We start from the raw sequence: 54,795 nt of genomic DNA on the forward strand, positions 1-54,795 counted from the left end.
TCGCCTTGAGCCCGACCGTCTCGGTCTCCTCCCACAGATAGCCGAAGCCCTTGTCCCGCACCTTGAGCGCGACCCAGCTCCCGCCATCGCTCATCCGCACCTCTGGCAGGCTGTCCAGCAACTCCAGGAACTCTTCGACGCTCACTCCCATGTCCCTTGTGTAGCAAACTCGCCCGACACTTCTGAGCCGTACGGTCTGTTTCGGGGATCGCCGTCCGTCGGTGTGTGACGAGGCGGCCCGATCCACCGGGCGCCCGCCAGAAAGGAGAACGGACAGTGAAGTTCCTGTTGCTGATCCGCGTGGACCCATCCGTCGAGGTGACGCCCGAGGAGAGCTCGCCCGAGGCGTGGGTCGAGGAGATGGACGGGCGCGGAGTGCGCCTGCAGGGCGACCCGCTCCGGCCGGCCGCCGAGAGCCGGTCCGTACGGGTGCGCGACGGCCAGGTGCTGGTCGGCGACGGGCCGTTCGCGGAGACCAAGGAGCAGATCGGCGGCTTCGACCTGCTCGAGTGCGCCGATCTGGAGGAGGCGCTGGAAGTCGCCGCCAAGCACCCGGTCGCCCGATTCGGCGTCGTCGAGGTCAGGCAGCTCGACGAGGACCACGTCACCGGCGCGTCGACCCACGTCGAGGTGCTGACCGACGCCACGCCGGAGAAGGTGTGGGATCTGATCACCGACGTCGCCCGCCTCGGCGAGTGGAGTCCCGAGTGCACCGGCGGCACCTGGCTCGGCGGGGCGCGAGGTCCCGCCGCCGGAGCCCGCTTCGAGGGCCGCAACAGCTTCCCGAACGGTGACACCTCGACCGTCACGTGCGCGGTCACCGCCGCGGAGCGTCCCGCGCGGTTCGCCTGGGACGTGCTCGACGGCGAGCGGATCGGTTCGAGCTGGAGCTACGAGGTGTCGGCGGCCGGCGGGCGCACCCGGGTCCGGCACTCGTTCGCGCACGGGCCGGGCGATTCCGGCCTGCGTAAGGCGGCCCAGCGGGACCCGGCCAGAGCCGTGGCCATCGTCGAGGACCGGCTGGCGCAGATCCGCGAGAACATGTCGAAGACGCTCGGCGCGATGCTGGGATCCTGACATCTGTGGGAGGGGCGGATGGCCAGCACGCGCATCCGCCCTGACCAGTGCCCGCACCGGCCGGGCCCGCATCCCGCCCGTCCCCGACTCCGCAGCCTATGATCCACACATGAGCGGCTCAGAGGTCGAGCCCATGCCGGCCACGGTCCGCGCGGCCCGACTCGGCTTGACGCTCCAGTTCGCCTTCGGGTGCATAGGACTGGCTTTCGCCCTCGTCGCGGTGATCACCGTGGGCAGCCTCGCCGGCCTGGGACTCCTCGCCGTCATGGCCGTGATCGTGGCGTTCACCGGCCGGCTGATCCAACGCCTCTCGACGCGGAGCAGCCGGCCGCGCTGGACGGCACTGGGCTTCCAACTGCTCGTCCTCCTCATAGACCTGGGCTTCGAGACGGTGGATCACGGCCTCACCCTCGGGTCGCTGCCCCGCCTCGGCCTGCTCGTTCCGGTCTTCGTCATCGCCATGCTGCTCACCCCGGCCGCCGGCCGGTGGTTCACGGCACCAGCAACCCCCAGTAGAGGCCCCAGGGGATGAACACCGCGCCGCCGGCCAGCAGGAGGCCGAGCCGTACCCTCTCTCCACCCGCCACCCCCGCGTGAGCGCGGCGCCAGGCCAGGGCGGTGAGGACGGTGGCAACCACCGCGGCCACCGCCAGCCCCTGCAGCGCCAGCCACAGCAGCGGCCGCCCTGCCAGCACGGGACCCGGCGAGGCCAGCTTGCCTCCTGTCATGACCACGTAGAACAGGTACGAGAATCCGCCCAGCACCGCGGCCAGTCCCGCGGCGCTGATCAGCCGCGCGGCCCTGGAGACGGGGACCCTGGACGTGCCGCGCAGGCGTCTCACCAGTGCGACCAACGGGTAGCCGCCGAACGCCACCAGGAACAGCAGCAGCGCGGCGACCTGCACCGGAGCCGACTCCCACCAGGCCGGGGGGACGACCGGCAGGGAGAGTGACGCCTGGACGGGGGCCGGGCCGGAGATCTCGGCCGTGGGCAGGTCGCCTGACGTGACGTCGTGGACCCAGTCGCCGACCAGGTCGGCGTAGCCGGGGGCGAGCTCGGGCAACCGGGTGATTCCGCCGTCGGGGCTCTGGTGGGCGGCGTGGTCCGCGCCGGGGAAGAACCGGAAGGTGTAGTGCCGGTTGCCGCCCTGCTCAAGGGCCCTGCTGAAGAGCGGCGGGCTCTCCTGGGCCGGGGTCAGCAGGTCGTGCGTCCCCCAGATGCCGAGCACCGGCTGGCGTACCGCGGCGATGGTCGGCTCGGGATCGTAGTAGGGCTGGGGGAACATGCCGCCGTCGGCGATCGCCCGGTAGAGGTTGTGCTCGGCGCGGTCGACGAGCGAGCCCGACACCCCCGCCTTGCGCAGGCCGGCGGCCACGGCCCAGGTCTGCTGCCGCAGCGGAGGCAGGCCGTTGGCGCCGACGAGCACGACGAACGCGATGTCCGCGGAGCGGGCCGCCGCGATGGGGGCCACCCAGCCGCCCTCGCTCAGACCCCAGATGCCGACCTTGGCCGGGTCGACGCCCTGCTGCGTGCGGAGCGCGGCCACGGCGCCGAGGGCGTCGCCGGCGAGATCCGTATAGGAGCGTTCGAAGAGCGAGTAGCCCTCGGAGCGCTTGTCGTAGATCAGCACCGACATGCCCCTGCGGGCGAACTCGACGGCCTCACTCATCAGCTTGGTCCTGGGCGTGCCGGTCCCCGCGCCGTGCACGAGGACGACGCCCGGACGCGCGGGGCGCCCGCCGGCCGGAGACAGGACGGTGCCGTGCATGACGAGCCCTCCGCTGCCCGGGAAGGTCACCTCCGTCGCGGCGAGGTCGGGCGGTGTGCCGGGCGGTGTGCCGGGCGGTGGCGTGGCCGCGGCCGGAGCGGCGAGGAGCGCCAGGACGAGGGGCACTGCGGCGATTAAGCGTCTCATATCGCCGAATGTACTCTGCAGAGAGTTCTCGGCAAAGGAATGTCTGCAGATATCGCTCTGTAGGACTAGGCTTATCCCCATGAAGGATGAGCAGCCGTCCATGCTCGACCCGGCGAGGCTCAAGGCGCTCGCCCATCCCATGCGGCGGCTCATGCTCCGCCACCTCAACGTGCACGGCCCCGCGACCTCCACGACGCTCGGCGAGCTGCTCGGCGCCAAGACCGGCACCACCAGCTATCACCTGCGCCAGCTCGAGAAGCACGGCTTCATCGAGGAGATCCCCGAGCGCTCCACCGGCAGGGAGCGCTGGTGGCGCAGGGCCGAAGGACCGAGGGACCTGCGCCCGCCGACGCCCGACCAGCTCTCCCCCGAGGACCGGCCGGTGCTGGCCGAGTTTCACCGCATGGGCATGGAGGAGGACCGGGAGCTGTTCGACCGCTTCCCCGAGGCCTACCACCGCGACCCCGACTGGGTGAAGGCCTCACGCGGCATGGGCCGGATGACCAAGGAGGAGTTCGCGGAGTTCTTCGAGGCCTACATCGCGCTGCTGATGAAGCACAGCCACGGGGCCGAGGACGCCCCTCCGGGCGCGCGCCCCCTCTACATCCGCCTGTTCGCCCTGCCCGCCGACGACGACTGACCCGCCGGGCATCACACCCGGGAGGGTTCGCGGCGACGGTACGGACCTGGGTAGCGTCGAGGCCATGCGGCTTCATGTGGGATGCGCGATGTGGACTCACGCGCGATGGCAGGGGCGCTTCCTGCCCCATCCGCTCCCTCCCGGCGAGCGCCTGCGGGCCTACGCGAGCTGGTGCAACGCGGTGGAGGGCAACACGACGTTCTACGCGACCCCGGCGCGCGGCACCGTGGAGTCGTGGGCGCGGCAGGTCTCCCCCGACTTCCGGTTCGTGGTCAAGCTGCCCAAGTCCATCACCCACGAGCGCCGCCTGACGGGCATCGACGACGAGCTCCGCTCGTTCCTCGACGCGATCGAACCACTCGGCCCCCGGGTGCACGCCCTCTGGATCCAGTTGCCGGGATCCTTCGGTCCGACCGACCTCGGCGCCTTGGCCGGCTTCCTCCGCCGGCTGCCGAGCTCGTACAGATATGCGGTCGAAGTACGCCACCGCGCGTTCTTCGACGATCCGCCGCCGCTCGAAAGGGTGCTCACCGGCGCCGGCGCCGAATGGGTCCCGTTCGACACCACCACCCTCTTCCGGAGCCCGCCGACCAGTGACGCCGAGCGGGACGCGTGGACGAAGAAGCCCCGCCTGCCACGCCGCTCGCCGGCTCTCACAGACCGGCCGATCGTGCGCTACCTCGGCCGCGACGACACCGCCCGGACGGTCGAGGGCTGGCAGCACTGGGTGGAGACGGTCGCCGGCTGGCTGCGCGAGGGCCGCTCGCCGACCGTGTTCGTGCACACCCCCGACAACGCCGACGCGCCGATGCTCGCCCGCCGCTTCCACGACGACGTACGGGCCCGGCTGCCCGGCATCGAGCCCCTGCCGGAGCCCGAGCCCGTCGAGCCGCTGACCCTCTTCTGATTCGTGCCGGGCTCGGTCACCGACGACGCGGTCAGCGACTGGGAAGACCACCACGCTCACAGGTGGCGCGAAGGACCGATTCGACCCGCACCACCTGCTGAGCCCGGGCCAGGGAATGTCCGCCCGGCAGCCGTTCGCCGCGGATCATGGCGAGGTCTAAGCTTGAGCGCTCGCGCACCGAGGGGGACACGATGAGCACCGCCACCTACGCCGAGCCTGACGAGTCCGAGCCCGAGGTCCCGCTGATGGGCGGCGACGTCACCGAGGGCGTGGTGCGCATCGGCACCACGGTACGCCGCCCGGTCGGCCCCAACGCCCCACTCGTGCACGGCCTGCTCCGCCACCTGGAGGAGGTCGGCTTCCGGGGCGCTCCGCGGCTCCTCGGCATCGACACGGCCGGACGTGAAGTGCTGACCTTCGTCACCGGCGAGGTCGCCGGACGGCCGCGGCCCGCCTGGCTCGCCGACGAGGCACGGCTGGCCTCGGTCGGCCGTCTCGTGCGGGCCTACGATGACGCGGCCGCAGGCTTCACCCTCCCGGAAGGAGTTCACCCCTCCTTCGGCGTGTCCGAACCGCCGGACATGCCGCCCCCGCCGTCCCACCCGGCCGAGCTCGTCGGGCACATGGACATCACGCCGGACAACATCGTCTTCCGGGACGGCGAGGCCGCCGCGCTCATCGACTTCGACATGGCCAGACCGGCTTCCAGGGTCGACGAAGTGCACAACGCGCTGCTCTACTGGGCTCCCCTGGGCGATCCGGCCGACGCCGATCCGCCCCTGCGGGACGTCGACGTGCCGCGCCGATGCCGGATCCTCGCCGACGCCTACGGGATGTCGGACATCGACCGCTCCCGGCTCGTCGAGGTGGCCGTGCTGCGGTCACGGCGATCGTGGTTCTCGATGCGGCACATCGCCGAGGTACAGGGTGGGGGCTGGGCCCGGATGTGGCAGGAGGGCGTCGGCGACAAGATCAAGAGACGAGAGGCCTGGCTGGAGCGGAACGCCTCGGAGATCGAGGCGGCGTTGACCGCCCCATAGGGCCACGCCTGTTGAGCGCCGTCGTCTGATCGGCCCGGCCGACCCCGAGACGCGGCCGGGCCGGATCGCGCTGGTACATTGCGCGGATGTTCTCGATTGTTCTGGGCGACGGGGCCGAGTTGCGCCCGCTGGAGCCGTGGCAGGCGGAGGAGTTCCTCGCACACGTGGACCGGGCGCGCGACGCGGTGGACCCGTGGGTCCCGTGGGCGACCCGGAGCACCGACCTGGACTCGGCCCGCGCCACGCTGCAGCGCTACGCGGATCTCGCCGCCCGCGACGCCGGCCGCCTGTACGGCATCTGGCTCGACGGCACGCTCGTCGGCGGGACCATGTTCGTCTCCTTCGACCGCGCCGCGGGCACGTGCGAGATGGGCTGCTGGCTGGAGCCGGCCGGGCAGGGCAGAGGGCTGATCACCCGCGCGGCGGAACACCTCGTCGACTGGGCGGTCCGCGAGCGCGGCATCCACCGGGTCGAATGGCTCACCCGCCCGGACAACACCTCCAGCAGCAACGTCGCACGCCGGCTGGGCATGCGGCTGGACGGGGTGCTCCGCGAGGACTACCTGCACCAGGGGGTCCGGCACGACACCGAGGTCTGGTCACTCCTGGCCTCGGAGTGGACCGCCCGCACCCCCGCCGATCGTTGACCCGGGCGGCACCCGCACCTCACGCTTTCCGCTCGCGTCGAGACCTCGCCCCCTCATGGTCCTCGACCTCAGGGACGTTTCACGCTTGCTACACAATGCCCTTTAGATGCGTACATTTGTGTTTAAGCGTGGTAATGCCCGAAGATGGGGTTCATGCCTGACGTGCGACGCGGTGTCTTGTTCGGAGTGGCCGCCTACTCCATGTGGGGACTGTTCCCCCTCTACTGGCCGCTGCTCAAGCCGTCCGGGGCCGTGGAGATCCTCGCGCACCGGATGGTGTGGTCGCTGGTGGCGGTGCTCGCCGTGCTGGCGGTGCGGCGGCACTGGTCGTGGATCAGGACACTGGCGCGCCAGCCCAGGAAGCTCGGGCTGCTGACCGTGGGAGCGGTGTTCATCACCCTCAACTGGGGGACCTACATCTACGCGGTGAACACCAACCACGTGGTGGAGAGCGCGCTCGGCTACTTCATCAACCCGCTGGTGAGCGTGCTGTTCGGAGTGGTGCTGCTGCGGGAGCGGCTGCGGCCCCTGCAGTGGGTGGCCGTGGGGTTCGGGGCGCTGGCCGTGCTGGTGCTGACCATCGACTACGGGCGGCCGCCGTACATGGCGCTCGTCCTGGCCGTCAGCTTCGGGATCTACGGGCTGGTCAAGAAGCAGGCGAACGTGGGAGCCGCCGAGAGCCTGACGGTGGAGACGCTGGTGCTGCTGGCGCCGGCGCTGGTCTACCTGACGTTCCTGCAGCAGGCGGGGCAGACCACCTTCGGACAGCAGGGCGTGGGGCACGCCCTGCTGCTGGTGGGGGCGGGGGTGATCACCGCGGTGCCACTGCTGGCCTTCACGGCCTCGGCCATCCGGGTGCCGCTGAGCACGATCGGGCTCCTGCAGTACATCGCGCCTGTCCTGCAGTTCCTGTGCGGGGTGCTGATCGCCAAGGAGACGATGCCGCCGAGCCGGTGGATCGGGTTCTCGATCGTGTGGATCGCGCTGGCCATCTTCACGTACGACAGTTTCCGTACGGCGCGTGCCGCACGGATCGCGCGGTCAGCCCGAGCGCTCGACCACGTAGTCGCATAGCGCCAAAAACGCGTTCTTGGCCGGGATGTCGGGGAGGCCGGAGATGTCGTCGCGGGCCCGGTCCACCCAGGCATCCAGGTCGGCCCGGGCCCTGACCATCGCCGGGTGCGCGCGCAGCAGCGTCAGCGCCTCCTCGACGTTCTCCTCGGCCACCGGGCCCGACAGGAGCGCCGCCAGCCTGGAGGAAGGGTCCGCGGCCAGCGCGTAGAGGACCGGCAGGGTCTTGATGCCCTCGCGCAGGTCGGTCCCCGGCGTCTTGCCCGACTCCGTCGAGGTGGACGCCACGTCCAGCAGGTCGTCGCCGAGCTGCCAGGCCACCCCGATCGCCTCACACGCCCTGCTGAGCCGCTCCTCGACGTCGGCGGGCGAACCGGACAGCAGCGCGCCGAACCGGCCCGAGGCGGCGATCAGGGAGCCGGTCTTGTCGGCCAGCACGCTGATGTAGTGGGCCACCGGGTCCTCGTCGGCGCGCGGCCCGACCGTCTCGCGGATCTGCCCCTGCACGAGGCGGGAGAACGTCTGCGCCTGGATGCGGATCAGCTCGGGGCCGAGGTCGGCCAGCAGGTCGGACGCCTGGGCGAACAGGTAGTCGCCGGTGAGGATGGCCACGGTGTTGTCCCACCGGGCGTTGGCCGAAGGAGAGCCCCGGCGGACCGGGGCCTCGTCCATCACGTCGTCGTGGTAGAGCGAGCCGAGATGGGTCAGCTCGATCACCACGGCGCCCTGCACCACGCCCGGCGCCGAAGGATCTCCGAACTGGGCGGCCAGCAGCAGCATCAGCGTGCGGAAGCGCTTGCCCCCGGCCTGGATGAGGTGCTTGGACGCCTCCGTGACGAAGGCGTCCTCGCTCTCCACCGAGGTGCGCAGCAGCTTCTCGACCGCGGCCAGTCCGTTGGCCACGTCCTGCGCCAACCGCTCGTCCTCGATAGGAAGGTCAACCACGGGAGGCGCGGACATATGAGATCCCCTTATCTGACGAAAAGGCCGGAAGCGGCGTTGTGGGCGAGCTGAAGCACGGGCTCCGGGAACACCCCGACTCCTACCGTAACCAGCAGCGCGATCGAGATGACCGCCACGGTGCCCGCACTGGGTATCGCGATCGACGGACCGTCGGCCGCCGGCTCACTGAAGAACATCAGCACGATGACGCGGACGTAGAAGAACGCCGCGATCGCCGAGGCGATGACGCCCACCACGACCAGTCCGGTCATCCAGCCACCCAGCGAGTCACCGGCCTGCTGACCGCTGGCGATCGCCGCCGTGAACACGGCGTACTTGCCGAAGAAGCCGCTGGTCAGCGGGATTCCGGCGAAGGCCAGCAGGAAGAAGGCGAAGACCCCGGCCAGGATCGGCGAGCGCTTGCCCAGCCCGGCCCAGCGCGACAGGTGACCCGCCTCGCCGCCCGGGTCGCGCACGAGCGTGACCACCGCGAACGCGCCGACGGTGGTGAGACCGTAGACGAGCAGGTAGAACAGGATCGCCTGCAGCGACACGGAGTTGCCCTCCGCCGTGTCGAACGTGGCCATGACGCCCACCAGCAGGAAGCCGGCGTGCGCGATGGAGGAGTAGGCGAGCATCCGCTTGATGTCCGTCTGGGTGATCGCCAGGACCGCACCGACGATCATCGTGACGGCGGCGATGACCCAGATGACCGGACGCCAGTTCCAGTCGAGGTTGCCCAGACCCACCCAGAACACCCGCAGCAGCGCGCCCACGGCCGCGACCAGCGTGCCGGAGGCCATGAGCGCGGTGATGGGCGTCGGCGCACCCTGGTAGACGTCGGGCTTCCATGCCTGGAACGGCGCGGCGCCGATCTTGAACAGCAGGCCGACGCCGAGCAGCGAGAAACCGAGGAGCAGCAGCGGGTCGAGCAGCGCGCCCGTCGCCATGGCCTGGCTGATCCCGGCGAAGGTCACCGTGCCGGCGTAGCCGTAGATCATGGCGGTGCCGTACAGGAAGAACGCCGAGGAGAACGCGCCCAGCAGGAAGTACTTCATCGACGCCTCCTGCGACAGCAGGCGGCGACGGCGGGCCAGGCCGCACAGCAGGTACAGCGGCAGCGACATGACCTCGAGGCCGACGAACATTGTCAGCAGGTCGTTCGAGGCGGGGAAGAGCAGCATGCCGCCGACCGCGAACAGCGCGAGGGGGTAGACCTCGGTGTGCGCCCCGCCGGAGCGCTCGGCCTCCTCCTCGTCGGAGCTGCCGGGCACCGAGGCCGCCGAGGCGACGAAGTGGCCCTCGTCGTTGATCAGCAGCACGCAGACGAACGACAGGACGAGGATGACGCCCCAGATGAACAGCCCGGGCCCGTCGACCGCGACGGCGCCCATGGCGGCCGGCTGGGTCGGCACGTCACCCGCGACCACCTGCACGATGACCAGGGCGAACGCGCCGGCCAGGCTCAGCAGCGTGACGGGCACCTGGATCGACTTGCGGAGATAGCGGGGCGCGAACGCCTCCACGAGCACGCCGACGATGGCCGCGCCGAAGACGAGCAGGAGCGGCGCGAGTATGCCGTACTCGATCGTCGGCGCCTGGATGACCTCGTTCACTGACCGGCCCCCTTCTCAGCGATAGCCGGATTGTCCACTTGCACGTTGACCAGCGTGCTGGTCACCGCGGGATTGATCACGTCGAGCAGCGGCTTGGGGAAGAACCCGAAACCGATGATCAGGGCGACCAGCGGCGCCAGCACCCAGATCTCGCGGGCGTTGAGGTCCTTGAACGCCTTGACCGGCTCGCTCGTGGGCCCGTTCATGACCCGCTGCACCATCCACAGGATGTAGACGGCGGCCAGGATCACCGCCACCGCGGAGATGATCACCGCCACGGTGAACGTCCCCGAGCCGAACGCCGGGCTGGAGTAGGCGCCGATCATCACCATGAACTCGCTGACGAACGACGACAGCCCCGGCAGCGAGAGCCCGGCCAGACCGGCGATCAGGAAGTAGCCGGCGAGCACCGGGGCGACCTTCTGCACGCCCCCGTAGTCGGCGATGTGCGGAGAGCCGCGCCTGGCGATGAGGAACCCGGCCGCCAGGAACAGCGCGCCGGTGGCGAAGCCGTGGTTGACCATGTAGAGGGCGGCGCCGGCCTGCGAGACCTGCGACATGGCGAACACGCCCAGCACGATGAAGCCGAAGTGCGAGATCGACGTGTAGGCGATCAGGCGCTTCATGTCGGTCTGCCCGATGGCCACGATCGCGCCGTAGATGATGCTGATGACCGCCAGCACCACGATCGGCATCGTGAACGTCTTGGCCGCGTCGGGGAACAGCTCCAGGCAGAAGCGGAGCATCCCGAACGTGCCGACCTTGTCGAGCACGCCCACGAGCAGCACGGCGGCGCCGGCGGGCGCCTGCGCGGCCGCGTCGGGCAGCCAGGTGTGCACCGGCCAGAGCGGCGCCTTGATGGCGAAGGCGATGAAGAAGCCGGCGAACAGCCACTTCTGCGTGGCGGGGTCCTGGATGGCCCCGACGAGCTCGGGGAACATGAACGTCTGCTTGCCCGCGACCACGTACAGCCCGATGACCGCGACCAGCATGAGCAGGCCGCCGAAGAGGGAGTACAGCAGGAACTTCACGGCCGCGTAGGACCGCTGGGCGCCGCCGTACGACCCGATCATGAAGTACATCGGGATCAGCATGGCTTCGAAGAAGACGTAGAACAGGAAGACGTCGGTCGCCGCGAAGACGCCGATCATCATCGCCTCGAGCACGAGCAGCAGCGAGAAGTACGTCTTCACCGAGCGCTTGGGCGCGACCACGGTGCCGTCGGCGGTCTTGACGCCGTCGGCGTCGTGCCAGGAAGCGAGCACCACGATCGGCACCAGCACCGCCGACAGGGCGATCAGCACCAGCGCGATGCCGTCGACGCCGACTCCGAAGTGCACCCCGAAGCTCGGGATCCAGTCGTAGACGGCCTCGAACTTGAACCTGTCACCAGGTGCGCCGGGGAACTGGAACGCCATCACCAGCGTCAGCGCCAGTACCGCGAGCGAGACCGCCAGCGTGACCTGCTTGGCCAGCTTGTCGCTGCCCTTCGGAAGCAGGGCCACCACGATGGCGCCCAGCGCGGGCACCGCCATGATGATCGGGAGCCAGAGTGCCGACATCAGATGTTCCCAACGAGGAGCAGGGCGCCGGTCACCAGGGCGGCACCGATCAGGATGGACAGCGCGTACGTTCTGGCGAAGCCCGTCTGGAGCCGCCGGAGGCGCCCTGAGCTCCCGCCGATGCCCGCGGCCAGGCCGTTGACCAGCCCGTCGACGCCGCGGTTGTCGAAGTAGACCGCGAAGCGGGTCAGCCACTGGCCGGGGCGCATGAGCAGCGACTCGTTGAGCGCGTCGCCGTACAGGTCACGCCGGGCGAACGTGGTGAGGAACGAGCCGCGCGGCGCCACGGCGGGCACCGGAGCCCGGCCGTACCTCATCCAGGCGAAGCCCGCGCCGACGGCGACCAGCGCGAGCGTGGCCAGGCCGGGAGTGCTCACGAAGTGGAACTCCGGCAGGGCCTCGGGGCGGCCGACCGCGGGGGCGAGCCACAGCAGGAGCCTGTTGCTCAGGATCAGGTAGCCGCCGAGGAAGACGGAGCCGATCGACAGGATGATCAGCGGCCAGGTCATGACGGCCGGAGACTCGTGCGGATGCACGTCCTTGTCCCAGCGCTTCTCGCCGAAGAAGGTCATGAAGACCATCCGCGACATGTAGAAGCCGGTGATTCCGGCGCCGAGCACGGCCAGCCAGCCGAGCACCGGCTGGTGGTGGATCGCGGTCTCGATGATGCCGTCCTTGGTGAAGTAGCCGGACAGCAGCGGGAAACCGATGATCGCCAGGTAGCCGATGAAGAACGTGGTGAAGGTGACGGGCATGTACTTGCGCAGCCCGCCGTACTTGCGCATGTTCACCTCGTCGTTCATGCCGTGCATGACCGAACCTGCGCCGAGGAACATGTCGGCCTTGAAGAAGCCGTGCGTGATCAGGTGACCGATCGCGAAGGCGTAACCCACGGGGCCGAGGCCCGCGCCCAGCATCATGTAGCCGATCTGCGACATCGTGGAGCCCGCCAGGCCCTTCTTGATGTCGTCCTTGGCACAACCGATGATCGCACCGGCGAGCAGCGTGGCCGCGCCGACGATCGCGACGGCCAGCGCCTGCGGCGATCCCTCAGGGAAGAAGAACGCGCCGGAGCGGACCACCAGGTAGACGCCGGCGGTGACCATGGTCGCGGCGTGGATGAGGGCGGAGACCGGGGTCGGGCCCTCCATCGCGTCCAGCAACCAGGACTGCAGCGGGAGCTGGGCCGACTTGCCGCACGCGCCGAGCAGGAGCAGCAGGCCGATCGCGGTGAGCGTGCCGTTGGAGGCGCCCACCTCGGTGTTGAGGTCCTTGAAGGCGAGCGTGCCGAACGTGGTCCAGATGATGAACATGCCGATCAGCAGCCCGAAGTCACCCACACGGTTGACGACGAACGCCTTCTTGGCGGCGACGGCCGCCGACGGCTTGTACTGCCAGAAGCCGATGAGCAGGTAGGAGGCCAGACCCACGCCCTCCCAGCCGATGAACAGCCCGACGTAGTTGTCGGCCAGCACCAGCAGGAGCATCGCGGCGACGAACAGGTTCAGGTAGGCGAAGAACCTGCGCCGGTCCGGGTCGTGCGCCATGTAGCCGATCGAGTAGATGTGGATCAGCGATCCCACACCCGTGATCAGCAGCGCGAAACTGATCGACAACGGGTCGACCAGCAGGCCCATGTCCACCATGCCCGGGATGAACTCGTACAGGCGGACGGCCTGGCGACGCTGATCCTCCCCGAGTCCGAGCAGCTCGACGAACGCCAGCACCGCCACGACGAACGAGGCGAGGGACATGGCCACGCCCAGCAGATGGCCCCACCGGTTGGTGTAGCGGTTGAACACCAGCAGGATGAACGCCCCCAGCAAAGGGAAGGCGATCATCAGCCAGGACACCCCGATAACGCCACCAGCGGTGTGCTGGATGATCTCAGCAGGAGATTCCACCAGTCACCTCTTAGTACTTCAGCAGGTTGGCGTCGTCTACCGACGCGGACCTGCGGGTTCGGAAGATCGTCACGATGATTGCCAGGCCGACCACGACCTCGGCCGCGGCCACCACCATCACGAAGAACGCGATGATCTGACCTTCGAGGTTGCCCACCTGCCTGGCGAAGGTGACGAACGCGAGGTTGCAGGCGTTGAGCATGAGCTCGACGCACATGAACACCACGATCGCGTTGCGCCTGATCAGCACGCCGATCGCGCCGATCGCGAACAGCAGGCCAGACAGGATGAGGTATTGCGTGGTCACTTGGACTCCTCCTCGGCCCTGTGCTTGATGGCCTCGGCGAGCTTGGAATCCTCGGGGAGGTGCCCCCGCTCGACGTCGTACCGCGCGATGTAGCGGTTGACCGAGGTCTCGGCGACCGAGCCGTCCGGCAGCAGCGCCGGCATGTCGATGGCGTTGTTGCGGGCATAGGTGCCGGGGCCGGGCAGTGGCGACGGGTGGTCGCCCAGGAACCTGGCGCGGGCCAAATCCTTCTGCGTGGCCTTCTTCGCGAAGCGCTCCCGGTGCGCCAGCACCATCGCGCCGAGCGCGGCGGTGATGAGCAGCGCCGAGGTGATCTCGAACGCGAAGACGTACTTGGTGAACAGCAGCAGGGCGATCGAGCGGATGTAGCCGCCCTGCGCCGTGGCCGCGGCCAGGCCCGCCTGGCTGGAGAAGACCGCGTTGCCGACGGCCAGCACGATCAGCGCCGCGAAGCCGAGGCCGGCGATCACGGCCCAGAACCGCTGTCCCCTGAGCGTCTCGACGAGCGAGTCGGAGGAGTCAACGCCGACCAGCATGAGCACGAACAGGAAGAGCATCATGACGGCGCCGGTGTAGACGATGATCTGCACGGCGGCCAGGAAGGGAGCTTCCTGCACGGCGTACAGGACCGCGAGGCAGAGCATCACGGTGCCGAGCATCAGCGCCGAGTAGACGGCCTTCCGGCTGAAGACCATGCCGAGTGCCGCACCGACGGAGACCACGGCGAGCACCCAGAAAGTGATGGTCTCACCCATTGGTCCGTCCCAGCCGGTAGTAGTCCTCTTCGGTCTCGCCGAGCCGCATCGGGTGCGGAGGCTGCTCCATGCCCTGGGTCAGCGGCGCGAGGAGCATCTCCTTGGTGAAGATGAGGCTCTCGCGGCTGCTGTCGGCGAGCTCGTACTCGTTGGTCATGGTGAGCGCCCGGGTCGGGCAGGCCTCGATGCACAGGCCGCACAGGATGCACCGCAGATAGTTGATCTGGTAGGTGCGTCCGTAGCGCTCGCCCGGCGAGAAGCGCTCCTCGTCGGTGTTGTCCGCGCCTTCGACGAAGATCGCGTCGGCCGGACACGCCCAGGCGCAGAGCTCGCACCCGATGCACTTCTCCAGCCCGTCAGGCCAGCGGTTGAGCTGGTGCCGCCCGTGGAAGCGAGGCGCGGTCGGCCTCTTCTCCTCCGGGTAGTTGATCGTGACGGGCTTCTTGAACATCGTATGGAAGGTGACCCCGAAGCCCTTGACGGGGTTCAGCCAATCAGTTAGTCCCACTGGGAATCTCCTTGTGCTGCACCCCGTGGTAATGAGGCAGATCGAGCGGCGGCACAGGGAAGCCGCCGGCCGCGGGCTCGTTGGACAGCTCCTCGAACTCGGCTTCGACCTCCGCCTTCATGGCTTCCTTACGCCGCTGGCTCACGGTGTCGAACCGCATCCAGATGGCCAGCGCCCCGACGACGATGATTACTCCGAGTCCCGCGGAGACGTACAGGTCACCCTCGAACGTCCCGGCGTTGACGAACAGGACGTTGCGCACCGCTGCGACGAGCAGGATCCACGCCAGGTTGACCGGGATCAGGACCTTCCAGCCCAGCGACATCAGCTGGTCGTAGCGCACGCGCGGCAGAGACGCGCGCACCCACACGATGAAGCTGAACGTCAGCACGAACTTGATGAGGAACCAGAGCACCGGCCACCAGCCCTGGTTGGCGCCCTCCCACAGCGAGATGGGGTAGGGAGCCCGCCAGCCGCCGAGGAACAGCGTGACGGCGATGCCGGAGGCGGTGAACGTGTGCAGATACTCGCCCATCATGATCAGGGCGAACTTCAGCGACGAGGAGTATTCGGTCTGGAAGCCGCCGACCAGCTCGCCCTCGCCCTCGGGCAGGTCGAACGGGATGCGCGCGGCCTCGCCGAACATGCAGACCACGTAGACCAGGAACGACGGGAGCAGCAGCACCACGAACCAGGTCTGCTCCTGCGCCGCGACGATCTCCGAGGTGGACAGCGTCCCGGCGAACAGGAAGATGGCCACGAACGACAGGCCCATCGCGATCTCGTACGAGACCACCTGCGCCGCCGACCGCAGACCGCCGAGCAGCGCGTACGGCGAGCGCGACGACCAGCCGGCGAGCACCACGCCGTAGACCGAGATGGCGCCCATGGCCAGCATGAACAGCACCGCCACCGGCAGGTCCACCAACTGCAGCGGCGTCTGCACGCCGAACAGGTTGACCATCGGCCCGAACGGCACGATGGAGAAGGCCAGGAAGGCCGGCACCACCATGATGATCGGCGCCAGCAGGTAGAGGATCTTGTCCACGGTCCGCGGGAAGAGGTCCTCCTTCAGGCCCATCTTGATGCCGTCCGCGACGGACTGCAGCAGGCCGAACTTGCCGGCCCGGTTGGGGCCGTAGCGGTTCTGCATCCTGGAGATGAGCTTGCGCTCGAACCAGACGCCGAACAGCACGCCCAGCATCAGGATGACGAACAGCATCACGGCCTTGATGATGGTGATCCAGAGCGGGTCCTTGCCGAAGTCGGCGAGGGTCGGATCGGCCGCGAGAACGAGGGTCATGAGGCGCTCCCGATCGTGACGATGTCGCCGGCCACCGCGCCGAGATCGCGCGTGACCGAGCAGCCGCCCGAGTTCGACGGCACCCAGACCACCCGGTCCGGCAGGTCGGCGATGCGGACGGGCAGCGTGACGGCGAGCGGCCCGGGGCCGCCGACGACGATCTTGTCGCCGTCCACGACGCCGATCTCCGCTGCGGTGCCCTCCGAGACCAGCGCCTCGGCAAGGCGGGCGGTGCCCGCGAGGTACGGCTCGCCGTCCTGCAGGCGGCCGTCGTCGAGGAGCAGGTGCCAGCTCGCCAGCAGGGCCTCGCCGACGGCCGGAGCGGCCTGCGAGCGGGTGGCCGTGCTCGGAGCGGCGACGCGGCTGCCGCGCCAGGCTCCGATGGCCGACAGCTCGCGCCGCGCGGCCTTGGCGTCGGGCAGGCCCAGGTGGACGTCCATCCGGTCGGCCAGGCTGCCGATCACGGCGAGGTCGCTCTGCAGCCCGGGCACCCTGAGCGGCGCCTCGAACGAGCGGCCCCTGCCCTCCCAGTTGACGAACGTGCCGCCCTTCTCCTGCACCGTGGCCACCGGCAGGACCACGTCGGCCCGGTCGGTGACGGCGCTGGCGCGGGTCTCCAGGCTGACGATGAACGGGGTGTGCTCCATCGCGTCCAGCGCCGCCACGGGGTCGGCCAGGTCGTAGGGGTCGACCCCGGCCACGACCAGCGCGTCGAGCTCGCCGTCGCGGGCGGCGGCGAGGATGCCCGCGGTGTCGCGGCCCGGGGTGGCGGGCAGCGAGGCCACGTTCCACACCCTGGCGACCTCCGCCCTGGCGCTCTCGTCGTCGACCGGGCGGCCGATCGGCAGCAGGTTGGGCAGCGCGCCCGCCTCCAGGGCGCCGCGCTCACCGGCCCTGCGCGGGATCCAGGCGATCCTGGCGCCCGACGCGGCGCTCAGCCGCACCAGGGCGGACAGGGCGCCGGGGACGGTGGCCAGCCGCTCGCCGGCGAGCACGATCGTGCCCTCGGCCAGCGAGCCCACCAGGTCGCCGATCGCGTCGGCCTCCCCGCCCGGCGCGGTGCGGATGAGCGTGGCGCCCATCTTCGCCAGGCCCGGCGCGGCGAACGGCGCGATCGCGGACACCTTGAGTCCCCGCTTCATCCACGCCTTACGCAGGCGCAGGAAGACGATGGGCGACTCCTCCTCGGGCTCGAACCCGACGAGCAGGACCGCGGGCGCGCTCTCCAGGTCGGCGTAGGAGATCTCGATGCCCTTGCCGGCGACCGCGTGGGCCAGGAAGCGTGCTTCCTCGGCTGAGTGCGGCCTGGCGCGGAAGTCGATGTCGTTGCCGCCGAGTGCGACCCTGGCGAACTTGGCGTAGGCGTAGGCGTCCTCGACCGTGACCCGGCCGCCGACCAGCACGCCGGCCCTGCCGCGGGCGGCGGCCAGGCCCTGGGCGGCAGCGCTGAGCGCCTCAGGCCAGGAGGCCGGCTCCAGCACGCCGTCCTCGTTGCGGACCAGCGGCGTCTTGAGCCGGTCGGGCTGCGTGGCGTAGGTGAACGCCCAGCGGCCCTTGTCGCAGTTCCACTCCTCGTTGACCTGAGGGTCGTTGCCCGCCAGGCGGCGGGTGACCCGGCCACGCCGGTGATCGGTGCGCAGGCTGCAGCCGGAGGCGCAGTGCTCGCACGCGCTGGGCGTGGACACCAGGTCGAACGGGCGGGCCCGGAACCGGTAGGCGGCGCCGGTCAGCGCGCCGACCGGGCAGATCTGCACCGTGTTGCCGGAGAAGTAGGACTGGAACGGGACCCCGTCGGCCACGCCCACCTGCTCCTTGGCGCCGCGCTCGAAGAACTCGATGAACGGGTCACCGGCGATCTGGTCGGAGAAGCGGATGCAGCGCGCGCACTGCACGCAGCGCTCGCGGTCGAGCAGCACCTGCGTCGACAGGGGCAGCGGCTTGGGGAAGGTGCGCTTCTGCTCCTGGAACCTCGACTCGCCCTGTCCGTTGGACATGGCCTGGTTCTGCAGGGGGCACTCGCCGCCCTTGTCGCAGACCGGGCAGTCCAGCGGGTGGTTGAGCAGCAGGAACTCCATCGCCGCGCGCTGCGCCTTCTCGGCGACCGGCGAGGTGAGCTGGGTCTGCACCACCATGCCCTCGGCGACCTCGATCGCGCAGGACGGCTGCGGCTTGGGGAAGCCGCGGCCGTTGCCGGCGTCGGGGATGTCGACGAGGCACTGGCGGCAGTTGGCCGCCGGGTCGAGCAGCGGGTGGTCGCAGAACCTGGGGATCTGGATGCCGAGCAGCTCGGCCGCCCTGATGATCAGAGTGCCCTTGGGGACGCTGACCTGGAACCCGTCGATCGTCAGGGTCACCAGGCTGGTCTCTACAGCGGTCGTCGTCACTGGTCACCCCACAGAGTGGACTTCTTCGCGTCGAACGGGCAGCCGCCGATCTCGAAGTGCTTGAGGTATTCGGCGCGGAAGTACTTCACCGAGGAGTGGATCGGGCTGGTCGCGCCGTCACCGAGGGCGCAGAACGAGCGGCCCAGGATGTTGTCCGCGATGTCGGTGATCGTGGACAGGTCGTCCTCGGTGCCCTGGCCGGCCTCCAGGCGCTTGAGCACCTGCTTGAGCCAGTAGGTGCCCTCACGGCAGGGCGTGCACTTGCCGCACGACTCGTGGGCGTAGAACTCCGTCCAGCGCAGCACCGTGCGGACCACGCAGGTGGTCTCGTCGAAGATCTGCAGCGCGCGGGTGCCGAGCATGGAGCCCTTGGCGCCCACCGCCTCGAAGTCGAGCGGCACGTCCAGGTGCTCGTCGGTGAAGATCGGGGTGGACGAGCCGCCGGGGGTCCAGAACTTGATCTGGTGTCCCGCGCGGACCCCGCCCGCCATGTCGAGCAGCTCCCGGAGCGTGATCCCGAGCGGCGCCTCGTACTGGCCGGGCCTGGTGACGTGGCCGCTCAGCGAGAAGATGCCGAAGCCCTTGGACTTCTCGGTGCCCATCCCGGCGAACCAGTCGGCGCCGTTGGCGATGATGCTGGGAACACTGGCCACAGATTCCACGTTGTTCACAACAGTAGGCGAGGCGTACAGGCCCGCCACGGCCGGGAACGGGGGCTTGAGCCGCGGTTGACCTCTGAAGCCCTCCAGCGAGTCGAGCAGCGCCGTCTCCTCGCCGCAGATGTACGCGCCGGCGCCGCTGTGCACGACGAGCTCCAGGTCGTAGCCGGAGCCGAAGACGTCGGTGCCCAGATAGCCCTTCTCGTACGCCTCCCGCACGGCCGCGTGCAGCCGCCGGATGACGTGCAGCACCTCGCCGCGTACGTAGATGAAGGCGTGGTTGGCCCGGATGGCGAAGGCCGTGATGATGACGCCCTCGATCAGCGAGTGCGGGTTGGCCATCATGAGCGGGATGTCCTTGCAGGTGCCCGGCTCCGACTCGTCGGCGTTGACCACGAGGTAGTGCGGCTTGCCGTCGCCCTGGGGGATGAATCCCCACTTCATGCCGGTGGGGAAGCCCGCGCCGCCGCGGCCGCGCAGACCCGAGTCCTTGACGGCCTGGATGACGGCGTCCGGGTCCATGCCCAGCGCCTTCCTGGCCGCCTCGTAGGGCCCGTAGCCGTCGAGGGTGAAGGAGTTGGGCTGGTCCCAGTTAGCGGTCAGGACCGGGGTGAGAGTGGTGGTCATGCCTCCGGGGCCTTCCATCCGTTGGCCTTGGCGACCTTGAGGCCCTCCAGCGAGGGCCCGGCCGCCGAGGGGCCGTCGCCCGCCAGTTCGTCGGGCAGGCCGGCGAGCACGCGCGAGGCATCCTTGAACGAGCAGAGCTTCTTCGGGCCGCGCGTGGGCAGCACGTCCTTGCCGTCACGCAGGTCGTCGACGAGCTGCTTGGCCGAGTCGGGCGTCTGGTTGTCGAAGAACTCCCAGTTGACCATCATGACCGGGGCGAAGTCGCAGGCCGCGTTGCACTCCAGGCGCTCCAGCGAGATCTTGCCGTCGGAGGTGGTCTCCTCGTGGCCGACCCCGACGTGCTCGGAGAGCTGCTCCCAGATCTCGTCGCCGCCCATGACGGCGCAGAGCGCGTTGATGCAGACGCCGACGTGATAGTCGCCGGCCGGCCTGCGCTTGTACATGGTGTAGAAGGTCGACACGCCGACGACCTCCGCCTTGCTCAGGCCGAGCATCTGCGCGCAGAATTCCTGCCCGTCGTCGGAGACGTAGCCGTCCTCCGACTGCACCAGGTGCAGCAGCGGCAGCAGCGCCGACCGCGTCTTCGGGTAGCGGCCGATGATCTCCTTGGCGTCCCGTTCGAGACGCTCACGGACTTCCGGTGCGTAGGTCACCGGTCCACACCTCCCATGACGGGGTCGATAGATGCCACCGCGGCGATCACGTCGGCGACCTGGCCGCCCTCCGCCATGGCGGGGAAGCCCTGCAGGTTCGTGAATGACGGCTCGCGGAAGTGGACGCGGTAGGGCCGGGTGCCGCCGTCGCTGACGATGTGCGCGCCGAGCTCGCCCTTGGGCGACTCGATCGGCACGTAGACCTGGCCGGCCGGCACCCTGAAGCCCTCGGTCACCAGCTTGAAGTGGTGGATGAGGGCCTCCATCGAGCTGCCCATGATGTGCGCGATGTGGTCGGGAGAGTTGCCGAAGCCGTCAGGGCCGAGCGCGAGCTGCGCGGGCCAGCCGATCTTCTTGTCCTCGATCATCACCGGGTCGCCCTTGAGCGGACCGGCGATGCGGTCCAGCGCCTGCTCGATGATCTTCAGGGACTCTTCCATCTCCCTCATGCGCACCAGGTAGCGGGAGAAGACGTCGCTGCCGCGCTCGGTCGCCACCTCGAACTCGTAGTTCTCGTAGCCGCAGTAGGGCTGCGACTTGCGCAGGTCCCACGGCAGGCCCGCGGCCCGCAGGATCGGCCCGGTGATGCCGAGCGCCATGCAGCCGGTCAGGTCGAGGTAGGCGACGTCCTTGGTGCGGCGCAGGTACACGGGGTTCTCGTCGAGGAGCTTGCGGATGTCCTTGATCCGCTTGGGCATCTCCTTGAGGAACTCGCCGACCTTGTCGACCGTGCCCGCGGGCAGGTCGACGCTCACGCCGCCCGGCCGCACGTAGGCGTGGTTCATGCGCAGGCCGGTGATGTACTCGAACAGGTCCATGATCAGCTCGCGGTCGCGGTAGCCGAACAGGAACGGCGTGGTCGCGCCCAGCTCCATGCCGAACGTGCCCATCGCCACCAGGTGCGAGGCGATCCGGTTGAGCTCCATCATCATCACGCGGATGGCCTGCGCCCGGTCGGGCACCCGGTCCTCGATGCCGAGCAGCTTCTCGACGCCGAGGCAGTAGGCCGTCTCGTTGAAGATCGGCGACAGGTAGTCCATGCGAGTGACGAACGTGGTCCCCTGGGTCCACGTCCGGTACTCCATGTTCTTCTCGATGCCGGTGTGCAGGTAGCCGATGACGCTGCGCGCCTCGGTGACCGTCTCACCGTCGAGGGTCAGGACCAGCCGCAGCACGCCGTGCGTGGACGGGTGCTGCGGGCCCATGTTCACGACCAGGCGCTCGTCGTCGGAGTCGCGGACCCCGTTGACGACCTCGTCCCAGTCGGCGCCGGTGACCGAGTAGACCTTGCCCTCGGTCGCCTCGTCGTAGGCGGTGCTCATGTGTGATCCTCGCTTCGCTCGTCAACGCTCAGCTCGACATGCTCACTCACGCGTAGGACCTCCTCTGGTCCGGTGAGGGAACCGTCGCGCCGCGGTACTCCACCGGGATGCCGCCCAGCGGGTAGTCCTTGCGCTGCGGGTGGCCGTCCCAGTCGTCCGGCATCATGATCCGGGTCAGCCCCGGATGGCCGTCGTAGACGATCCCGAAGAAGTCGAACGCCTCCCGCTCGTGCCAGTCGTGGCCCGGGTAGACGCCGACGGTCGACGGGATGTGCGGGTCGGCGTCGGGGCAGCTCGCCTCGACGCGCACGCGCCGGTTGTGGGTGATGGAGCACAGGTGGATGACCGAGTGCAGCTCCTCACCCGTCAGGTGCGGGTAGTGGACGCCGGTGACGCCGAGCGAGAGCTCGAAGCGCAGCGCGGGGTCGTCACGCAGCTTCTGGCAGACCTCCACCAGCCGCTCGCGCCTGACGTGCAGGGTGAGCTCGCCCCGGTCCACGACCACGCGCTCGATGGCGTCGTCGAGGCCGAGAAGGTCCACGATCTCGTCGAAGTAGCCGCCGTACGGGCGCGGGGTGGACAGCTGCGGCGCCCGGCGGACCACGAGGCCGCCGTAGCCGGAGGTGTCGCCGGAGTCCTGGACCCCGAACATGCCCTGCCGGGCGACGGGCGGCTCGGCGGGGGTCAGCGCGACGTCGGGGACCTCGGCGCCGTCGGGGACCTCGGGGAGGTTGTCTGGGGAGGTCACTTTGCGGCCCCTTGGTCGATCAGCGGCAGCGTGCGCAGCGCCTGCAGCTCGAGCTCCTCGATCTGCTTGGCCCGGTGCGCGCCGAACTTCATGTTCTGGATCTTGTCGTGTAGCTTGACGATCGAGTCGATCAGCATCTCCGGCCGCGGCGGGCAGCCGGGCAGATAGATGTCCACCGGCACGATGTGGTCGACGCCCTGCACGATCGCGTAGTTGTTGAACATGCCGCCACTGGAGGCGCACACGCCCATGGAGATGACCCACTTGGGCTCGGCCATCTGGTCGTAGATCTGCCGCAGGACGGGAGCCATCTTCTGCGACACGCGGCCGGCGACGATCATCAGGTCGGCCTGGCGGGGAGACGCCGAAGCGCGCTCCATGCCGAAGCGCGCCAGGTCGTAGTGGGGGCCACCGGTGGCCATGAGCTCGATGGCGCAACAGGCGAGCCCGAACGTGGCCGGCCATACGGAGTTCTTGCGCGCCCAGCCCGCGGCCTGCTCGACCGTGCTGAGGATGAACCCGCTGGGGAGTTTCTCTTCAAGTCCCATTTTCAGTCCCAGTCCAGACCCTTGCGGCGCCACACGTAGGCGTAGGCGACGAGCACGGTGACGATGAACAGCAGCATCTCGACGAGCGCGAACACCCCGAGACCCGAGGAGAGCACGCTGCCCGCGTCGTTTCTGAGCGGCGCGAAGGAGACCGCCCACGGGTAAAGGAAGATGATCTCGATGTCGAAGACGATGAAGAGCATCGCCGTGATCATGTATTTGAGCGGGAACCGTCCGCCACCGACAGGCTGGGGCGTCGGCTCGATGCCGCATTCGTAGGCGTCAAGCTTGGCGCGGTTCCAGCGCTTGGGACCGGTGAAGGGGGCGATGGCGACCGAGAAGATCGCGAAGCCCCCCGCGAGAACGGCGAGCACCAGGATGGGCACGTAAAGGTCCATCGCTACGCCTCCTCTGGAGTCGCCACGCGCGCGGGCGCGCAGCCTGATCTATGTGTTTGCCGGGTGGGTCTGGGATTCATGCTCGTGGCGCGACCTTCGAGAGTGCGTTGATGATCTTGTCCGACGCATCGCCTCGCCGGTCGGTGAGATTACCAAGGAGTTTGAGCGCAAAGCGCATCAGCCTCGGATGGGGCAGGCCATGCCTGGTGCCGAAGCTCATCACACCCGGCTTCCCGATTGCCTCTACGAACAACCTGCCCAAAGTGAAATATCCGCCGTAGGCGTCCTTCAGGGTCTGAGGATAGGTCCGCAGGATCCGTTCCCGCTGCGCGGGCGTGGTGCCCTTGAGGGCCTTGGCGACGACCTCGGCCGCGATCTCACCGGTTTCCAGGGCGTAGGCGATGCCTTCGCCGTTGAAGGGGTTGATCGAGCCGCCCGAGTCGCCGGCGAGCAGGAGGCCGCGCGTGTAGTGCGGCTGCCGGTTGAAGGCCATCGGGAGCGCGGCGCCGCGGATGGGCGCGGTCATGTTCTCCTCGGTGAAGCCCCACTCGGCGGGCATCGACTTGCACCATCGCTTCAGCAGGTCGCGGTAGTCGATGTTCTTGAAGTGGGCGCTGGTGTTGAGCAGGCCGAGCCCCACGTTGGCGGTGCCGTCGCCGAGGCCGAACACCCAGCCGTAGCCGGGCAGCAGCGTCTCCTCGTCCCACAGCTCCAGCCAGGTCTCGAGGTAGTCGTCGTCGTGGCGCGGGCTCTCGAAGTAGGTGCGCACGGCCACGCCCATCGGCCGGTCCTCACGCTTGTGCAGGCCCATGCCGAGGGCGAGCCGGGTGCTGTTGCCGTCGGCGGCGACCACCAGTCGGCTGCGGTAGGTGGTGCCGTCCTTGGTGGTCACGCCCACGATGTGGCCGCTGCGGCCGTCGAGGACCGGGCCGACGACGGTGACGCCCTCCATCAAGCGGGCGCCGGCCTTCACCGCGTTGGCGGCGACGATCTGGTCGAAGTCCATGCGGGTGCGTACGAGACCGAAGTCGGGGAAGCGCTCCAGCTTGGGCCAGTCGAGCTCGAAGCGCAGGCCGCCGCCGACCACTCGCAGACCCTTGTTGCGGACCCAGCCCGGCGCGTCGATGTCCACGCCCATGTTGATCAGCTGCTTGACCGCTCGCGGAGTCAGGCCGTCGCCGCAGACCTTCTCCCGGGGGAACCGGGTCTTCTCGAGCACCAGCACGTCCAGCCCGGCCCGTGCGAGGTAGAAAGCCGTCGCGGACCCGGCGGGGCCGGCGCCGACGACGATGACGTCGGCGTCAACGGTGCTCATGGTCGCGTCCGCTTCACCGCTCGTCGGCTCCTACGTCGCTCTGTCGCGGCGAGCTCCTGCGCTTGGAGGAGGGCTGCTGGCACGGTCACTGGACTGTCCTGTCCTACACGCTCGAAGGCCTCGGGGTGTTTCGCCTTCGTTCCTTTGTGAACCCCTTCACAAACTTGTCGGCCCGCAGTCTAACCCTTTTCCTGGACAAAGTGGCAGCCGGGGGGCCGTCAGCCCCTAGTAGATCATGTCCGCCCTCACTCCTTCGAGATCGGCGGCTTGAAGGCCCGGTGCATCGCCACGATGCCCATGCTCAGGTTGCGCCACGCGACCCGGTGCCAGCCGGCGTCGTGGATCCTGCCCGCCAGCGTCGCCTGGTCCGGCCAGTCCCTGATCGACTCCGCCAGATACTCGTAGGAGTCGTCGTTGCTGCCGAAGACCCCTGCCACCTTCGGCAGCAGCCTCATCAGGTATTCGCGGTAGATCAGATCGAAAGCGTCGACCGTCACGTGGGAGAACTCCAGGATCACCAGCCGCCCGCCCGGCCTGGTCACCCTGAGCATCTCGCGCAGCGCCTGGCCGGTGTCGTGCACGTTGCGCAGCGCCACCGAGATGGTGACCGCGTCGAAGACGTCGTCGGCGAACGGCAGCCGCAGCGCGTCGCCCGCGATGAACGGCACTCCCTCACCCGTCAACGCGTTGCGGCCGTGACGCCGCACCCCCGTGCGCAGCATGCCGAGCGAGAAGTCCGAGGCGATCGCCCTGGCGCCCAGCGCAGTGAACGAGTCGGTGGAGGTGCCGGTGCCCGCGCCCAGGTCGAGGACGACCTCGCCGGGCCCCGCGTCGACGGCCGCGGCCACCGCCTTGCGCCACAGCCGGACCTGCCCGAGGGAGATCACATCGTTGACCAGATCGTAACGCCGGGCGGTGCGATCGAACATCGCGGCGACCTCGTCCGGCTGCTTGTCCAACTGAGCGCGCGTCATGCCCCAAGCCTACGGCTATCCTGAACAATCGACGGAAAGTAGCCGCGCCACTACTTAGCGTCTGCTAAGAATTGGCAAATGCTTGCCCGAGTCGCCCTTGCGGCGATCATCGCAGCGGCCCCCACCGCACACACCCGCGTGGTCTCGGCCGACCCGGTCGACAGCACCCCTCACGTGCTCGACGGCATCGTCAACGCCATCGCCCTGGTCGGCGGCACCGTCGTGGTGGGCGGCTCGTTCACCGCCGTCGCCGACTCGTCGAGGACGACCACCTATTCGCGCGCCAACCTGTTCGCGTACGACCTGGCGACCGGGCGGGTGCTGCCCCGCTTCTCCCCCGACGTGGACGGCACCGTGCACAGCCTCGCCTCCGGCGAGGGCGGCACTGTTTACGTCGGCGGCGACTTCCACACCGTCGACGGCGCCCCGACCCGGTCGCTGGCGCGCCTCAGCCTGTCCAGCGGGCGACCGGTGCGCTCGTTCGCGCCACGCATCTCTGGCGGCGCGGTCACCACGCTGGCCAGACGCGGCTCCGACCTCTACGCCGGCGGCGACTTCACCAGGCCGCGCACCGCGCTGGCGGCGCTGGACGCCACCACCGGCCGCCCGGACCCGGGCTTCACGATCACTCCGGGTAAAGCGCTGACCAGGAAGGTAAAGGTGCACGCGATCGCCGCCACGGCGGACCGGCTCGCGGTCGACGGCAGTTTCACCACGCTCGACGGGCAGTCCAGGCCACAGCTCGGGCTGGTCGACATCGGCGGCCCCACGGCGAAGCTCGCCGCCTGGCGGACCGAGGCCTACCTGCCCGCGTGCATGGACACCTTCCCCTCGTACGTGCGCGGCCTGGACTTCGCGCCCGACGGCCGCTACTTCGTGGTCGTCACCACCGGCGGCCCGCGGCGCGGGATGTGCGACAGCGCGGCCCGGTTCGAGACCTACGCCAACAGCCAGAGCATCAGGCCGACCTGGATCAACAGGACAGGCGGCGACTCCCTGTACGCGGTGTCGGTGACGGGGAGCGCGGTCTACGTCGGCGGCCACCAGCGCTGGCTGGACAACCCGCTGGGCCACGACTCCGCCGGTGCCGGGGCGGTGCCGCGCGAGGGCATCGGAGCCATTCATCCACGCACGGGAAAAGCCCTGAGTTGGAATCCCGGCCGGGAGCGCGGGATCGGCGTGAAGGCTTTTCTGGCGCACAGCGGAGGACTACTTGTCGGTAGCGACACAACCCGACTCGGACGGGAGTACCATGCCCGGATTGGCATGTTCCCTCTGCCCTAGTCGTCCTGCGGCTTCGGACGGTCGACCCTGTCGCTGATGCGCGCGCTCATGGCGTCGCGCTGCTTGGACAGCAAGACATAGCTGGCAATGCCGCTGATCACGAATGAAAACAGGATCAGCAGCAGAGGGTGTGACAGGCCAAGCAGCCACAGCACACCCAGAGTCACGAGAAACAGGCCGATCCGCGACGCGGTGTAAACGAGAACGGGACGCACAGGTCGAGATTACTCGGCCGGGACAGCGGTCGCTCTTCGCATCGGACACGAGCGCTGCTACTGTGCCCAGTAAGGGTGTTTCGTAAAGAAACACCCACGAGAGCCCCAAAGAGGCTCTATCATATAACAATCGGGCAGTCAGCTGATAACAACCCGTGATCTTTGTAGAAAACCACGGATAAATCAGGCTTCGCTCGACACACTGGTTACCTGTCCGCCCGCTGGCAGGAAGCGGGATGCGAGGGGGAGAGATTGGTGGAGAGTAGCAGCGAGCGTCTGCTGACCCCTGGAGAGGTTGCCGCCCTCTTCCGGGTAGACCCAAAGACGGTTACGCGCTGGGCTGCGGCAGGCCGCATCAGCAGTATCCGCACCCCCGGAGGGCACCGGCGCTTCCGCGAATCGGAAGTGCACGCCCTTCTTCGAGGCGAGGACGTTCTTACGGCCGACAGGCCGGCAGGTGAGTCCCCGCGCGTTTGACGTACCGTCCAGTCGGTGATCCTGCGAGTCAGGATCACCGAGACGGAACCTCTGTCCGCGTGCTCGCCGACCCATTCCGTACGGCGAGCGCGGGAAGGCGTCAACCACCGACCGTGGCTGGCGCCTGGTCAGTTGGCCGCTGCCCCTCGCCGGTCCCGCCTGCCCCCCCCGCTGCCCCTCGCCAGCCCCCTCGGCCCGCGTGAGACCTCAGCCGCCGTCCTGGTCGGACTTGTACGCCAGGAACTCCCGCTCCAGGTCGTCGTTCTCCTCCGCCCAGCGGCGCCGGCGATCTGCCGCCTCCTCCTCGGTCAGCGACTCCGGCAGCCACCGCTCGTAGTCCGGATCCCCCGGCTCGACCTCGACGTACGCGTTCCCGATCAGGCGCCCGTCTTCGCTGGCCAGGCTCTGCGGCACGCGCAGGGTCCCGTCAGCGAGGCGGATGACGTACATTGCCGATCACCTAGATTCCGTAGCGCCGATTGAAGAACAGCATGACGTCGAGCGCCATCCGCGTGTTGCCGCCGAGCATGTCGACCAGGGCCGGCCGCTGGCGCGAGGCGATCGCGGCGAAGGCGTCGGCGAAGAACTCCTTGCGCCCCAGACCGCCGCCCTGACGGTGGAAGGACGACGCCAGCAGCGGCGTGAGCTCCTCGAAGAGCGCCACGAACTCCGGCGTGTCCGACACCCAGACGCCGAAGGCCGCGTCGATGTCGTCGATGGCGTGCCCCACCTCGTGCATCATCACGTCAGGCGTCGGCGAGGGACGGTCGCCCACCACGATCTTGCGATCCCCGTAGGCTCCCGCGCAGATGTCCCATGAGGCCCGGCCCGACGGCAGTGGCGCGCCACGCAGGTAACCCATGTCGTCCAGGTCCGGCACCCCGCCGGGCCCCACGTAGATGCCTTCGAGCCCGGCGGCGAGCTGCTCCTTGATCCGGTCGGGCAGCCTGGCCAGGCTCTCCACCGCCCGGACGACGTCCACCGGCGGCCGGCCTCTCCTGGCGTCCCATTGCCGGTGCAGGATCGTCTCCAGCTTTCCGCAGTGTCGCAGCCCGTCGCCCTGAGGAGGGACGTCGGGACGGTTCGGCTGCGCCCTGGGTAAGGAGTCGTCGAGCTCGAAGTCCTGCCAGGTATAGCGGGGCCGCTCCACCACGGCGGCGGACAGGCGCTCGCCCTGCTCCCACCGGCGCTCGCCGCCCTCCCACCGGTGGCGGTTCTGCCCGCGCGCGGCACTCCGGCTCTCGGCCTGCGATTCCCGCCGCCCCGGCTCCGGCCGGTCCTGGTCGCGGGCTCCGTACTCGCTGCGGGATCCGTACCCGCTCAGCAGGCCGCGGCGGGCTCTGCCGCCCGGCTCCTCGCGCCCGCTCAGGCGACGATCGCGGTCCATCGGCTCCTCTCCACCGGGCAGGTCTCTCGCACCGGCGCCCTTCCTGCCGGACCGGCGGTCGCGAGGGCTGGTCCAGAAGGAACGGTCCGCGTCGGGCGCCTCCGTGCGGCGCGAGAAGAGGTACGACCCGCGCCGCCACCAGCGTCCCCGCCGATGGCGTCCCTTGTCGTTGGAGAAAGCCATCGCACCTCTCACCACCCCATGGCGCTCACCACACCAGCCAAGCCGGGGCAGACTGCGCCGAATCGTGTTCCACGGTACGACGCGGATCTTCCCTAGTCACCCAGAATGGGACATCAAGGTGGCACGATCACGCTGATGATGGCTTACAGTTCGGGCATGGCAGGTGTCATTGTCGGCCTGGCTCTGCTGGCCTTCTGGCTGTTCTCGTTGTTCGACGTCATCACCACCCCCGAGGAAGAGGTCAGACACTCACCAAAAGCTGTCTGGTTGATCATCGTCGCGGCTCTGCCCCTGATAGGCGGGCTGTTCTGGATGCTGCGCGGCCGCCCCCAGGTGGCGCGCGAAAACTGGCCCACCCCGCCGCGAACCGGCGGCGCCGCCGCCCCCAAAGGACCGGACGACGACCCCGACTTCCTCCGCGACCTTGAGCGCCGCATGCGCGGGGACGAGTGAGGCCCCTCTCGGTAAACCCCTCATGAGGGCTTTACCGGCACCTTTTGCCTAATTTTTTAACCGGCCACGAACAGCACGGGCGCCACCCATCAGGGTGACGCCCGATCGTTTTCCCGGCTGAGGACCTACAGGTCACGCGTAGCTGTGCAGGCCCGAGATGAAGATGTTCACGCCGAAGAGGTTGAACAGCAGGCAGGCGAAGGCCACGAGCTGCACGATCGTGGAGGCTCGGCCTCGCCAGCCCGCCGTGACGCGAGCGTGCAGGTAGGCGGCGTAGCCGACCCAGGTGATGAAGGACCAGACCTCCTTGGGGTCCCAGCCCCAGTAGCGGCCCCAGGCCCGGTCCGCCCAAAGCGCGCCCGCGATGACGGCGAACGTCCACAGCGGGAAGGCCAGGACGATCGCGCGGTGGGCCACCTTCTCCAGCTCGGCCCTGCTCGGCAGGCGTGACGGGCCGTCGCTACGGACGAGATAGAGGACGCCCGCCACTCCGGCCAGGATGAACAGGCCGCTGGCCAGGATCGCCGCGGTGACGTGGATGGCGATCCAGTAGGAGTTGAGCGCGGGGACGACGGGACCCGCCGCGGTGTAGAACACCTTGGCCGCGAGACCGAGCCCGAGGGCGGCCGCGATCATGACGAAGGCGCCGAGGAAGCGCACCTGGTGCCGGAGCAGCGTGAGCAGGAAGGCGGTCACCGCGGCGAAGCAGATGCCCACCACGAACTCGTACATGTTGCCCCACGGCCACCGGTCCACGGCCAGGCCGCGGGTGGCGATGGCGCCGAGGTTGGCCGCCCAGCCGAGCCAGGCCAGCGCCAGGCCAACCTGACCGCTCCGGAGCGCCCACCTCGGCGCCGGGACGGCCTGATCCACCGGGGCGACCTCGTCCACCCCCGTGCCGTCCTGCGCGCCGGCCCCGGCCCCCACGGCCGCCGGGGTCCTGGCACGCCTGCGGACGACCTGATCGGAGCCGGCCCGGCCGAACGCGAGCTCCAGGGCGAACCCCACCATGGCGAACAGGTAGAGCAGCACCGCGGCGACCACGAACAGGTCACTCAGCTCGGCGAGTTGTTCAGCGGACATCCTTTTCTCCTGCTGCTGCTAGAACCTTGACGATGTCGTCGAACTCCTCCGCGAAACCCGCCGCGGAGCCTTCGGTGCGGGTCAGACCGCCCACTTCGACCGTGCCGTCCGTGATCCGCACCCACACCCGGCGGCGGCGGATCATCAGCGAGAGCGCGATGGAGACGGTGGCCAGGGCGGCCGCGAGCAGGGCGGGAAGCCGGCCGGGATCGTAGGCGATCTGGAGCGTGATCCACTCCCTGACCTCGACGAACTCCAGCCTGCCCGCGCCTTCGGGCAGGTCGAGCCGCTCGCCCGCTGCGAGCGGCTCGGGCACGGCCTTGCCCATGACCAGCGGCTTGAGCTTGCTCATCACCTCGGGCGGCGCGAGCTCGTAGACGGACTGCGGCCGCCCGGAGCGCACCCCGAGGTCGCCGGTGAACGCCCCCAGCACCTGCACCTCGGGCTGGATCGCCCCCGGGAAGGCCGAGGCGAAGGTGCCGTCGGTCAGCGGCACGCTGGTGGGCAGGAACCTCAGCAGGAATCCGAGCTGCGACGGCTGCGCGTCGGGGACCTTGACCACGCACCCCGAGGTGAGCGAGGGCTTGTCCTCGATCAGGCACGGCACCGGCCCCTCGAAGGCGACCTGCCCCTTGCCGTCGGTGACCCGGAAGACGGGGGCGTAGCCGTGGCCGATGAGATAGGTCTGCGTACCGTCGATCTCCAGCGGCTCGTTGACCTTGAGCTCGTAGTCGCGCTCGGGCGCCCCCGGGGAGTCGTTGACCTTCAGGTGGGCGGAGTAGTCGAGCTCCTGCCCCTTCTTGTCGCCCTCGACCTGGTAGGTGGCCTTGAAGTCGGTCAGCTGGAAGGTGAACGGCTCCAGCGATTCGGCCGCCACCTGCCGGCCGGGGATGAACCGGTCGTAGGCGGCCACGGTGTTGGCGAACCCGTCGCCCTCGGCCACCAGCACGTTGCCGCGGTAGCCGTACAGGGATCCGAAGCCGACGGCGACCAGCAGGCCCAGCAGGGAGACGTGGAAGAGCAGGTTGCCGGTCTCGCGCAGGTAGCCCTTCTCGGCGGCCACCCAGCCGTCGCCCTTCTGGACGCGGAAGCGCAGCCTGCGCAGCCGCCGGGTGGCTTCCTCGACCGTCAGGTCGCCGTCGAATCGGGCCGAGTGCGGCAGCCGCGAGAGGTTGCGCGGCGCGGCGGGCGGCTTGCGGCGCAGCTCGCGCAGGTAGGTGGCGGTGCGCGGGATGATGCAGCCGATCAGCGAGGCGAACAGCAGCAGGTAGATGGCCGCGAACCAGACGGAGGTGAAGACGTCGAACAGCTGGAACCGGTCGTACCACTCGGCCAGCGCCGGGCTGTTCTGGTAGACGGCCGCGACCTTGTCCGGCTCGACGCTCCGCTGCGGCAGCAGAGAGCCGGGGATGCTCGCCAGCGCGAACAGGAACAGCAGGATCAGCGCCGTCTTCATCGAGGTGAGCGTGCGCCACGCCCACCGCAGCCAGCCCGTGAGGCCGATGCCGGGGTGCTTGGGCGTCTGCTCCCTCTCCAGCTCGTCGACGCTCATCAGATCACCGGCCTGAAGGCGCCGATCAGGCTCTGCATGGTCGCGATCATCTCTCCCCAGAGGCCGGTCACCAGTGCCACCCCGACGGCCACCATCATGCCGCCGCCGATCCTGGTGATCAGCCGGGAATGCCTGCGGATGGCGCGGAAGGTACGCAGCGCCTTGCTGTAGGCCAGCGCGGCGGCCACGAAAGGCAGCCCGAGGCCGAGCGCGTAGGCGACGGCGAGCAGCGCGCCCCGCGAGGCGCTCCCTTCGTTGAGCCCGAGGGTGAGCACCACGGCCAGGGTGGGGCCGATGCACGGCGTCCAGCCGAGCCCGAACACCACGCCGAGCAGCGGCGCGCCGGCCAGCCCCGCGGAGGGCATCTTGTGGATCCGCACGTCGCGCATCAGCCCCGGGATCACCCCGAGGAAGGCCAGCCCGAGCAGGATCGTCAGCACGCCGAGCACCCGCGTGATGATGTCGGCGTTGACCAGCACGAGCTGGCCCAGTCCGCCGAACAGGGCGCCGCTGACCACGAACACCGCCGCGAACCCGGCCACGAACAGCGTCGTGCCGAGCACCAGCCGCCCCCGCTTGGGGTCGGCGCTCATGCCCGTCACATACGACAGGTAGCCCGGCACCAGCGGCAGCACGCAGGGCGACAGGAACGACACGAGCCCGGCCAGCACCGCGATCGGGACGGCGAGCAGCAGCGAGCCGGAGGCCACGATCTCATTCATCGCGCACCTTGGTCACCGCGTTCATCAGGTCGGTGTACTTGACCGCGCCGAGTGCCCTGGCGGCGACCCTGCCCTGCTCGTCGATGATCAGCGTGGACGGGATGGCCGCGGGCGGCACGGTGCCCTGGAAGGCCAGCGCGACCTTGCCGGGCTGGTCGAAGATGCTCGGGTAACCGGTCTGCTCGGTGCGCTCGAACGCCAGCGCGTCGGCCTTGCGGTCCTTGAAGTCGACGCCGATGAACTCCACGCCGGAGCCCTTGGTCTTGGCCGCGACCTCCTTGAGGACCGGCGCCTCGGCCCGGCACGGCCCGCACCAGGAGGCCCAGAAGTTGATCACGACGACCTTGCCCTTGTGGGCGGCGAGTGAGGCGGTGCCGTCTTCGAGAGTCGGTCCCCCGATCGCGGGAGCCGCCTTGCGATCGGCCGCCGCGAACACCTGCATCTTCCCGTCGCCCGCGACGAAGCGCGTGTCGCCTGCCTGCGGCTGGCCGCTCTGGTTTCCCGCGCATCCGGCGACCAGCACGGTCAGGAGGGCAAGGAAGATTGACTTCGCGCGCACGGAGGAAGATCTCCTTGTACTACAGCCGGTAGAGCTTGCAACTCTACCGGCGAGGTCAGGCACCCGGGACGCTGGGGCCCCTCTCCAGCGATCCCGCCGGCTCGCTGTAGCCGACGCTGACAAGCCGGTCGCCGTCGAAGGTGAGCGTGGTGAGGCTGGCCAGCCCGCACTGCCTGCGCCTCGGGTCGTGCCAGAGCCTGCGCCGCCCTTCCGCCGCCATCCTGATCGCCCAGATCGGGAGCTGGTGGCTGACGAGCACAGCCTCGTGGCCGCGCACGGCCTCCCTGGCGTCCTCGATCACCGAACGCATCCGCGCGACGATCACCGGATAGGGCTCGCCCCAGGAAGGTCGCATCGGATTCCAGAAGTAGCGGTAGTTGCGCGGGCTGCGCAGGATCCGCAGGCCCGTCCCGACCGTCCGCCCCTCCAGCAGGTTGCCCGCCTCCAGCAGCCGGTCGTCGGTGACGATGTCGAGGCCCAGCGTGGCGGCGACCGGGGTCGCCGTCTCCTGGGCGCGCTCCAGCGGCGAACTGTAGACGGCGGCGATGTCGCGTCCGGCCACGGCCTTGGCGACGGTCTTGGCCATCAGCTGGCCGTTGTCGGAAAGGTGGTAGCCGGGCAGCCTGCCGTAGAGGATGCCACTGGGATTGTGCACCTCACCGTGGCGCAAAAGGTGAACGACGGTGGTTTCAGCCATGGTGAGGCACAGCCTATCCGCTCCGATACCGCTGCCCGCCAGGCCCGGATCGGCCGATCGCCCGAGGAGTAAAGTCGAGCCGATCGGAAGGAGCCGCCCGATTGGACCCCAGGGCTCTCATCCTCGTCCTCGTCGCCGCCGTCGCCCACGCCTCGTGGAACCTGCTGAGCAAGAAGGCCGCCCAGGCCGACAGCCTGGTCTTCATCTGGCTGGTGGCCGCCGTGTCGGCGGTGATCTGGAGTCCGCTGTTCGCCGGGTTCCTGCTGGTGGCAAGGCCCCGGCTGTCATGGAGCGACCTGGCGGTGATCGGCGGCAGCACGGCGCTGCACCTGGCCTACTTCATGCTGCTGCAGCGCGGCTACGGCAAGGGCGACCTGTCAGTCGTCTATCCCGTCGCGCGGGGCACCGGGCCGATGCTGGCGAGTCTGGTCGCCGTGCTGTTCCTGGGCGAGCGTCCCACTGCGGCCGGCGTCGCGGGGATCGTCCTGGTCGGGGTGGGCGTGTTCCTGATGAGCGGCGGCAGCGGCCGGGGCGATCTGAAGGGGCTGGCGTTCGGGCTGGCGACGGGGCTGTTCATCGCGGGTTACACGGTGTGGGACTCGCGGGCGGTGGGCGTGTTCGCGGTGGCGCCGCTCATGCTTAACTATCTGGGCGAGGTGGGCCGCGCGCTGGTGCTCAGCCCTGCCGTGCTCGGCGGGCGGCGCAGAGGGCTCGTCCTGGCGACCTGGCGCGAGCACCGGGCCGGCATCGTGGGCGCGGCCGTGCTGACCTTCCTGTCCTACCTGCTGGTGCTGATCGCCTTCACGATGGCGCCGGTCAGCCTGGTGGCGCCGGCGCGGGAGATCAGCGTGCTGATCGCGGTCGTGCTCGGCGGCCGCCTGCTCGCCGAGCAGGGGTGGCGGCACCGGCTGCTGGCCGCGAGCGTCATCCTCGGCGGCGTCGTCGCGATCGCGCTCAGCTGAGCGCCCAGGCGTTCTCGTGGCTGCTGCTGGCCCGTACGAGCGCCTCGACCGTGGCCCTGATGGCGGGGCGGCGGGCCGCGTCGGTGCGCCAGAGGGCGTAGATGCGGCGGGTCTGCCTCGGCCGCAGCGGGACGAGACGCACGCCGTCCGGCACCGGGTCGCGGCCCAGCCGGGGCACGATCGCGCAGCCGAGCCCGGCCGCGACCAGGGCGAGCTGGGTCGGGTACTCGTCGGCCATGGAGGCGATCTCGGGCTCCAGCTCGGCGCTGCGCAGGGTGAAGACCAGCCAGTCGTGGCAGATGGTGCCGGGCGAGGAGCTGATCCACCGCGCACCGGTCATCGACGACAGCTCGATCTCCTTCATGCTCGCCAGCGGGTGGTCGACCGGGACGGCCACGTCGGCGATGTCGTCGAGCAGCGTCTTCCTCGACAGGCCCTCGGGCATGGCCATCGGCCGGTTGAGCCAGTCCTGCACCAGCACCAGGTCGAGCTCGCCGCGCGCCACCTCGCGCATCACCCGCTCGGGCTCGCGCTCGTAGAGCTGGATCCACAGGTCGGGGTGGCGCTGCTTGAGCTCGGCCAGCGCGGTGGGCATCAGCCCGCGGGCCGCCGTCGGGAACGCGCCCACCTGGAGCCGTCCCAGGACCTCGCCGCGCAGCGCCTCGAAGTCCGCCTCGGCGGTCTCGACCAGTGCCAGGATGCGCTCGGCGTGCTCGGCGAGCAGCCCGGCGGCGTCGGTCAGCCGGACGCCGCGCCCGTTGCGCTCGACGAGCCGGGCCCCGGTCTCCCGCTCCAGCTTGGCGATCTGCTGCGACACGGCGGACGGGGTGACCATGAGCGCTTCGGCGGCGGCCCCCACGGAGCCGTAGACGTGCACCGCGTGCAGGGCCTTGAGCCGGTTCAGGTCCAACATGTAAGCCAGCCTAAAGGGTTAAGCGTAGAAAGTCTCGCTTGTGGTCGACTCTGTAGCGATGGAAAATATATGCATGAGAAACATTAAGTCGAAGAAGCAGCCGTACCAGACCACTTCCTACCTGAAGGCCCTCGCCGAGCAGGCCCGCGAGCAGCGCAGCCGCAGCCGCGCCGCTTCGGCGTGAGGCCCCGCCACCTGGCCCTCGCCATCGGCCTCGCCGCCGTATGGGGTGTCAACTTCGTCGTCATGCAGGTGGGCCTGGAGCACTTCCCGCCCCTGCTGTACGCGGGTCTGAGGTTCACCCTGGCGGCGTTCCCCGCGCTGCTGCTCGTCGGGCGGCCGGGGGTGCCCTGGCGATGGGTCGTCGCGGTGGCGGCCACCATCGGAGTCGGCCAGTTCGGCCTGCTGCTCATCGGCATGCGTGCCGGTATGCCGGCCGGGCTGACCTCCCTGGTCCTGCAGATGCAGGTCCTTTTCACCATCCTGTTCGCGGTGACGCTGCTCGGTGAGCGGCTCACCGCCCGCCGCGTCGCCGGCCTGGCCGTCGCCTTCGGCGGCCTGGCCATCGTCGCCTTCGACTTCGGCCTGTCCGGCCCGCTGGGCGCCTTCGCCCTGTGCGTGGCCGCGGCCGCCGCCTGGGGCCTCGGCAACGTGGCGCAGCGCAGGGCCGCCCCGCCGGACTCGCTGCGCTTCATGGTCTGGGTCAGCGCCTTGTCCGCGCCCCCGCTCCTGCTGCTCTCCCTCCTGGTGGAGGGCGTCCCCAGCCTGGCCTCCCCCGCCGAGGGCTGGCTCTCACTGGCCTACGTCGCCTTCGTCTCGACGCTCGGCGGCTTCGGCGTCTGGGGCTTTCTCCTGCGCCGCTACGACGCCTCGACCGTAGCGCCGTACACGCTGCTGGTGCCCGTCTTCGGCATGTCCTCCGCCGCGCTGTTCACCGGCGAGCCCGTCTCCTGGCTCCGCGTCCTCGCGGCCGCCCTCATCGTGACCGGCGTCCTCTACGCGGGCGCCCGCACTCGCAGGACCGAGGCGCCCGCGCCCGCGCTCACCGGCTAGAGGACCGCCGCCGCCGCCTTCGCCGCGACGGGCAGCGCGTCAGCGACCCGGCCGAGCGCCTCCTCGTCGTGGGAGGCCGACAGGAACCACGCCTCGTAGGCCGACGGCGGAAGGTAGACGCCCTGGTCCAGCATGGCGTGGAAGAACGCCCTGTACGCCGCCGTGCTCTGCGTCTGCGCGTCGGCGAAATTCGTCACCTGGCGGTCGGTGAAGAAGATGGAGAACAGGCTGCCCGCCGTCTGCAGCCGGTGCGGCACCCCCGCCGCGCTCAGCGCCTCCGTCGCCGCCCCGGCGACCGCGCCCGCCGCCGCGTCGATCTTCGAGTACGCCTCCGCGTCGAGAGCGCGCAGCGTGGCCAGGCCCGCGGCGCAGGCCAGCGGATTCCCCGACAGGGTGCCCGCCTGGTAGACCGGCCCCTCCGGCGCGAGATGGGCCATCACGTCGGCCCGCCCGCCGAACGCCGCTGCCGGCAACCCGCCGCCCATGACCTTGCCGAACGTCAACAGGTCGGCGTCCACCGGATCCAGGCCGTACCAGCCGGACGGCGAGACGCGGAAGCCCGTGAGCACCTCGTCGACGATCAGCAGCGCGCCGTTGGCCGTGCACAGCTCCCGGAGCCTGGCGTTGAACCCGTCGAGCGGCGGCACGATGCCCATGTTCGCCGGGCAGGCCTCGGTGATCACGCACGCCACGTCGGCGGCGGCGAACGCCTCCTCGACGGCCTCGATCGAGTTGTACGGCAGCACGATCGTGTCGGCGGCCGACGCGCCGGTCACACCCGGCGTGTCCGGCAGCCCGAACGTCGCCACCCCCGAGCCCGCGGCGGCCAGGAGGGCGTCGACGTGCCCGTGGTAGCAGCCGGCGAACTTGACGACTTTCGACCGCCCGGTGAACCCGCGGGCGAGCCGCACGGCGCTCATCGTCGCCTCGGTGCCCGAGCTGACCAGCCGGACCTTGTCCACCGGCGCGATCCTGGCCACGATCGCCTCGGCCAGCTCGACCTCGCCCGGCGTGGCGGTGCCGTAGGAGAACCCGTGCGCCACGGCCTCGGACACGGCCTCGACGACGGCGGGGTGCCGATGGCCGAGGATCATCGGCCCCCAGGAGCAGACCAGGTCGACATAGCGGTTGCCGTCGGCGTCGGTGATGTAGGGGCCCTGGCCGGAGACCATGAAGCGCGGCGTGCCCCCGACGGCGCCGAACGCGCGGACCGGCGAGTTGACGCCTCCAGGCACGACGGCGCAGGCGCGGGCGAACAGGTCTTCGGAGTTGTCTGTACGGCTCACCCGACCAGGTTAAGTCCCGGCCGCCCCGCTCTCACATCCGGCGCTCTCCCACGCCTGCCGGCTGACAGCCATCATGGTGATGTACATGCTTCTTACACATCGTCAACATAGGGAGAGCGATGATCGTGACTCAGATCGACCTCGACGACGCCGCCCTCAACGAAGCCATGCGCATGATGGGCACCACGACGAAGAAGGAGACGGTCAACACCGCCCTTCGCGAGTACGTCGCGCGATTCAAGCGCATCGAGGCGCTGGAGAAGCTGGCCTCCCGCGCGCAACGCGGTGAGTTCGACGCGGCGGAGGCGACCCGGGACGCCGCCAGAGCGGCCTGGAAGAAGACCGTCACGTGACCCCGTATCTCATCGACACCTCCGCCTTGTGGCATCTGTTGCGCAATCCCGAGGTGCTCGAGGCGTGGGCTGATCGCATCACGACACATCCCCTGCGGATGTGCGAGCCCACCAGGACGGAATTCCTCTACTCGGCCACCGGCCCCGCTCACAGGGACGAACTGGCGTCGGAGCTCGACATCCTCTGCCAGCCCGCCCCCGTCCCCGAAAGTGCGTGGCGATGGGTGGAGACAGCTCAGTACAAGCTGACCCAGCGAGGACAGCACCGCTCAGCCGGGGTGATCGATCTGCTGGTGTGCGCCACGACTGTGCACCACGGCCTCGCGGTGCTGCACGTCGACGACGACTTCGCCGCTGTGGCCAAAGTCATGACCGAGGTGGAGCAGCGGGACATCCGGCAGTGGTGAGTTTTAGTCGGCGAGCCATTCCAGCAGGCGCAGCGGGTCCGGCAGCGGGCGGCCGTCCGGAGGGCGCAGCCAGGAGACCGGCTGGCCGGTGGGGAGTGTGGAGTGCGGGGCGAGGACGTAGCTGTCGCGGCAGTGCCAGCGGAGCCCGGGGGTGTCCTCGATGGTGGCCGGGTCGCAGTCGAGCTGGCAGGACCACCACTCGTCCTCGTCATCGGGGTTGCCGCGGGTGGCCACATAAAACAGGACCCGGTCGCCGTTGGCGGCGACCGGGCCCGAGTCCGCTCCGGCGTTGTCGATCCGCGTGAGGGCGGACAGGCCGGTGGGGAGGGGTACGTCGAACACGTCGAACACGTACCCGGTGGGCAAGATGATGTTGGCCTCGGGCTCGCGCTGCCACCAGCGTGTGAGCTGGGTGGCGTCCGTCGTGGCCTGGATGTTCCAGGCCGGGGAGATCGGGTGCGCGCCCGGGTCGGGACAGCCGAGGCGGTCGCACGAGCACGCGCGGGAGCCGCGGCGCAGCGGGTAGGCCCCCGGCACGCTCGGCCAGCCCAGGGCGGCGTAGCCCAGCACGGCGTCGATTCGCGTCAGGCGCGACCGTTTCCTGGTACGCCGAGCCAGAGGTACCCCCACCATGGTGTCTCCCGTCGAGTCTGTGCCTGAAGAGGTCCCGGCTCCGGGCCGTACGCACACGCGGGACACACCAGCACTTCTTATGGCACTCTAACGCACAGGCCTCAGGAGTTGACGGCAAACCCCTTGGTTAGAGGCGGCGCGCCACCTCGGTGGCCCAGTAGGTGAGGATCAGGTCGGCGCCGGCGCGCTTGATCGACACCAGCGACTCCATGATCATTCGCTCGCGGTCGACCCAGCCGTTGGCCGCGGCGGCCTCGATCATCGCGTACTCACCGCTGACCTGGTAGGCGGCGACGGGGACGTCCACCTCGTCGCGGAAGCGCCTGATGACGTCGAGGTAGGCCAGCGCGGGCTTGACCATGACGGCGTCGGCGCCCTCGGCCAGGTCCAGCCGCACCTCGCGCAGCGCCTCCTCCAGCGGGCCCGCCGGGTCCTGCTGATGGGTGCTGCGGTCGCCGAACTGCGGCGCGCACTCGGCGGCGTCCCTGAACGGCCCGTAGAAGGCGGAGGCGTACTTGGCGGAATAGGCGAGGATCGGCACGCCCGCGAACCCGTCGGCGTCCAGCGCCGCCCGGATCGCGCCCACCTGTCCGTCCATCATCCCGCTCGGCGCGACCACCTGCGAGCCGGCTCTGGCCTGCGCGACGGCGATCGAGGCGTAGCGCTCCAGGGTGAGGTCGTTGTCGACGTCGCCGGAGTCGGTCAGGATGCCGCAGTGCCCGTTGTCGGTGAACTCGTCGAGGCAGGTGTCGGCCATGACCACGATCGCGTCACCGACCTCGGAGCTCACCTCGCGCAGCGCCACCTGCAGGATGCCGTCGGGGTCGTCGGCGGCCGAGCCGCGCGCGTCCTTCACGGCCGGGATGCCGAACAGAATCAGGCCGCCGACCCCGGCCTCGGCCGCCTCGAGGGCGGCCTTGCGCAGTGAGTCGCGGGTGTGCTGGAAGACCCCCGGCATCGAGCCGACGGGGTTCGGCTCGGTGATGCCCTCCTTGACGAACATGGGCAGGATCAGGTCCGCCGGGTGCAGCCTGGTGCCGGCCACCATCCTGCGCAGCGCTGAGGTGCGTCGCAGCCTGCGCGGGCGGGCAACGGGGAACTCGGCACTCACTTGGCTCTCCTCCTGGCTCCTCTGCGGTTCTGGGACGGCCTGCGCGGCGTGTCACCGGCGACCAGGGCGGCCTGGCGCTGCTTGGCGCCGTAGGCGGCCAGCGCGGCCGCCAGCGCGGACGCGGAGGCCTTGTCGGCCATGACGTCGACGCGCAGCCCGAACTCCTCGGCCGTCCGCGCGGTCTGCGGGCCGATGACGGCGATCACGGTGACGTTGTGCGGCTTGCCGGCGATGCCCACCAGGTTGCGCACGGTCGAGGAGGAGGTGAAGAGCACCGCGTCGAACCCGCCGCCCTTGATCGCCTCGCGGATCGGCGCGGGTGGCGGCGCGGCTCGCACGGTGCGGTAGGCGGTGACGTCGTCGCACTCCCAGCCGAGCTCGGTCAGCCCGGCCACGAGCGTGTCGGTGGAGATGTCGGCCCGCGGCAGCAGCACCCGGTTGATCGGGTCGAGCATCGAGTCGTACGGCGGCCACTCGGCCACCAGGCCCTCCGACGACTGCTCGCCCGAGGGCAGCAGGTCGGGCTTGACCCCGAAGTCGACCAGTGCCCGCGCGGTGGCGTCGCCGACGGCGGCGACCTTGAGACCGGCGAAGGCGCGGGCGTCGAGCCCGTACTCCTCGAACTTCTCGCGCACCGCCTTGACCGCGTTGGCGCTGGTGAAGGCCACCCATTCGTAGCGTCCGGTGACCAGGCCCTTGATGGCGCGGTCCATCTGCTGCGGGGTGCGCGGCGGCTCGACCGAGATGGTCGGCACCTCCTCGGGCACCGCGCCGTAGGAGACGAGCTGCTCGGACAGGCTCGCGGACTGCTCCTTGGTGCGCGGCACCAGCACCCGCCAGCCGAACAGCGGCTTGGTCTCGAACCACGACAGCTTGTCGCGCTGGCCGACCGCGTCTCCGACGACGATCAGCGCGGGCTCGGTGAAGCCGGCGTGCTTGAGATCGGCCTGCATCCTGGCCAGCGTCGAGACGACGGTGTACTGCTCGGTCGTGGTGCCGCCGCTGCTGACGGCCACGGGCGTGCTGTCGGGCTTGCCTCCGGCGATCAGCGCCTTGCCGATCGCCACGGCCTCGGTGATGCCGTTGTAGACGACGAGCGTGCCGGGGCAGGCGGCGTGCGAGGCCCAGTCCTGCTCCTGCGCGGCGTCGACGATCCTGAACTCGGGCACCGAGGCCGCGGGCGGGATGCCCGCGTAGGTGAGCACGGCGGTCGCGGGCGGGACGCCGGGCACGATCTCGAAGTCCACCTCCGCCGCGGCGCAGGCCGCGACCTCCTCGGCGACCGAGGAGAACAGCATCGGGTCGCCCTCACACAGGCGCACGACGAGCTGCCCGGCCTTGGCGTGCTTGACGAGATCGCCGTCGACGACCTGCACGCCCTCGCGGCAGTGCCGCAGCAGCGGGCCGTGCAGATCCTCGTCCAGCACGACCACGTCGGCCTTGGAGAGCAGCTCGGCGCCGCGGAGCGTGAGGAGGTTCGGATCACCTGGCCCCGCGCCGACGAAGGCGACGAAAGCGGCGGTTGGGCTATCGGAGCTCAATGGGAATGCTCCCCCATCAATCTGTCGGCCCCTTCGCGAAGCATCCGGGTCGCGAGCTGGCGGCCCAGGTCTTCAGCCTCCGAAGGAGAGCCGGCGGCGGACTTGCGTACCGCCCGGTGGCCGTCGATGGCGACGACCGCGGCGGTCAGGTTCAGAGTGTGCCCGTCATCGAGGGCGAAAGCACCCACGGGAGCGGAGCACCCGGCCTCCAGTGCGGCCAGGACGGCCCGCTCGGCGGCCACCGCGGAGCGCGTCCGCGAGTCGTCGAGCACGCCGAGGAAGGCGACGAGGTCGGCGCGGTCGGCCAGGCACTCCACGGCCAGCGAGCCCTGGCCGGGCGCGGGCAGCAGCTCCTCGATCTCGAAGATCTGGGAGATCTCCGCGTCCCTGCCGATCCTGGTCAGGCCCGCGGACGCGAGCACGACCGCGTCGAGCTCGCCGGAGGTGACCTTGCCGATCCGGGTGTCGGCGTTGCCGCGGATCGGCACGTAGTCGAGGTCCGGCCGCAGGGCGCGCAGCATGGCGATCCTGCGCGGCGAGCCGGTGCCCACCCGCGCGCCGGCGGGCAGGTCCGCGAACTTGACCCGGCTGACCAGCGCGTCGCGGTGATCGTGCCGCTCGGGCAGCGCGGCCAGCGCGATCCGCGGGTCGGGCTTGGTCGGCAGGTCCTTCAGCGAGTGCACGGCGAAGTCGATCTCGCCCTCGATCAGCTTGTCGCGCAGCGCGCTGACGAACACGCCGGTGCCGCCGAGTTGGGCCAGGTGCGCCTTGGTCACGTCGCCGAAGGTGGTGACGCCGACCAGCTCGATCTCCCGGCCGGTCCGCTCGGTGTAGGCGTCGGCGACCATCTGCGACTGCGTGGTCGCCATCAGGCTGCGCCTCGTGCCGAGCCTCAGGGGCCCTGGCTGCGCACTCCCCGTCTGCGGAGTCACAGCTCCACCTCCCTCACGGCCTCGGGCATCTTCGGATCCAGGTCGAACAGCTCGCGCAGCGCCTCGGCATAATGATCTCCTCCTGGCGAGGTGGCGAGCCGCTTGACACGCACAGTGGGCTCGTGGAGGAGTTTGTCGACGACTCGCTGCACGGTGAGGGTCACCTCGTCCCGGAGCTTGCCGTCCAGATCGGGCACGCGCATCAGCAGGCGCCCCAGCTCGGACTCGACCACACCGGCGGCCTTGCTGCGCAGCGCCACCACGGTCGGGGTGACCTTGGCGGCCCGCTCCGCCTCCAGGTAGGAGGCGAGCTCCTGCGCGACGAGCCGGCGCACGGACTTTACCGCGTCACCCTCGCGCGAGCCGATTCCGGACTCGCGGATCGTCTCCAGATCGACCAGCGTGACGCCGGGGACGGCGCGGACCGAGGGGTCGATGTCGTGCGGCAGCGCCAGGTCCAGCAGGAACGTCTCCCGCGACACCATGTCGGCCGTGACCAGGTGCCGGCCGGCGCCGGTGCAGGTGATGACGATGTCGGCCGCCGCGAGCTCTCGGGGAACCGCGGCGAACTCCACCGCCCTGCCGCCGACCGACTCGGCCAGCCGCGCGCCGCGCTCGTAGGTACGGTTCGCGATCACGATGTCCGTCACCCCGGCGCGCGCCAGCGTGACGGCGGCCAGCGAGCTCATCGAGCCCGCGCCGATGACCAGGGCGCGCCGCCCGGCGAGCTCGCCCGCCAGCGCGAGGCCCGCGCTGACCAGAGAGGCGCCCGCCTGGTCGATGCCGGTGTCGGTGTGGGCCCGCTTGCCCACCCGCAGCGCCTGCTGGACGAGCTCGTTCAGCGTGGCGCCGACGGTGCCGTGCTTCTGCGCCAGCCTGAGCGCCTGGCGGGCCTGGCCGAGGATCTGGCCCTCGCCCACGACCATGGACTCCAGCCCGCACACCATCGAGAACAGGTGCTCGACGGCCTGCTCCTCGTAGTGCACGTACAGGTGCGGGGTGAGCTCGTCGACGGGCACGCCCGAGTGGAGGCTGAGCAGGCCGGTGACGGCCGTGACTGCCGGGTGGAAACGGTCCACGGCGACGTAGACCTCGACCCTGTTGCAGGTCGAGACCACGAAGGCCTCCGCCACGCAGGGGTCCTGCTGAACGTCGTGCAGCAGTTTCGTGAGCGCTTCGCCGCTCACCGAGACGCGCTCGAGCAGGGCCACCGGAGCCGTCCGGTGACTTAGTCCGATTGCCAGAACACTCATTGACTGTCCACTGCCATGAGTGGCCCCCCAGCTTTGCGTTGCTCATGGAACGCAAGGATCTGCAGTTCGATGGATAGGTCGACCTTACGGACATCGACGCTGTCCGGAACGGTTAGCACGACCGGGGCGAAGTTGAGAATGCTGGTCACCCCAGCAGCCACCACACGATCGCATACTTCCTGCGCTGCCGCCGCCGGTGTCGCCAGAACCACGATCGACACCCCGCGCCGCTTGATCACGGCTTCCAGCTCGTCGATGTGCTCCACATTCAACCCCGCTATGTCGTCGCCCACCACTTCGGGGTCGGCGTCGAACACGGCCGCGATGCGGAATCCCCTGGAGACGAAGCCCCCGTAGTTGGCGAGCGCGCGGCCGAGGTTGCCGACGCCGACGATGGCGACGGCCCAGTCCTGCGTCAGGCCGAGCTCGCGGGAGATCTGGTAGACGAGGTACTCGACCTCGTAGCCCACGCCGCGGGTGCCGTAGGAGCCGAGGTGCGACAGGTCCTTGCGGAGCTTGGCGGAATTCACCCCCGCGGCGGCGGCGAGGTCCTCCGAGCTGACGGTCGCGATGCCGCGCTCTGCCATCCCGTGCAGCGCCCGAAGGTACAACGGGAGCCGTGCGACCGTCGCTTCGGGTATGCCGCGATCGCGGGGCTGGGACGGGCTCTTCACGTGCCGGAGCTCCAGGGGAACGGGCGGCCATGGGCCGCGTGTGTGGAATGAACCGTCTTTCAGGTTAATCCTTTTGTGAACCGATGCACAAAGTCACCGTCCAGCGAGCGCTACCGTGGAGGCCATGCACCGCATCACGCTGCTCGGAAAGCCCGGCTGCCACCTGTGTGAGGACGCACGCGAGATCATCGTCCGCGTGGCCGGGGAATTGGGCGTGCCGTGGGAGGAAATCGACATCGACTCCTCCGACGAGCTCCGGGAGCGCTACTGGGAGATGATCCCGGTCACCCTGATCGACGGTGTCCAGCACGACTTCTGGCGGGTCTCGGAAGATCGCCTGCGCGCCGCCCTCGCCTAGAACATCGCGGTCGGCAGCGGCACGACCTTGGCGGCGTTCACGTTGAGCTCGATGATGTTGGTCGCGAGCACCATGGCCTGGCGCTCGTTGATGAACCGCTCGATGTGCGGCTGGCGCTGGTGGTCGCGGTAGGCGACCTCGTCGCGGTAGAGCTCGTAGACGATGCGCTGCAGGGGCGCCGACTTGACCGCGTGGCAGGCGTAGATCAGCGTGTCTGGCTCGCTGCGCCTGACCGCCTCGACGGTCAGCTCGGCCAGCTGGTCGAAGGCGGCGCCCGAGCCGTCGATGAGCGTGAAGACGGTCAGCATGCCGTAGATGTTCGGGGAGGGCTTGCTGGACGCGGGCTGCGGGCCGGTCTGCGGCACAGGCTGGACCACGGGCTGGGGGCCGGTCTGCGGCACAGGCTGGACCACAGGCTGGGGGCCGGTCTGCGGCATGCGGGGGGCGAAGAGCTCGGCGCCCGGATAGACGGCCCCGGTGGCGGGCATCGCCTGGTCGGCCCGAGGCGGGCCGCCGTGCCCACCGTGCCCGCCGTTCATGATGTATCCGGTCGACGGGCCGGGGTCAGGCGGCGACATCCGCGCGGCGTAGTCGACCTCCTGGTCGTTCGCGCGGTATTCGGCCACCAGGTCGCCCAGGCCTGACCTGCGCTGCCGCGGCGGCTCGGCGGCGGCCACCGGGACGGGCTCCGGCATCGCGCGGCGGCCGGGTGGCGGCTCCTCGCTCGGCGAGCGCTCGTCGCGCCTGCCGCCCTCGTGGTGGCCGGCGAGCTCGTCGTCCTCATCGTCCTCGTCCTCGTACGGCGCGAGCGGGCGCAGCACGGTGTACCAGATGGCCGCGGCCGCGACGATGAGCAGCACGGTCGTGAAGACGCCGGGCACCCCGAACCGCATGGCGCCGATCAGCGCCAGCCCCGACGGCACGATGACCAGGAGCGCGTGCAGGTTGTCGGTGTCGTACTCGTCGCCGTTGCGCCACCTGAGCGCCGCGACCACCATGGCCCCCACCATGACGAGCGCGGCGATGACGTGCGCGCCGATCAGCAGGTAGGCCGGGATGACCGCCCAGTGCTCGGCGGCGGTGGGCAACGACTTGCCCATCTCCGCCCTGCGGAGCGGATCGACGACCATGATCACCGAGGCCACGATCGTGTAGGCGATGCCGAACAACCAGGCGAGGAACTTCGGCGGCACCTTCTCGGCCAGGAGCTGGATCAGCCCCACGGCCAGCCAGAGCGGCGCCAGCAGCGCGCCGGTCACCTGCAGCACCTTGAAGGTGACGACACCGAACCCCATGAGGTGGCCGATGCCCATCACCCCGAGTGACAGGCACAGTGCCGGCGCTGCAACGGTCCAGGCGATCAGCCAGCCCTCGGGCTCCTCGCGCAAGCGGCGGACCAGCGCACCCGAGGCGATCGCAGCCAGGAGCGCACCGGCGAAGGCTATGACAGCAACGAGGATCTCCATGGTGACTCCAATGCTGCCGGACTATGCCTCCCAGCCGGTAGCCGAAGAGGGAAAGGGTCGGTCCACACCGTATCTGCCGATTACGGGGAGACACGCAAGGAAGATGCGGATTGTGGAATTTCCGGTTGATTTCTAGAGTGTTCGAGCACGGCGCACCCCTTAGCCCTAGGGATACCGGATGCCTGAATCGTGGCCGTTCGCCGGGCTGCTTACGCCAGCAGCCGCTGGCCCTGCCCGGACGACCGAGCTTGCCGTGCGTGAAGACGTCGCCGACGACCTGCGCACCCTGGTGCTGCATGCGAAGACCGGGGACTCGGAGGCCTTTGGCACGCTCTACGACCGCTACGTGGATCTTGTCTATCGCTACATCTACTTCCGGGTCGGCTCCCACCCCCTGGCCGAGGATCTCACCAGCGAGACCTTCCTGCGCGCGCTGCGCCGAATCACCGACTTCACGTGGCAGGGCCGTGACTTCGGCGCCTGGCTCGTGACCATCGCCAGGAACCTGGTGGCCGACCATTTCAAGTCCGGGCGCTACCGCCTGGAGGTCGCGACGGGAGAGGTGATCGACGTCCCCCTCGACGGGGCGCACATCCCGGAGAACGCCGTGGTCACGGCCATCATCAACGACCGGGTGCTGCGTGCTGTGCGGGATCTCAATCCCGAGCAGCAGGAGTGCGTGGTGCTGCGCTTCCTGCACGGCCTGTCGCTCGCGGAAACCGCGCTGATCATGGGGAAGAAGAGTGGAGCGATCAAAGCGCTGCAGTTCCGGGCGATCCGCGCACTGGCCAGAGCACTCAAGCACGACCTTGCGTAACCTTCCGCCACGCAACGTCGTTAGGCAGGTGTCACAGCAGAATCCATTCGCGTGGGCGTCAGGGAGCGGTCATGGGTAGGGCGAGCAGATCGCGAGAGCGCGTGCTCGGTCACCTCACGGTGTTGCGGGGGCTCCCGCGCGGCGGAGGGCCGGACGCGGCCTTCCGCGAGCGCCTGCGCGAGCGGCTCACCTCCGCCCTGCCGGACGAGGAGCCGGCCCGGCCCGTCGGGCACAGGCGGCCCAGGCACAGGCGCAGACGCTCGATGTCCTCTCCACTCGTCTCGATCGGCCTGGTGGCCGCCATGATGCTGTCGGCGGTCGCGACCTACGAGGCGGTGCCCGGCGACACCCTCTACCCGCTCAAGCGCGCGGCCGAGAGCACGCTGGTCCGGCTCAGCACCGACGACGTGGTCCGGGGCGAGCGCGAGCTCGTCTCCGCCAAGACACGCGCGGAGGAGGTCGCCCAGCTTCTCGGCTCGGCGCAGGACGGCCCCCTCGTCAGCAAGACGCTCAAGGACATGGAGCAGTCGACCAGGTCGGGCATCAGCAGACTGCGACGCGCCGAACCGCGCTCGCCGAAGATCGACCGTTTCGCGGAGGACCAGCGGAACATGGTCGAGCCAATGCTCGAACAGCTCGACGGAGTGCAGCAGGACCAGGCCGTCGGCTACCTCGACTACATCGAAGGGCTCGTCGCTCCGGGCTAGGTAAGCTGACCTCCATGTGGCGGCTAATTCGACGACGGGGCGAGATCGAGGCGGAGATCGCCGGCGAGGTCGCAGCGGCAGCCGCTGTCGTCGCGCCCCCGGCCGAGCCCGATATTCAGGCGGCGGCCTTCTTCGACGTCGACAACACGATGATGCGCGGCGCGTCGATCTACCACTTCGCCAGGGGCCTGGCCACCCGGGGCATGTTCAACACCGGTGACCTGGTCAAGTTCGCCGTCGGGCAGGCGGTTTTCAGGCTCCGCGGCAACGAGAATCCCGAGCACATCGCCGTCGCCCGCGAGACCGCGCTGGCGTTCGTCGCCGGCGCCAAGGTCGACGACGTGGTGCGGCTGGGCGAGGAGATCTACGACGAGGTCATGGCCGACCGCATCTGGGGCGGCACCAGGGCGCTCGCGCAGAGCCATCTGGACCAGGGCCAGCGGGTGTGGCTCGTCACCGCCACGCCCATCGAGCTGGCCAGGGTGATCGCCCAGCGGCTGGGCCTGACCGGGGCGCTGGGCACCGTGGCGGAGACCCGGGAAGGCGTCTACACCGGGCGGCTGGTCGGCGACCTGCTGCACGGCCCGGCCAAGGCCGAGGCGGTGCGGGCGCTGGCCCGCCGCGAGGGCCTCGACCTGACCGCGTGCACCGCCTACAGCGATTCGGCCAACGATCTGCCCATGCTGTCCCTGGTGGGGCAGGCCGTGGCGATCAACCCCGACAGCGAGCTGCGCGAGCACGCTCGGAAGCACGGATGGCAGATCAAGGACTTCCGCACCGGCCGCAAGGCGACCATGACCGCGCTGCCGTTCGCGGCCGGTGCCGGGGCCGTGGCCGGGGGCGTGGCCGCCGGCCTCGCGCTGCGCAGGCTCTACCGCTCTCGCTAGCCGGCGCTACCTCAGCGTCCCGAACAGCTTGTCGGCCTCCGGCTGCCTCCACTGGATCCTGTTGGGGACCTGCGGATGAGGTCTCCAGGGGATCGTTCGGAAGCTCACCGAAGACCCCTGCGCGCTCGAGGCGATGCCGGCCATGGTCTCGAGGTCGAGCGCCTCGTCGGTCCTGACCGATTTCGCCGCCTCGGCCAGGAAGGCGCGGAGCTGGGCGGGGTCGGTGAGGACCAGCTTGGCCTTCTTCGCCATCGCGTACAGCAACTGCTGCTGGCGCTTGATCCGGCCGATGTCCGACCCGTCGCCGTAGTTGCGCAGCCGCATGTAGCCGAGCGCCGTCTCGCCGTTGAGCAGATTCCTGCCCGCGGGCAGCTTCAGCTTCGACTTCGGGTCGTCCACCGGCCGTTCCAGCTTGACCTCGACCCCGCCGAGCGCGTCGACGAGCTGGACGAACCCGGCGAACTCCACTTCGATCATGTGGTCGATCCGGATGCCGGTCAGGGTCTCGACGGTCTTCACCGCGCAGCTCAGCCCGCCACGGTCGAAAGCGGAGTTGATCATGTCGGTGCGGGCGGGCGCCGAGCCGCACCTCGGGATCTCGACGATCGAGTCCCTGGGGATGCTGACGACCGTGACCTTCCTCCTGTCGGCCGGCAGGTGCAGCACGATCATCGTGTCCGTGCGGGCGCCCTTGCGGAACCGCGGTGTGCCCGCCTGGCTATCAGTGCCGACCAGCAGCACGTTCAGCGCGTCTGTCACCTTGACCGGACGCTCACCGGCCAGCGGGCGCACCGTGTCCCAGCCGCCGATCAGCAGCGTGGGCACCGCGACCACCGCCGCGGTGACGGCGGCGACCAGGGCCGTCATCGGCCAGCCGAACGTCCTACGGCGCGGCCTGGCCCGCAACATGCGCTGCCGCTGGCGCACCAGTGTCGCGGGCGGCTCATGTGCGAGTTCCTCGCCGAAGTCGCGGAGGATCCTCAGATCGTCCATCGTCACTCCTGTCCGAGCATCGGGTTGGTGTCGCCGAGCGCCGCGCGTACCTTCCGCCTGCCCCTGTTGAGGCGGGAGCGCACGGTACCGATGGGGATGCCGAGCGCCTGCGCGACCTCCTCGTACGTCAGATCGCCCCAGGCGATCAGCAGGAGCACGTCGCGGTCCTTTGCGGGCAGCGCCGCCAGCGCGCCGGCGAGGGGGCCGCGGGCGGCCTGCGCGGTCACGCCGGCGGCGACGCGGTCGGCGGGAGACTCCACGTCGAGGTCGACCGGCGCGCGACGGAAGGCGCGGTAGCGGGCCGCCTCGCTGCGGTGGTGGCGGGACATGAGCTTGGTGAGGATGCCGAACAGCCACGGTCTGGCGTCGGGACAGCCCAGGTCGTAGGTCGTCCTCCGGGAGAAGGCGACCAGGAACGTCTCGCCGACCAGGTCCTCCGCCTGCTCGGGGCCGAGCCGTTTGGAGACGTACCTGTAGAGCATGGCGGAGTAGCGGTCGAACAGCTCGGCGAACGCCTCCGGTTCGGACCAGGAGGCGCTGATGAGCTCGGCGTCCGCGCCCTGGATGGCGGGTTGCGTGATCATCTCCGCCCTTCTGTGGGGGAATCAGTCGATGATGTCTTGCCACAACCCGCCGTGAGGGTTCACAGCTCCTTGCGCGCGCCTCCGTCGACGACGAAGTCGGCCCCGGTCGTGCTGCCGGAACGCGGCGACGCGAGCAGGACCACCGCGTCGGCCACCTCCTGCGGGTGCACCAGGCGTCCGGTGACCAGCCGCATCATCTCCGGCGCCACCTGGGCCACGACGCTGTCCCCGTCGGTCCCGGCCATGCCGGCGATGACCTCGGCGGCACCGCCCGGCTTCGTCCACCAGTCGGTGAGCACGGGGCCGGGCGAGACGGTGTTGACCCGGATGCCCCGCGGGCCGAACTCCTCGGACAGGGCCTTGCCGAGGTGGTTCATGGCCGACTTGGCGGCGCCGTAATCGACGTTCATCGCGCCCGGCTGCACGGCCATGGTCGAGGAGACGTTGACGATCGAGCCGCCACCGCGTTCGAGCATGACGGGCACGGCGGCGCGGATGGCCCGTACGGCGGAGAACAGGTTGAACTCGAACATCGCCTGCCAGTCGGCGTCGTCCGGGGTCAGGAACCCGACCCTGGGCAGCGTCACCCCGGGCGGCGGGCCACCGGCGTTGTTGACCAGGATGTCGAGCCCGCCGAACTCCTCGACGGTGCGTGCCACGACGCGCGCCGGGGCCTGCGGGTCCATCAGGTCGGCGGCGACGTGCACCACCTTGCCGGGCAGATCGTCGGTACGGGTCCGCGAGACGGCCACGACATGCGCCCCCTCCTCGGCCAGGGTCCGGGCCACGGCCAGGCCGATGCCCTTGGACGCGCCGGTGACGAGCGCGACGCGGCCGGAAAGCTGCAGATCCATGTGGTTCCCCTTCGGTGTTCCGGTTATCGCATGGAGAACACCGGTCCGGCCGCGGCGGTTGCGCTAGAGGAAGGGCGGGAACGCGTGACCGCGCCGCAGCCTGAGCTGGTTGAGCATCTGCTGGACCACCTCGCGGACGTGGTCGGTGAGGTTGAACACCAGCATCGGATCGTCGGCCGCGGCCGGATCGTACTCGTCGGTCCTGATCGGCTCCCCGAACTCGATCAGCCACTTCGACGGCAGCGGCACCAGGCCGAGCGGCCCCAGCAGCGGGAAGAACGGGGTGATCGGCAGGTAGGGCAGGCCGAGCAGCCTGGCCAGGAACGGCATGTCGCCGAGCTTCGGATAGATCTCCTCCGAGCCCACGATGGCCGTTGGCACGATCGGCACCCCGGCCCGGATCGCGGAGGCGACGAAGCCGCCACGGCCGAACCTCTGCAGCTTGTAGCGCTCGGAGAACGGCTTGCCGACGCCCTTGAACCCCTCGGGGAACACCCCGACCAGCTCCCCCTTGCGCAGCAGCCGGTCGGCGTCCTCGGGGCAGGCCAGCGTGTGCCCGGTCTTGCGCGACAGGTGGCCCAGCATCGGGAGCCGGTAGACCAGGTCGGCGCCGAGCAGCCGCAGCGCCCTGCCCGCCTCGTCGTGCAGCGCCACCTGCAGCATCAGCGCGTCGACCGGCAGCGTGCCGGCATGGTTGGCCACGACGAGCGCGCCGCTGTCGCCGGGCACGTTCTTCAGGTCCAGGGTCTCGACCCTGAACCAGTGGTGATAAAGCGGCCGCAGCAGCTCCAGCAGCACCTTGTCGGTCAGCTCGGCGTCGTAGCCGAACTCGTCCACCTCGTAGTCGCCGGTGATCCGCCTTCGCAGGAAGGCCAGCAACTCGGCGGCCGGCTCGGGCTCGGTGAAGGAGGGCGCGGCACTGATCGGGACCACGCGCGCCTCCTCGTCAGGGACGCTCAACGGCGCGCACCTCCGAAGGGACGCAGCCCCCGCGAGTGCAGGAAGTCGTCGAACGCCGCCCCTGTGCTGAACTTCGGCTTCCAGCCCAGCTCGGACTCCAGGCCGCCGGAGTCGACCGCGCGGCCGTGGCTCATCAGCCGGAGCTGCTCGGGCGAGTAGTCGACCAGGCCTGCCTTGCGCACCGCGGTGCCCAGGAGCTGGAAGGCGGGAGAGAAGAGCGGCAGCGACAGCCGCCCCGCCCTGCGCACGCACTGCGACAGGAGCAGCACGCCTGCCCCGGCCACGTTGAACGTGCCGGGGTGATCCTCCATGGCCATCCGGCGCAGCACCTCGACAGCGTCGTCCTCATGGACGAACTGCAGCCGCGGATCGAAGCCGAACACCGTCGGCAGCACCGGCTGGATGAAGTAACGGGTCAGCGGCGAGTCGACGCCCGGACCCATGAAGTTGGCGAAGCGCAGCAGCGACACACTGACGTCGGGACGCCGACGCGCGAAACCGCGCACGTAACCCTCGACCTCGACCGCGTCCTTGGCGTAGCCGTGGCTGGGGCCGTCGTGCGGCTCCAGGTCCTCGGTGAACACCGCCGGATCCCTGGGCGAGGATCCGTAGACGGCTGTGGTCGAGCGGACGACCACGCGCCGCACGGTCGCCGAGCGCTGGCAGGCACCGAGCAGCTGCATGGTGCCTATGACGTTGTGCTCCTTCATGGCGGCCCGGCCGGTGCTCCTGGAGGGAGCGCTCACCAGACTCATGTGCACCACGGTGTCGATGTCGGCGGCCGCGATCACCTGAGCGATGTCGGGACTGCGTAGATCGACCCGGACGAACTCGGTCCGACCGAGGGAGATGCCGCCATCACGGGTCAGCGAGGGCGGCGGCACGGTGTCCACTCCAATGACGCGGCTGACGTCCGGGTCCGCCGCGAGAACACTCGCCACCCGTGCGCCTATGTGGCGCGAGACCCCGGTGACTAGCACGGTGTGGGTCATCAGCGCCTCGCAGCTGCGTCGACTACTTCTTGTTACGCCGCTGGATGCGCGTCTTCTTGAGCAGCTTGCGGTGCTTCTTCTTGGCCATCCGCTTGCGGCGCTTCTTGATCACAGAGCCCACGGGACCCCCAGGTAACTGATAGCAAGTCTGAATCGGTGTGCGAGCGCACACCGGGTGACAGACTACCGGCGATCCGCGGTAGATCGCCCCTCGGGGGTGAGGGCCCGGCCGCACGATCGCCGGCCGGGCCTCTCCCGCGACGGTATTCACGGCGCGCGGCGCGCGCCGCTACTCCGGTTTCAGCCTGCTTCGATGTAGGCTTCGCGAAGATAGTCGTGCACCGCCTGTTCTGGCACTCTGAACGAGCGGCCGACGCGGATGGCCGGCAACTCGCCCGAGTGCACCAGTCGGTAAACGGTCATCTTCGACACTCGCATGACCGTGGCCACTTCAGCCACCGTCAGGAACTTCACCTCGCTGAGAGGTCTTTCGCCTGCAGCCATCGGACGCCTCTTCCGCACGTGTTTCCGGGTTATCCCCACTGGTGCCATCGCTCACGCACGTGTACTGCCGTCAGCGTAAGTCGGGACTCCGAGTGCGCAAACCCCCTAGTTTTTCAGTCC

At 69.7% G+C, this 54,795-nt stretch carries 61 protein-coding genes (1 of these 61 running past the window's edge); 18 read left to right on the top strand and 43 right to left on the bottom strand.

Annotated features, from left to right (window positions below; genetic code table 11):
• On the bottom strand, positions 1–151 hold the start of the coding sequence (locus V5E28_RS25265; RefSeq protein WP_336209688.1) for an MmcQ/YjbR family DNA-binding protein. It extends 206 nt beyond the left edge of the window; the window shows 151 of its 357 coding nt (coding positions 1–151); it begins with the start codon at positions 149–151; its stop codon lies beyond the left edge, outside the window.
• Positions 152–276: 125 nt separating this feature from the next.
• Between V5E28_RS25265 and V5E28_RS25270 the strand changes: the two genes are divergently transcribed.
• Positions 277–1,077 carry an SRPBCC family protein gene (locus V5E28_RS25270; RefSeq protein ID WP_336209689.1) on the top strand — a complete coding sequence of 267 codons (801 nt, stop codon included), beginning with the start codon at positions 277–279 and terminating at the stop codon, positions 1,075–1,077.
• Positions 1,078–1,186: 109 nt separating this feature from the next.
• Positions 1,187–1,609, top strand: coding sequence for a hypothetical protein (locus V5E28_RS25275; protein WP_336209690.1), 423 nt, complete (start codon positions 1,187–1,189; stop codon positions 1,607–1,609).
• Here V5E28_RS25275 and V5E28_RS25280 read toward each other — a convergent pair.
• Positions 1,569–2,993: an alpha/beta hydrolase family protein gene (locus V5E28_RS25280; protein WP_336209692.1), complete on the bottom strand. Its 1,425-nt coding sequence runs from the start codon at positions 2,991–2,993 to the stop codon at positions 1,569–1,571. The genes V5E28_RS25275 and V5E28_RS25280 overlap by 41 nt on opposite strands.
• A gap of 79 nt (positions 2,994–3,072) precedes the next feature.
• Here V5E28_RS25280 and V5E28_RS25285 point away from each other — a divergent pair, with 79 nt between their 5' ends.
• From V5E28_RS25285 to rarD, 5 genes are all read left to right on the top strand, one after another.
• Complete coding sequence (locus V5E28_RS25285) at positions 3,073–3,633, top strand: ArsR/SmtB family transcription factor (RefSeq protein ID WP_336209694.1); 561 nt, start codon at positions 3,073–3,075, stop codon at positions 3,631–3,633.
• 64 nt (positions 3,634–3,697) lie between these two features.
• Positions 3,698–4,540 (top strand): DUF72 domain-containing protein, encoded by an 843-nt coding sequence (locus V5E28_RS25290; protein ID WP_336209695.1) that lies wholly within the window; start codon positions 3,698–3,700, stop codon positions 4,538–4,540.
• 191 nt (positions 4,541–4,731) lie between these two features.
• Positions 4,732–5,580, top strand: a complete 849-nt coding sequence (locus tag V5E28_RS25295; protein ID WP_336209696.1) for a phosphotransferase — start codon at positions 4,732–4,734, stop codon at positions 5,578–5,580.
• A gap of 86 nt (positions 5,581–5,666) precedes the next feature.
• Positions 5,667–6,227, top strand: coding sequence for a GNAT family N-acetyltransferase (locus V5E28_RS25300; protein ID WP_336209697.1), 561 nt, complete (start codon positions 5,667–5,669; stop codon positions 6,225–6,227).
• Between the two features lie 153 nt (positions 6,228–6,380).
• The gene (gene rarD / locus V5E28_RS25305; protein WP_336209699.1) at positions 6,381–7,301 is read left to right on the top strand and encodes an EamA family transporter RarD; all 921 of its coding nucleotides are present in this window, start codon (positions 6,381–6,383) and stop codon (positions 7,299–7,301) included.
• On the opposite strand, the gene V5E28_RS25310 is transcribed toward rarD, so the two are convergent.
• The 17 genes from V5E28_RS25310 to V5E28_RS25390 all read right to left on the bottom strand — a co-directional run bounded on the left by V5E28_RS25310 (position 7,269) and on the right by V5E28_RS25390 (position 25,823).
• Entirely contained in the window at positions 7,269–8,258 is a 990-nt protein-coding gene (locus tag V5E28_RS25310) for a polyprenyl synthetase family protein (RefSeq protein WP_336209700.1), read from the bottom strand. The two genes, rarD and V5E28_RS25310, sit on opposite strands and share 33 nt — an antisense overlap.
• 11 nt (positions 8,259–8,269) lie before the next feature.
• The gene (gene nuoN / locus V5E28_RS25315) at positions 8,270–9,856 is read right to left on the bottom strand and encodes an NADH-quinone oxidoreductase subunit NuoN (protein ID WP_336209701.1); all 1,587 of its coding nucleotides are present in this window, start codon (positions 9,854–9,856) and stop codon (positions 8,270–8,272) included.
• Positions 9,853–11,418, bottom strand: a complete 1,566-nt coding sequence (locus V5E28_RS25320) for an NADH-quinone oxidoreductase subunit M (RefSeq protein WP_336209702.1) — start codon at positions 11,416–11,418, stop codon at positions 9,853–9,855. Before V5E28_RS25320 ends, nuoN begins: the two co-directional genes overlap by 4 nt.
• Positions 11,418–13,259, bottom strand: a complete 1,842-nt coding sequence (gene nuoL / locus V5E28_RS25325; protein ID WP_336209839.1) for an NADH-quinone oxidoreductase subunit L — start codon at positions 13,257–13,259, stop codon at positions 11,418–11,420. The genes V5E28_RS25320 and nuoL overlap by 1 nt, the downstream gene beginning before the upstream one ends.
• Positions 13,260–13,332: 73 nt before the next feature.
• The gene (nuoK, locus tag V5E28_RS25330) at positions 13,333–13,629 is read right to left on the bottom strand and encodes an NADH-quinone oxidoreductase subunit NuoK (RefSeq protein WP_336209703.1); all 297 of its coding nucleotides are present in this window, start codon (positions 13,627–13,629) and stop codon (positions 13,333–13,335) included.
• Positions 13,626–14,384 carry an NADH-quinone oxidoreductase subunit J gene (locus V5E28_RS25335; protein WP_336209704.1) on the bottom strand — a complete coding sequence of 253 codons (759 nt, stop codon included), beginning with the start codon at positions 14,382–14,384 and terminating at the stop codon, positions 13,626–13,628. Before V5E28_RS25335 ends, nuoK begins: the two co-directional genes overlap by 4 nt.
• Positions 14,377–14,892 (bottom strand): NADH-quinone oxidoreductase subunit NuoI, encoded by a 516-nt coding sequence (gene nuoI, locus V5E28_RS25340; RefSeq protein ID WP_336209705.1) that lies wholly within the window; start codon positions 14,890–14,892, stop codon positions 14,377–14,379. The genes V5E28_RS25335 and nuoI overlap by 8 nt, the downstream gene beginning before the upstream one ends.
• Positions 14,879–16,195 (bottom strand): NADH-quinone oxidoreductase subunit NuoH, encoded by a 1,317-nt coding sequence (gene nuoH / locus V5E28_RS25345; RefSeq protein ID WP_336209707.1) that lies wholly within the window; start codon positions 16,193–16,195, stop codon positions 14,879–14,881. Before nuoH ends, nuoI begins: the two co-directional genes overlap by 14 nt.
• A complete protein-coding gene (locus V5E28_RS25350) occupies positions 16,192–18,579 on the bottom strand; it encodes an NADH-quinone oxidoreductase subunit G (protein WP_336209708.1) in 2,388 nt (795 codons plus the stop codon). Before V5E28_RS25350 ends, nuoH begins: the two co-directional genes overlap by 4 nt.
• Positions 18,576–19,865, bottom strand: a complete 1,290-nt coding sequence (nuoF, locus tag V5E28_RS25355) for an NADH-quinone oxidoreductase subunit NuoF (RefSeq protein WP_336209709.1) — start codon at positions 19,863–19,865, stop codon at positions 18,576–18,578. Before nuoF ends, V5E28_RS25350 begins: the two co-directional genes overlap by 4 nt.
• Entirely contained in the window at positions 19,862–20,518 is a 657-nt protein-coding gene (nuoE, locus tag V5E28_RS25360; RefSeq protein ID WP_336209710.1) for an NADH-quinone oxidoreductase subunit NuoE, read from the bottom strand. The genes nuoF and nuoE overlap by 4 nt, the downstream gene beginning before the upstream one ends.
• Positions 20,515–21,840 carry an NADH-quinone oxidoreductase subunit D gene (locus V5E28_RS25365; RefSeq protein WP_336209712.1) on the bottom strand — a complete coding sequence of 442 codons (1,326 nt, stop codon included), beginning with the start codon at positions 21,838–21,840 and terminating at the stop codon, positions 20,515–20,517. The genes nuoE and V5E28_RS25365 overlap by 4 nt, the downstream gene beginning before the upstream one ends.
• Positions 21,841–21,886: 46 nt before the next feature.
• The gene (locus V5E28_RS25370; RefSeq protein WP_442945865.1) at positions 21,887–22,588 is read right to left on the bottom strand and encodes an NADH-quinone oxidoreductase subunit C; all 702 of its coding nucleotides are present in this window, start codon (positions 22,586–22,588) and stop codon (positions 21,887–21,889) included.
• Complete coding sequence (locus V5E28_RS25375; RefSeq protein ID WP_336209714.1) at positions 22,585–23,136, bottom strand: NuoB/complex I 20 kDa subunit family protein; 552 nt, start codon at positions 23,134–23,136, stop codon at positions 22,585–22,587. The genes V5E28_RS25370 and V5E28_RS25375 overlap by 4 nt, the downstream gene beginning before the upstream one ends.
• A 2-nt stretch (positions 23,137–23,138) precedes the next feature.
• A complete protein-coding gene (locus V5E28_RS25380; RefSeq protein ID WP_336209715.1) occupies positions 23,139–23,534 on the bottom strand; it encodes an NADH-quinone oxidoreductase subunit A in 396 nt (131 codons plus the stop codon).
• A 76-nt stretch (positions 23,535–23,610) separates the two neighbouring features.
• On the bottom strand, positions 23,611–24,849 hold the full coding sequence (locus V5E28_RS25385; RefSeq protein WP_336209717.1) for a geranylgeranyl reductase family protein: 1,239 nt from the start codon (positions 24,847–24,849) through the stop codon (positions 23,611–23,613).
• A 245-nt stretch (positions 24,850–25,094) separates the two neighbouring features.
• The gene (locus V5E28_RS25390) at positions 25,095–25,823 is read right to left on the bottom strand and encodes a demethylmenaquinone methyltransferase (protein ID WP_336209719.1); all 729 of its coding nucleotides are present in this window, start codon (positions 25,821–25,823) and stop codon (positions 25,095–25,097) included.
• Positions 25,824–25,901: 78 nt separating this feature from the next.
• Between V5E28_RS25390 and V5E28_RS25395 the strand changes: the two genes are divergently transcribed.
• On the top strand, positions 25,902–27,107 hold the full coding sequence (locus V5E28_RS25395; RefSeq protein ID WP_336209720.1) for a hypothetical protein: 1,206 nt from the start codon (positions 25,902–25,904) through the stop codon (positions 27,105–27,107).
• Here V5E28_RS25395 and V5E28_RS25400 read toward each other — a convergent pair.
• Positions 27,104–27,322 carry a DUF4229 domain-containing protein gene (locus V5E28_RS25400; protein WP_336209721.1) on the bottom strand — a complete coding sequence of 73 codons (219 nt, stop codon included), beginning with the start codon at positions 27,320–27,322 and terminating at the stop codon, positions 27,104–27,106. The genes V5E28_RS25395 and V5E28_RS25400 overlap by 4 nt on opposite strands.
• A gap of 255 nt (positions 27,323–27,577) precedes the next feature.
• Here V5E28_RS25400 and V5E28_RS25405 point away from each other — a divergent pair, with 255 nt between their 5' ends.
• On the top strand, positions 27,578–27,799 hold the full coding sequence (locus V5E28_RS25405; protein ID WP_026214226.1) for a BldC family transcriptional regulator: 222 nt from the start codon (positions 27,578–27,580) through the stop codon (positions 27,797–27,799).
• Positions 27,800–28,006: 207 nt separating this feature from the next.
• Here V5E28_RS25405 and V5E28_RS25410 read toward each other — a convergent pair whose 3' ends face one another.
• Both V5E28_RS25410 and V5E28_RS25415 read right to left on the bottom strand, forming a co-directional pair.
• Positions 28,007–28,249: a hypothetical protein gene (locus V5E28_RS25410; RefSeq protein ID WP_336209724.1), complete on the bottom strand. Its 243-nt coding sequence runs from the start codon at positions 28,247–28,249 to the stop codon at positions 28,007–28,009.
• A gap of 10 nt (positions 28,250–28,259) precedes the next feature.
• On the bottom strand, positions 28,260–29,369 hold the full coding sequence (locus tag V5E28_RS25415) for a hypothetical protein (RefSeq protein WP_336209725.1): 1,110 nt from the start codon (positions 29,367–29,369) through the stop codon (positions 28,260–28,262).
• Positions 29,370–29,525: 156 nt separating this feature from the next.
• Here V5E28_RS25415 and V5E28_RS25420 point away from each other — a divergent pair, with 156 nt between their 5' ends.
• Positions 29,526–29,822 carry a PLD nuclease N-terminal domain-containing protein gene (locus tag V5E28_RS25420; RefSeq protein ID WP_336209726.1) on the top strand — a complete coding sequence of 99 codons (297 nt, stop codon included), beginning with the start codon at positions 29,526–29,528 and terminating at the stop codon, positions 29,820–29,822.
• Positions 29,823–29,954: 132 nt separating this feature from the next.
• Here V5E28_RS25420 and ccsB read toward each other — a convergent pair whose 3' ends face one another.
• The 5 genes from ccsB to V5E28_RS25445 are packed head-to-tail and all read right to left on the bottom strand — an operon-like array spanning position 29,955 to position 34,435.
• Positions 29,955–30,905, bottom strand: a complete 951-nt coding sequence (ccsB, locus tag V5E28_RS25425) for a c-type cytochrome biogenesis protein CcsB (protein ID WP_336209728.1) — start codon at positions 30,903–30,905, stop codon at positions 29,955–29,957.
• The gene (resB, locus tag V5E28_RS25430; protein ID WP_336209729.1) at positions 30,895–32,457 is read right to left on the bottom strand and encodes a cytochrome c biogenesis protein ResB; all 1,563 of its coding nucleotides are present in this window, start codon (positions 32,455–32,457) and stop codon (positions 30,895–30,897) included. The genes ccsB and resB overlap by 11 nt, the downstream gene beginning before the upstream one ends.
• Positions 32,457–33,179, bottom strand: a complete 723-nt coding sequence (locus V5E28_RS25435) for a cytochrome c biogenesis CcdA family protein (protein ID WP_336209731.1) — start codon at positions 33,177–33,179, stop codon at positions 32,457–32,459. The genes resB and V5E28_RS25435 overlap by 1 nt, the downstream gene beginning before the upstream one ends.
• Entirely contained in the window at positions 33,172–33,738 is a 567-nt protein-coding gene (locus V5E28_RS25440) for a TlpA family protein disulfide reductase (RefSeq protein ID WP_336209732.1), read from the bottom strand. The genes V5E28_RS25435 and V5E28_RS25440 overlap by 8 nt, the downstream gene beginning before the upstream one ends.
• A gap of 55 nt (positions 33,739–33,793) precedes the next feature.
• Entirely contained in the window at positions 33,794–34,435 is a 642-nt protein-coding gene (locus V5E28_RS25445) for a histidine phosphatase family protein (protein WP_336209733.1), read from the bottom strand.
• Between the two features lie 101 nt (positions 34,436–34,536).
• On the opposite strand from V5E28_RS25445, the gene V5E28_RS25450 reads away from it, so the two are divergent.
• The gene (locus V5E28_RS25450) at positions 34,537–35,397 is read left to right on the top strand and encodes a DMT family transporter (protein WP_336209735.1); all 861 of its coding nucleotides are present in this window, start codon (positions 34,537–34,539) and stop codon (positions 35,395–35,397) included.
• Here the strand turns inward: V5E28_RS25450 and V5E28_RS25455 are convergent.
• Complete coding sequence (locus V5E28_RS25455) at positions 35,390–36,310, bottom strand: LysR family transcriptional regulator (RefSeq protein WP_336209736.1); 921 nt, start codon at positions 36,308–36,310, stop codon at positions 35,390–35,392. The genes V5E28_RS25450 and V5E28_RS25455 overlap by 8 nt on opposite strands.
• Before the next feature lie 180 nt (positions 36,311–36,490).
• Between V5E28_RS25455 and V5E28_RS25460 the strand changes: the two genes are divergently transcribed.
• Entirely contained in the window at positions 36,491–37,363 is an 873-nt protein-coding gene (locus V5E28_RS25460; protein WP_336209737.1) for an EamA family transporter, read from the top strand.
• Here the strand turns inward: V5E28_RS25460 and hemL are convergent.
• Positions 37,360–38,649, bottom strand: coding sequence for a glutamate-1-semialdehyde 2,1-aminomutase (gene hemL, locus V5E28_RS25465; protein WP_336209738.1), 1,290 nt, complete (start codon positions 38,647–38,649; stop codon positions 37,360–37,362). The two genes, V5E28_RS25460 and hemL, sit on opposite strands and share 4 nt — an antisense overlap.
• 119 nt (positions 38,650–38,768) lie before the next feature.
• On the opposite strand from hemL, the gene V5E28_RS25470 reads away from it, so the two are divergent.
• Together V5E28_RS25470 and V5E28_RS25475 are read left to right on the top strand one after the other, a co-directional pair.
• The gene (locus V5E28_RS25470) at positions 38,769–39,002 is read left to right on the top strand and encodes a type II toxin-antitoxin system VapB family antitoxin (protein WP_336209739.1); all 234 of its coding nucleotides are present in this window, start codon (positions 38,769–38,771) and stop codon (positions 39,000–39,002) included.
• Complete coding sequence (locus V5E28_RS25475) at positions 38,999–39,409, top strand: PIN domain-containing protein (RefSeq protein ID WP_336209741.1); 411 nt, start codon at positions 38,999–39,001, stop codon at positions 39,407–39,409. The genes V5E28_RS25470 and V5E28_RS25475 overlap by 4 nt, the downstream gene beginning before the upstream one ends.
• Before the next feature lie 3 nt (positions 39,410–39,412).
• Here the strand turns inward: V5E28_RS25475 and V5E28_RS25480 are convergent, their stop codons facing one another.
• The 6 genes from V5E28_RS25480 to V5E28_RS25505 form a co-directional block, all read right to left on the bottom strand.
• On the bottom strand, positions 39,413–40,042 hold the full coding sequence (locus V5E28_RS25480) for a bifunctional DNA primase/polymerase (RefSeq protein ID WP_336209744.1): 630 nt from the start codon (positions 40,040–40,042) through the stop codon (positions 39,413–39,415).
• Positions 40,043–40,169: 127 nt separating this feature from the next.
• Positions 40,170–41,153, bottom strand: a complete 984-nt coding sequence (hemB, locus tag V5E28_RS25485; RefSeq protein ID WP_336209746.1) for a porphobilinogen synthase — start codon at positions 41,151–41,153, stop codon at positions 40,170–40,172.
• Positions 41,150–42,694, bottom strand: a complete 1,545-nt coding sequence (locus V5E28_RS25490; protein WP_336209748.1) for a bifunctional uroporphyrinogen-III C-methyltransferase/uroporphyrinogen-III synthase — start codon at positions 42,692–42,694, stop codon at positions 41,150–41,152. The genes hemB and V5E28_RS25490 overlap by 4 nt, the downstream gene beginning before the upstream one ends.
• Complete coding sequence (hemC, locus tag V5E28_RS25495; protein WP_336209750.1) at positions 42,691–43,626, bottom strand: hydroxymethylbilane synthase; 936 nt, start codon at positions 43,624–43,626, stop codon at positions 42,691–42,693. The genes V5E28_RS25490 and hemC overlap by 4 nt, the downstream gene beginning before the upstream one ends.
• A complete protein-coding gene (locus V5E28_RS25500) occupies positions 43,623–44,879 on the bottom strand; it encodes a glutamyl-tRNA reductase (RefSeq protein ID WP_336209752.1) in 1,257 nt (418 codons plus the stop codon). The genes hemC and V5E28_RS25500 overlap by 4 nt, the downstream gene beginning before the upstream one ends.
• Positions 44,876–45,553, bottom strand: coding sequence for a redox-sensing transcriptional repressor Rex (locus tag V5E28_RS25505; protein ID WP_336209753.1), 678 nt, complete (start codon positions 45,551–45,553; stop codon positions 44,876–44,878). Before V5E28_RS25505 ends, V5E28_RS25500 begins: the two co-directional genes overlap by 4 nt.
• Before the next feature lie 124 nt (positions 45,554–45,677).
• Between V5E28_RS25505 and V5E28_RS25510 the strand changes: the two genes are divergently transcribed.
• On the top strand, positions 45,678–45,911 hold the full coding sequence (locus tag V5E28_RS25510; protein ID WP_336209756.1) for a glutaredoxin family protein: 234 nt from the start codon (positions 45,678–45,680) through the stop codon (positions 45,909–45,911).
• Here the strand turns inward: V5E28_RS25510 and V5E28_RS25515 are convergent.
• Entirely contained in the window at positions 45,908–47,377 is a 1,470-nt protein-coding gene (locus tag V5E28_RS25515; RefSeq protein WP_336209758.1) for an antibiotic biosynthesis monooxygenase, read from the bottom strand. The two genes, V5E28_RS25510 and V5E28_RS25515, sit on opposite strands and share 4 nt — an antisense overlap.
• Before the next feature lie 178 nt (positions 47,378–47,555).
• Here V5E28_RS25515 and V5E28_RS25520 point away from each other — a divergent pair, with 178 nt between their 5' ends.
• From V5E28_RS25520 to V5E28_RS25530, 3 genes are all read left to right on the top strand, one after another.
• On the top strand, positions 47,556–48,194 hold the full coding sequence (locus tag V5E28_RS25520) for a sigma-70 family RNA polymerase sigma factor (protein ID WP_442945866.1): 639 nt from the start codon (positions 47,556–47,558) through the stop codon (positions 48,192–48,194).
• A 71-nt stretch (positions 48,195–48,265) separates the two neighbouring features.
• On the top strand, positions 48,266–48,901 hold the full coding sequence (locus V5E28_RS25525) for a DUF5667 domain-containing protein (RefSeq protein ID WP_336209762.1): 636 nt from the start codon (positions 48,266–48,268) through the stop codon (positions 48,899–48,901).
• A gap of 14 nt (positions 48,902–48,915) precedes the next feature.
• Entirely contained in the window at positions 48,916–49,788 is an 873-nt protein-coding gene (locus tag V5E28_RS25530; RefSeq protein WP_336209764.1) for an HAD family hydrolase, read from the top strand.
• Between the two features lie 6 nt (positions 49,789–49,794).
• On the opposite strand, the gene V5E28_RS25535 is transcribed toward V5E28_RS25530, so the two are convergent.
• From V5E28_RS25535 to V5E28_RS25565, 7 genes are all read right to left on the bottom strand, one after another.
• Positions 49,795–50,781, bottom strand: coding sequence for an LCP family protein (locus tag V5E28_RS25535; RefSeq protein WP_336209766.1), 987 nt, complete (start codon positions 50,779–50,781; stop codon positions 49,795–49,797).
• A 2-nt stretch (positions 50,782–50,783) separates the two neighbouring features.
• A complete protein-coding gene (locus V5E28_RS25540) occupies positions 50,784–51,365 on the bottom strand; it encodes an RNA polymerase sigma factor (RefSeq protein ID WP_336209768.1) in 582 nt (193 codons plus the stop codon).
• 59 nt (positions 51,366–51,424) lie between these two features.
• Positions 51,425–52,219 (bottom strand): SDR family NAD(P)-dependent oxidoreductase, encoded by a 795-nt coding sequence (locus V5E28_RS25545; protein WP_336209770.1) that lies wholly within the window; start codon positions 52,217–52,219, stop codon positions 51,425–51,427.
• 63 nt (positions 52,220–52,282) lie between these two features.
• A complete protein-coding gene (locus V5E28_RS25550) occupies positions 52,283–53,152 on the bottom strand; it encodes a lysophospholipid acyltransferase family protein (protein WP_336209844.1) in 870 nt (289 codons plus the stop codon).
• A 23-nt stretch (positions 53,153–53,175) separates the two neighbouring features.
• Positions 53,176–54,171 carry an NAD-dependent epimerase/dehydratase family protein gene (locus tag V5E28_RS25555; protein ID WP_336209772.1) on the bottom strand — a complete coding sequence of 332 codons (996 nt, stop codon included), beginning with the start codon at positions 54,169–54,171 and terminating at the stop codon, positions 53,176–53,178.
• Positions 54,172–54,193: 22 nt separating this feature from the next.
• Positions 54,194–54,292, bottom strand: coding sequence for a 30S ribosomal protein bS22 (locus V5E28_RS25560; protein ID WP_018654693.1), 99 nt, complete (start codon positions 54,290–54,292; stop codon positions 54,194–54,196).
• A gap of 179 nt (positions 54,293–54,471) precedes the next feature.
• Positions 54,472–54,675, bottom strand: a complete 204-nt coding sequence (locus V5E28_RS25565) for a helix-turn-helix domain-containing protein (protein ID WP_043629748.1) — start codon at positions 54,673–54,675, stop codon at positions 54,472–54,474.
• Positions 54,676–54,795: the final 120 nt, after the last annotated feature.

Source organism: Nonomuraea sp. LPB2021202275-12-8 (genome assembly GCF_037044575.1).
Classification (GTDB): domain Bacteria; phylum Actinomycetota; class Actinomycetes; order Streptosporangiales; family Streptosporangiaceae; genus Nonomuraea.

Bases quoted from the DNA above. Each gene is read 5' to 3' on its own strand.
- V5E28_RS25275 (WP_336209690.1), top strand. From the start codon at position 1,187: ATGAGCGGCTCAGAGGTCGAGCCCATGCCGGCCACGGTCCGCGCGGCC.
- V5E28_RS25280 (WP_336209692.1), bottom strand. From the start codon at position 2,993: ATGAGACGCTTAATCGCCGCAGTGCCCCTCGTCCTGGCGCTCCTCGCC.
- V5E28_RS25285 (WP_336209694.1), top strand. From the start codon at position 3,073: ATGAAGGATGAGCAGCCGTCCATGCTCGACCCGGCGAGGCTCAAGGCG.
- V5E28_RS25290 (WP_336209695.1), top strand. From the start codon at position 3,698: ATGCGGCTTCATGTGGGATGCGCGATGTGGACTCACGCGCGATGGCAG.
- V5E28_RS25295 (WP_336209696.1), top strand. From the start codon at position 4,732: ATGAGCACCGCCACCTACGCCGAGCCTGACGAGTCCGAGCCCGAGGTC.
- V5E28_RS25300 (WP_336209697.1), top strand. From the start codon at position 5,667: ATGTTCTCGATTGTTCTGGGCGACGGGGCCGAGTTGCGCCCGCTGGAG.
- rarD (WP_336209699.1), top strand. From the start codon at position 6,381: ATGCCTGACGTGCGACGCGGTGTCTTGTTCGGAGTGGCCGCCTACTCC.
- V5E28_RS25310 (WP_336209700.1), bottom strand. From the start codon at position 8,258: ATGTCCGCGCCTCCCGTGGTTGACCTTCCTATCGAGGACGAGCGGTTG.
- V5E28_RS25320 (WP_336209702.1), bottom strand. From the start codon at position 11,418: ATGTCGGCACTCTGGCTCCCGATCATCATGGCGGTGCCCGCGCTGGGC.
- nuoL (WP_336209839.1), bottom strand. From the start codon at position 13,259: ATGATCGCCTTCCCTTTGCTGGGGGCGTTCATCCTGCTGGTGTTCAAC.
- V5E28_RS25335 (WP_336209704.1), bottom strand. From the start codon at position 14,384: ATGGGTGAGACCATCACTTTCTGGGTGCTCGCCGTGGTCTCCGTCGGT.
- nuoH (WP_336209707.1), bottom strand. From the start codon at position 16,195: ATGACCCTCGTTCTCGCGGCCGATCCGACCCTCGCCGACTTCGGCAAG.
- nuoF (WP_336209709.1), bottom strand. From the start codon at position 19,865: ATGACCACCACTCTCACCCCGGTCCTGACCGCTAACTGGGACCAGCCC.
- V5E28_RS25365 (WP_336209712.1), bottom strand. From the start codon at position 21,840: ATGAGCACCGCCTACGACGAGGCGACCGAGGGCAAGGTCTACTCGGTC.
- V5E28_RS25375 (WP_336209714.1), bottom strand. From the start codon at position 23,136: ATGGGACTTGAAGAGAAACTCCCCAGCGGGTTCATCCTCAGCACGGTC.
- V5E28_RS25380 (WP_336209715.1), bottom strand. From the start codon at position 23,534: ATGGACCTTTACGTGCCCATCCTGGTGCTCGCCGTTCTCGCGGGGGGC.
- V5E28_RS25385 (WP_336209717.1), bottom strand. From the start codon at position 24,849: ATGAGCACCGTTGACGCCGACGTCATCGTCGTCGGCGCCGGCCCCGCC.
- V5E28_RS25390 (WP_336209719.1), bottom strand. From the start codon at position 25,823: ATGACGCGCGCTCAGTTGGACAAGCAGCCGGACGAGGTCGCCGCGATG.
- V5E28_RS25395 (WP_336209720.1), top strand. From the start codon at position 25,902: ATGCTTGCCCGAGTCGCCCTTGCGGCGATCATCGCAGCGGCCCCCACC.
- V5E28_RS25410 (WP_336209724.1), bottom strand. From the start codon at position 28,249: ATGTACGTCATCCGCCTCGCTGACGGGACCCTGCGCGTGCCGCAGAGC.
- V5E28_RS25415 (WP_336209725.1), bottom strand. From the start codon at position 29,369: ATGGCTTTCTCCAACGACAAGGGACGCCATCGGCGGGGACGCTGGTGG.
- V5E28_RS25420 (WP_336209726.1), top strand. From the start codon at position 29,526: ATGGCAGGTGTCATTGTCGGCCTGGCTCTGCTGGCCTTCTGGCTGTTC.
- ccsB (WP_336209728.1), bottom strand. From the start codon at position 30,905: ATGTCCGCTGAACAACTCGCCGAGCTGAGTGACCTGTTCGTGGTCGCC.
- resB (WP_336209729.1), bottom strand. From the start codon at position 32,457: ATGAGCGTCGACGAGCTGGAGAGGGAGCAGACGCCCAAGCACCCCGGC.
- V5E28_RS25435 (WP_336209731.1), bottom strand. From the start codon at position 33,179: ATGAATGAGATCGTGGCCTCCGGCTCGCTGCTGCTCGCCGTCCCGATC.
- V5E28_RS25445 (WP_336209733.1), bottom strand. From the start codon at position 34,435: ATGGCTGAAACCACCGTCGTTCACCTTTTGCGCCACGGTGAGGTGCAC.
- V5E28_RS25455 (WP_336209736.1), bottom strand. From the start codon at position 36,310: ATGTTGGACCTGAACCGGCTCAAGGCCCTGCACGCGGTGCACGTCTAC.
- V5E28_RS25470 (WP_336209739.1), top strand. From the start codon at position 38,769: ATGATCGTGACTCAGATCGACCTCGACGACGCCGCCCTCAACGAAGCC.
- V5E28_RS25480 (WP_336209744.1), bottom strand. From the start codon at position 40,042: ATGGTGGGGGTACCTCTGGCTCGGCGTACCAGGAAACGGTCGCGCCTG.
- V5E28_RS25500 (WP_336209752.1), bottom strand. From the start codon at position 44,879: ATGAGTGTTCTGGCAATCGGACTAAGTCACCGGACGGCTCCGGTGGCC.
- V5E28_RS25510 (WP_336209756.1), top strand. From the start codon at position 45,678: ATGCACCGCATCACGCTGCTCGGAAAGCCCGGCTGCCACCTGTGTGAG.
- V5E28_RS25515 (WP_336209758.1), bottom strand. From the start codon at position 47,377: ATGGAGATCCTCGTTGCTGTCATAGCCTTCGCCGGTGCGCTCCTGGCT.
- V5E28_RS25520 (WP_442945866.1), top strand. From the start codon at position 47,556: ATGCCTGAATCGTGGCCGTTCGCCGGGCTGCTTACGCCAGCAGCCGCT.
- V5E28_RS25525 (WP_336209762.1), top strand. From the start codon at position 48,266: ATGGGTAGGGCGAGCAGATCGCGAGAGCGCGTGCTCGGTCACCTCACG.
- V5E28_RS25530 (WP_336209764.1), top strand. From the start codon at position 48,916: ATGTGGCGGCTAATTCGACGACGGGGCGAGATCGAGGCGGAGATCGCC.
- V5E28_RS25535 (WP_336209766.1), bottom strand. From the start codon at position 50,781: ATGGACGATCTGAGGATCCTCCGCGACTTCGGCGAGGAACTCGCACAT.
- V5E28_RS25540 (WP_336209768.1), bottom strand. From the start codon at position 51,365: ATGATCACGCAACCCGCCATCCAGGGCGCGGACGCCGAGCTCATCAGC.
- V5E28_RS25545 (WP_336209770.1), bottom strand. From the start codon at position 52,219: ATGGATCTGCAGCTTTCCGGCCGCGTCGCGCTCGTCACCGGCGCGTCC.
- V5E28_RS25555 (WP_336209772.1), bottom strand. From the start codon at position 54,171: ATGACCCACACCGTGCTAGTCACCGGGGTCTCGCGCCACATAGGCGCA.
- V5E28_RS25565 (WP_043629748.1), bottom strand. From the start codon at position 54,675: ATGGCTGCAGGCGAAAGACCTCTCAGCGAGGTGAAGTTCCTGACGGTG.